The sequence below is a fragment of the Anaerococcus sp. NML200574 genome (genome assembly GCF_026131665.1).
In the GTDB taxonomy this organism is placed as follows: domain Bacteria; phylum Bacillota; class Clostridia; order Tissierellales; family Peptoniphilaceae; genus Anaerococcus; species Anaerococcus kampingae.
On record NZ_JAMXSM010000008.1, the window covers coordinates 1 to 57,671 of the forward strand.

The 57,671-nt window shown below is 34.2% G+C and carries 59 protein-coding genes and 1 riboswitch (1 of these 60 running past the window's edge); of the genes, 40 read left to right on the forward strand and 19 right to left on the reverse strand.

Annotated features, from left to right (window positions below; all coding sequences use genetic code 11):
* Positions 1–209 precede the first annotated feature (209 nt).
* The 3 genes from NH286_RS05085 to NH286_RS05095 are packed head-to-tail and all read right to left on the reverse strand — an operon-like array spanning position 210 to position 3,643.
* Positions 210–1,613: a peptidase S41 gene (locus tag NH286_RS05085; RefSeq protein WP_265237383.1), complete on the reverse strand. Its 1,404-nt coding sequence runs from the start codon at positions 1,611–1,613 to the stop codon at positions 210–212.
* Complete coding sequence (locus NH286_RS05090; protein ID WP_265237385.1) at positions 1,585–2,949, reverse strand: sensor histidine kinase; 1,365 nt, start codon at positions 2,947–2,949, stop codon at positions 1,585–1,587. The genes NH286_RS05085 and NH286_RS05090 overlap by 29 nt, the downstream gene beginning before the upstream one ends.
* The gene (locus tag NH286_RS05095) at positions 2,930–3,643 is read right to left on the reverse strand and encodes a response regulator transcription factor (RefSeq protein ID WP_106460647.1); all 714 of its coding nucleotides are present in this window, start codon (positions 3,641–3,643) and stop codon (positions 2,930–2,932) included. The genes NH286_RS05090 and NH286_RS05095 overlap by 20 nt, the downstream gene beginning before the upstream one ends.
* Positions 3,644–3,797: 154 nt before the next feature.
* Between NH286_RS05095 and NH286_RS05100 the strand changes: the two genes are divergently transcribed.
* Positions 3,798–4,049: a GlsB/YeaQ/YmgE family stress response membrane protein gene (locus NH286_RS05100; protein WP_106460646.1), complete on the forward strand. Its 252-nt coding sequence runs from the start codon at positions 3,798–3,800 to the stop codon at positions 4,047–4,049.
* Between the two features lie 47 nt (positions 4,050–4,096).
* Here NH286_RS05100 and NH286_RS05105 read toward each other — a convergent pair whose 3' ends face one another.
* Entirely contained in the window at positions 4,097–6,991 is a 2,895-nt protein-coding gene (locus NH286_RS05105; RefSeq protein WP_265237387.1) for a transglycosylase domain-containing protein, read from the reverse strand.
* Positions 6,992–7,120: 129 nt separating this feature from the next.
* Here NH286_RS05105 and hflX point away from each other — a divergent pair, with 129 nt between their 5' ends.
* The 19 genes from hflX to NH286_RS05200 all read left to right on the forward strand — a co-directional run bounded on the left by hflX (position 7,121) and on the right by NH286_RS05200 (position 24,890).
* The gene (gene hflX / locus NH286_RS05110; RefSeq protein ID WP_265237389.1) at positions 7,121–8,356 is read left to right on the forward strand and encodes a GTPase HflX; all 1,236 of its coding nucleotides are present in this window, start codon (positions 7,121–7,123) and stop codon (positions 8,354–8,356) included.
* Positions 8,325–8,981, forward strand: coding sequence for a YigZ family protein (locus tag NH286_RS05115; RefSeq protein WP_265237391.1), 657 nt, complete (start codon positions 8,325–8,327; stop codon positions 8,979–8,981). Before hflX ends, NH286_RS05115 begins: the two co-directional genes overlap by 32 nt.
* Entirely contained in the window at positions 8,981–9,709 is a 729-nt protein-coding gene (locus NH286_RS05120) for a YebC/PmpR family DNA-binding transcriptional regulator (protein ID WP_265237393.1), read from the forward strand. Before NH286_RS05115 ends, NH286_RS05120 begins: the two co-directional genes overlap by 1 nt.
* 1 nt (position 9,710) lies before the next feature.
* The gene (lgt, locus tag NH286_RS05125) at positions 9,711–10,511 is read left to right on the forward strand and encodes a prolipoprotein diacylglyceryl transferase (RefSeq protein ID WP_106460641.1); all 801 of its coding nucleotides are present in this window, start codon (positions 9,711–9,713) and stop codon (positions 10,509–10,511) included.
* Positions 10,512–10,619: 108 nt separating this feature from the next.
* Complete coding sequence (mraZ, locus tag NH286_RS05130) at positions 10,620–11,033, forward strand: division/cell wall cluster transcriptional repressor MraZ (RefSeq protein ID WP_106460640.1); 414 nt, start codon at positions 10,620–10,622, stop codon at positions 11,031–11,033.
* A gap of 1 nt (position 11,034) precedes the next feature.
* Complete coding sequence (rsmH, locus tag NH286_RS05135) at positions 11,035–11,958, forward strand: 16S rRNA (cytosine(1402)-N(4))-methyltransferase RsmH (protein WP_265237395.1); 924 nt, start codon at positions 11,035–11,037, stop codon at positions 11,956–11,958.
* A gap of 1 nt (position 11,959) precedes the next feature.
* The gene (locus NH286_RS05140; RefSeq protein WP_265214120.1) at positions 11,960–12,331 is read left to right on the forward strand and encodes a hypothetical protein; all 372 of its coding nucleotides are present in this window, start codon (positions 11,960–11,962) and stop codon (positions 12,329–12,331) included.
* 18 nt (positions 12,332–12,349) lie between these two features.
* Complete coding sequence (gene mraY, locus NH286_RS05145) at positions 12,350–13,297, forward strand: phospho-N-acetylmuramoyl-pentapeptide-transferase (protein ID WP_106460638.1); 948 nt, start codon at positions 12,350–12,352, stop codon at positions 13,295–13,297.
* Positions 13,294–14,610 carry a UDP-N-acetylmuramoyl-L-alanine--D-glutamate ligase gene (gene murD, locus NH286_RS05150; RefSeq protein WP_265237397.1) on the forward strand — a complete coding sequence of 439 codons (1,317 nt, stop codon included), beginning with the start codon at positions 13,294–13,296 and terminating at the stop codon, positions 14,608–14,610. Before mraY ends, murD begins: the two co-directional genes overlap by 4 nt.
* Before the next feature lie 2 nt (positions 14,611–14,612).
* Positions 14,613–15,698 carry an undecaprenyldiphospho-muramoylpentapeptide beta-N-acetylglucosaminyltransferase gene (gene murG / locus NH286_RS05155; protein WP_265237399.1) on the forward strand — a complete coding sequence of 362 codons (1,086 nt, stop codon included), beginning with the start codon at positions 14,613–14,615 and terminating at the stop codon, positions 15,696–15,698.
* Positions 15,698–16,489: a cell division protein FtsQ/DivIB gene (locus NH286_RS05160; protein ID WP_265237401.1), complete on the forward strand. Its 792-nt coding sequence runs from the start codon at positions 15,698–15,700 to the stop codon at positions 16,487–16,489. The genes murG and NH286_RS05160 overlap by 1 nt, the downstream gene beginning before the upstream one ends.
* 42 nt (positions 16,490–16,531) lie before the next feature.
* The gene (gene ftsZ, locus NH286_RS05165; protein ID WP_106460634.1) at positions 16,532–17,635 is read left to right on the forward strand and encodes a cell division protein FtsZ; all 1,104 of its coding nucleotides are present in this window, start codon (positions 16,532–16,534) and stop codon (positions 17,633–17,635) included.
* 1 nt (position 17,636) lies between these two features.
* A complete protein-coding gene (nrdR, locus tag NH286_RS05170; RefSeq protein ID WP_265214114.1) occupies positions 17,637–18,110 on the forward strand; it encodes a transcriptional regulator NrdR in 474 nt (157 codons plus the stop codon).
* A gap of 150 nt (positions 18,111–18,260) precedes the next feature.
* Positions 18,261–19,580, forward strand: coding sequence for a replication-associated recombination protein A (locus tag NH286_RS05175; RefSeq protein WP_265214113.1), 1,320 nt, complete (start codon positions 18,261–18,263; stop codon positions 19,578–19,580).
* The gene (gene asnS / locus NH286_RS05180) at positions 19,570–20,958 is read left to right on the forward strand and encodes an asparagine--tRNA ligase (RefSeq protein WP_265214111.1); all 1,389 of its coding nucleotides are present in this window, start codon (positions 19,570–19,572) and stop codon (positions 20,956–20,958) included. Before NH286_RS05175 ends, asnS begins: the two co-directional genes overlap by 11 nt.
* An 8-nt stretch (positions 20,959–20,966) precedes the next feature.
* A complete protein-coding gene (gene leuS / locus NH286_RS05185; protein ID WP_265214109.1) occupies positions 20,967–23,369 on the forward strand; it encodes a leucine--tRNA ligase in 2,403 nt (800 codons plus the stop codon).
* 191 nt (positions 23,370–23,560) lie between these two features.
* Positions 23,561–24,154 (forward strand): TVP38/TMEM64 family protein, encoded by a 594-nt coding sequence (locus tag NH286_RS05190; RefSeq protein WP_106460629.1) that lies wholly within the window; start codon positions 23,561–23,563, stop codon positions 24,152–24,154.
* An 8-nt stretch (positions 24,155–24,162) separates the two neighbouring features.
* Complete coding sequence (locus tag NH286_RS05195; protein ID WP_265237403.1) at positions 24,163–24,501, forward strand: SdpI family protein; 339 nt, start codon at positions 24,163–24,165, stop codon at positions 24,499–24,501.
* A 77-nt stretch (positions 24,502–24,578) separates the two neighbouring features.
* Entirely contained in the window at positions 24,579–24,890 is a 312-nt protein-coding gene (locus NH286_RS05200; protein ID WP_265237405.1) for a glutaredoxin family protein, read from the forward strand.
* Positions 24,891–24,969: 79 nt separating this feature from the next.
* Here NH286_RS05200 and NH286_RS05205 read toward each other — a convergent pair whose 3' ends face one another.
* The 5 genes from NH286_RS05205 to NH286_RS05225 all read right to left on the reverse strand — a co-directional run bounded on the left by NH286_RS05205 (position 24,970) and on the right by NH286_RS05225 (position 28,810).
* The gene (locus NH286_RS05205) at positions 24,970–26,592 is read right to left on the reverse strand and encodes a DEAD/DEAH box helicase (protein ID WP_265237407.1); all 1,623 of its coding nucleotides are present in this window, start codon (positions 26,590–26,592) and stop codon (positions 24,970–24,972) included.
* A 170-nt stretch (positions 26,593–26,762) separates the two neighbouring features.
* Entirely contained in the window at positions 26,763–27,176 is a 414-nt protein-coding gene (locus tag NH286_RS05210) for a DUF2871 domain-containing protein (protein ID WP_265237409.1), read from the reverse strand.
* Positions 27,169–27,834 (reverse strand): hypothetical protein, encoded by a 666-nt coding sequence (locus tag NH286_RS05215; RefSeq protein WP_265237411.1) that lies wholly within the window; start codon positions 27,832–27,834, stop codon positions 27,169–27,171. The genes NH286_RS05210 and NH286_RS05215 overlap by 8 nt, the downstream gene beginning before the upstream one ends.
* Before the next feature lie 66 nt (positions 27,835–27,900).
* Positions 27,901–28,449 (reverse strand): TetR/AcrR family transcriptional regulator, encoded by a 549-nt coding sequence (locus tag NH286_RS05220; RefSeq protein ID WP_265214096.1) that lies wholly within the window; start codon positions 28,447–28,449, stop codon positions 27,901–27,903.
* A 40-nt stretch (positions 28,450–28,489) separates the two neighbouring features.
* Entirely contained in the window at positions 28,490–28,810 is a 321-nt protein-coding gene (locus NH286_RS05225; protein ID WP_265214094.1) for a DUF4491 family protein, read from the reverse strand.
* A 159-nt stretch (positions 28,811–28,969) separates the two neighbouring features.
* Here NH286_RS05225 and NH286_RS05230 point away from each other — a divergent pair, with 159 nt between their 5' ends.
* Both NH286_RS05230 and NH286_RS05235 read left to right on the forward strand, forming a co-directional pair.
* On the forward strand, positions 28,970–29,374 hold the full coding sequence (locus NH286_RS05230) for a helix-turn-helix domain-containing protein (protein WP_265214093.1): 405 nt from the start codon (positions 28,970–28,972) through the stop codon (positions 29,372–29,374).
* Positions 29,375–29,383: 9 nt separating this feature from the next.
* Positions 29,384–29,731, forward strand: a complete 348-nt coding sequence (locus tag NH286_RS05235) for a hypothetical protein (protein ID WP_265237413.1) — start codon at positions 29,384–29,386, stop codon at positions 29,729–29,731.
* 40 nt (positions 29,732–29,771) lie between these two features.
* Here NH286_RS05235 and NH286_RS05240 read toward each other — a convergent pair whose 3' ends face one another.
* From NH286_RS05240 to NH286_RS05250, 3 genes are all read right to left on the reverse strand, one after another.
* Positions 29,772–31,532 (reverse strand): ABC transporter ATP-binding protein, encoded by a 1,761-nt coding sequence (locus tag NH286_RS05240; RefSeq protein WP_265237415.1) that lies wholly within the window; start codon positions 31,530–31,532, stop codon positions 29,772–29,774.
* The gene (locus NH286_RS05245) at positions 31,529–33,268 is read right to left on the reverse strand and encodes an ABC transporter ATP-binding protein (RefSeq protein ID WP_265237417.1); all 1,740 of its coding nucleotides are present in this window, start codon (positions 33,266–33,268) and stop codon (positions 31,529–31,531) included. Before NH286_RS05245 ends, NH286_RS05240 begins: the two co-directional genes overlap by 4 nt.
* Positions 33,269–33,435: 167 nt before the next feature.
* Positions 33,436–34,047 (reverse strand): hypothetical protein, encoded by a 612-nt coding sequence (locus tag NH286_RS05250; RefSeq protein WP_265237419.1) that lies wholly within the window; start codon positions 34,045–34,047, stop codon positions 33,436–33,438.
* A 52-nt stretch (positions 34,048–34,099) separates the two neighbouring features.
* Between NH286_RS05250 and NH286_RS05255 the strand changes: the two genes are divergently transcribed.
* A complete protein-coding gene (locus NH286_RS05255; RefSeq protein ID WP_265237421.1) occupies positions 34,100–36,292 on the forward strand; it encodes a DNA internalization-related competence protein ComEC/Rec2 in 2,193 nt (730 codons plus the stop codon).
* Entirely contained in the window at positions 36,289–37,302 is a 1,014-nt protein-coding gene (holA, locus tag NH286_RS05260; RefSeq protein WP_265237423.1) for a DNA polymerase III subunit delta, read from the forward strand. The genes NH286_RS05255 and holA overlap by 4 nt, the downstream gene beginning before the upstream one ends.
* A gap of 746 nt (positions 37,303–38,048) precedes the next feature.
* On the opposite strand, the gene rpsT is transcribed toward holA, so the two are convergent.
* Entirely contained in the window at positions 38,049–38,315 is a 267-nt protein-coding gene (gene rpsT, locus NH286_RS05265) for a 30S ribosomal protein S20 (RefSeq protein WP_106460615.1), read from the reverse strand.
* A gap of 145 nt (positions 38,316–38,460) precedes the next feature.
* On the opposite strand from rpsT, the gene lepB reads away from it, so the two are divergent.
* Together lepB and lepA are read left to right on the forward strand one after the other, a co-directional pair.
* A complete protein-coding gene (gene lepB / locus NH286_RS05270) occupies positions 38,461–39,021 on the forward strand; it encodes a signal peptidase I (RefSeq protein WP_106460614.1) in 561 nt (186 codons plus the stop codon).
* Positions 39,022–39,037: 16 nt separating this feature from the next.
* Positions 39,038–40,849, forward strand: coding sequence for a translation elongation factor 4 (gene lepA, locus NH286_RS05275; protein WP_106460613.1), 1,812 nt, complete (start codon positions 39,038–39,040; stop codon positions 40,847–40,849).
* A 21-nt stretch (positions 40,850–40,870) separates the two neighbouring features.
* Here lepA and NH286_RS05280 read toward each other — a convergent pair whose 3' ends face one another.
* Positions 40,871–41,716, reverse strand: a complete 846-nt coding sequence (locus NH286_RS05280; RefSeq protein ID WP_158698380.1) for a zf-HC2 domain-containing protein — start codon at positions 41,714–41,716, stop codon at positions 40,871–40,873.
* Positions 41,709–42,191, reverse strand: coding sequence for an RNA polymerase sigma factor (locus NH286_RS05285; RefSeq protein ID WP_265237430.1), 483 nt, complete (start codon positions 42,189–42,191; stop codon positions 41,709–41,711). The genes NH286_RS05280 and NH286_RS05285 overlap by 8 nt, the downstream gene beginning before the upstream one ends.
* Before the next feature lie 104 nt (positions 42,192–42,295).
* Here NH286_RS05285 and NH286_RS05290 point away from each other — a divergent pair, with 104 nt between their 5' ends.
* The 9 genes from NH286_RS05290 (at position 42,296) to rpsU (ending at position 50,871) form a co-directional block, all read left to right on the forward strand.
* Positions 42,296–43,156, forward strand: a complete 861-nt coding sequence (locus tag NH286_RS05290) for a GNAT family N-acetyltransferase (RefSeq protein WP_106460610.1) — start codon at positions 42,296–42,298, stop codon at positions 43,154–43,156.
* On the forward strand, positions 43,149–44,270 hold the full coding sequence (gene hemW, locus NH286_RS05295; protein ID WP_106460609.1) for a radical SAM family heme chaperone HemW: 1,122 nt from the start codon (positions 43,149–43,151) through the stop codon (positions 44,268–44,270). The genes NH286_RS05290 and hemW overlap by 8 nt, the downstream gene beginning before the upstream one ends.
* A 70-nt stretch (positions 44,271–44,340) precedes the next feature.
* The gene (gene hrcA / locus NH286_RS05300; RefSeq protein WP_321160849.1) at positions 44,341–45,357 is read left to right on the forward strand and encodes a heat-inducible transcriptional repressor HrcA; all 1,017 of its coding nucleotides are present in this window, start codon (positions 44,341–44,343) and stop codon (positions 45,355–45,357) included.
* 18 nt (positions 45,358–45,375) lie between these two features.
* Positions 45,376–45,909, forward strand: a complete 534-nt coding sequence (gene grpE / locus NH286_RS05305) for a nucleotide exchange factor GrpE (RefSeq protein WP_199792159.1) — start codon at positions 45,376–45,378, stop codon at positions 45,907–45,909.
* A 12-nt stretch (positions 45,910–45,921) separates the two neighbouring features.
* Positions 45,922–47,736 carry a molecular chaperone DnaK gene (dnaK, locus tag NH286_RS05310; RefSeq protein WP_265237436.1) on the forward strand — a complete coding sequence of 605 codons (1,815 nt, stop codon included), beginning with the start codon at positions 45,922–45,924 and terminating at the stop codon, positions 47,734–47,736.
* 96 nt (positions 47,737–47,832) lie between these two features.
* Positions 47,833–48,954, forward strand: a complete 1,122-nt coding sequence (gene dnaJ, locus NH286_RS05315; protein ID WP_265237438.1) for a molecular chaperone DnaJ — start codon at positions 47,833–47,835, stop codon at positions 48,952–48,954.
* Positions 48,951–50,252 (forward strand): tRNA (N(6)-L-threonylcarbamoyladenosine(37)-C(2))-methylthiotransferase MtaB, encoded by a 1,302-nt coding sequence (mtaB, locus tag NH286_RS05320; protein WP_265237440.1) that lies wholly within the window; start codon positions 48,951–48,953, stop codon positions 50,250–50,252. The genes dnaJ and mtaB overlap by 4 nt, the downstream gene beginning before the upstream one ends.
* A gap of 55 nt (positions 50,253–50,307) precedes the next feature.
* Positions 50,308–50,649: a histidine triad nucleotide-binding protein gene (locus NH286_RS05325; RefSeq protein WP_106460603.1), complete on the forward strand. Its 342-nt coding sequence runs from the start codon at positions 50,308–50,310 to the stop codon at positions 50,647–50,649.
* A gap of 39 nt (positions 50,650–50,688) precedes the next feature.
* Positions 50,689–50,871, forward strand: coding sequence for a 30S ribosomal protein S21 (rpsU, locus tag NH286_RS05330; protein WP_015778089.1), 183 nt, complete (start codon positions 50,689–50,691; stop codon positions 50,869–50,871).
* An 87-nt stretch (positions 50,872–50,958) separates the two neighbouring features.
* On the opposite strand, the gene NH286_RS05335 is transcribed toward rpsU, so the two are convergent.
* From NH286_RS05335 to NH286_RS05345, 3 genes are read right to left on the reverse strand one after another with little or no spacing between them, the layout of a single operon-like run.
* Positions 50,959–51,147 carry a hypothetical protein gene (locus NH286_RS05335; protein ID WP_106460602.1) on the reverse strand — a complete coding sequence of 63 codons (189 nt, stop codon included), beginning with the start codon at positions 51,145–51,147 and terminating at the stop codon, positions 50,959–50,961.
* Entirely contained in the window at positions 51,144–51,974 is an 831-nt protein-coding gene (rsmI, locus tag NH286_RS05340; protein WP_265237443.1) for a 16S rRNA (cytidine(1402)-2'-O)-methyltransferase, read from the reverse strand. The genes NH286_RS05335 and rsmI overlap by 4 nt, the downstream gene beginning before the upstream one ends.
* A complete protein-coding gene (locus NH286_RS05345) occupies positions 51,974–52,684 on the reverse strand; it encodes a tRNA1(Val) (adenine(37)-N6)-methyltransferase (protein ID WP_265237445.1) in 711 nt (236 codons plus the stop codon). Before NH286_RS05345 ends, rsmI begins: the two co-directional genes overlap by 1 nt.
* Positions 52,685–52,775: 91 nt before the next feature.
* A riboswitch (FMN riboswitch) is annotated at positions 52,776–52,889 on the forward strand.
* 84 nt (positions 52,890–52,973) lie between these two features.
* Here NH286_RS05345 and ribD point away from each other — a divergent pair.
* Genes ribD through NH286_RS05370 form a run of 5 tightly spaced genes read left to right on the forward strand, consistent with a single transcriptional unit; the run spans position 52,974 to position 56,902 of the window.
* The gene (gene ribD, locus NH286_RS05350) at positions 52,974–54,050 is read left to right on the forward strand and encodes a bifunctional diaminohydroxyphosphoribosylaminopyrimidine deaminase/5-amino-6-(5-phosphoribosylamino)uracil reductase RibD (protein ID WP_265237447.1); all 1,077 of its coding nucleotides are present in this window, start codon (positions 52,974–52,976) and stop codon (positions 54,048–54,050) included.
* Positions 54,028–54,642, forward strand: coding sequence for a riboflavin synthase (locus NH286_RS05355; protein WP_265215154.1), 615 nt, complete (start codon positions 54,028–54,030; stop codon positions 54,640–54,642). Before ribD ends, NH286_RS05355 begins: the two co-directional genes overlap by 23 nt.
* Position 54,643: 1 nt before the next feature.
* Positions 54,644–55,855, forward strand: a complete 1,212-nt coding sequence (ribA, locus tag NH286_RS05360) for a GTP cyclohydrolase II (protein ID WP_265237449.1) — start codon at positions 54,644–54,646, stop codon at positions 55,853–55,855.
* Positions 55,848–56,309 (forward strand): 6,7-dimethyl-8-ribityllumazine synthase, encoded by a 462-nt coding sequence (gene ribE / locus NH286_RS05365; protein ID WP_265215151.1) that lies wholly within the window; start codon positions 55,848–55,850, stop codon positions 56,307–56,309. Before ribA ends, ribE begins: the two co-directional genes overlap by 8 nt.
* Positions 56,306–56,902, forward strand: coding sequence for an HAD family hydrolase (locus NH286_RS05370; RefSeq protein ID WP_265215149.1), 597 nt, complete (start codon positions 56,306–56,308; stop codon positions 56,900–56,902). The genes ribE and NH286_RS05370 overlap by 4 nt, the downstream gene beginning before the upstream one ends.
* Before the next feature lie 79 nt (positions 56,903–56,981).
* Here NH286_RS05370 and NH286_RS05375 read toward each other — a convergent pair whose 3' ends face one another.
* On the reverse strand, positions 56,982–57,671 hold the 3' end of the coding sequence (locus NH286_RS05375; protein ID WP_265237452.1) for an aldehyde dehydrogenase family protein. Its footprint extends 735 nt past the window's final position; only the last 690 of its 1,425 coding nucleotides appear in the window; the start codon falls outside the window, past its right edge — the gene reads right to left on this strand; its stop codon occupies positions 56,982–56,984.

Genomic DNA, 57,671 nt, shown 5'->3' on the forward strand with positions numbered 1-57,671 from the left:
ATCCAGTTTTGTAATGTACCTTCGGGTATATCATATTTTTTAGCAACCATCGGACTGCCTCCAGATTCCCCTGATAAATATTCCGTTACTAGTTTGATTTTAAATTCTTTTGTGTATTTTGGCATACAAAAACCCCTCCATCCGTATTCCGGATTTTGGGGTTCAGGTCAAAAGCCTAGTTTTTTTGGTGCTTATTTTAAAATTAAAGGTTACCCCGCGATAGATAGGATGCTTCCTATTGGATTTTTAGAATTGATTCTTTGATTATATTCTATATATTTATTTTCGCCCTTTTCTCTAGCTGTAGTTATGCTCACAATAAGGCCTGAGTGGTCTAGCACTAAGAGGCTTGGCATCATATTGTAAATCCTATCATTCATATTTGGATTTGGATCTAGGGCGTTTTTAACTACATAGGCCCCTGAATCCTTTAGTATTGAAGCAAGTCTAATAGCCTCATTAGTGGTATTTGAGTTTACCAAAATATAGATTCCCCTATTAGCAAAGGTGCTATCCTTTTTTATCTTAAGTGTCACCTTATCATAGTAGGAATAGTCACCAAGATTAAAAGAGCTTGGTTTTTCGTTTGTTTTACTTGCTTGATTTTTAATATAAGGGGTTTGGTAATCAGATTCATTTGAATTTTTGATATCTTCTAGGTTTTTGCCTAAAAGAGACCCTCTATAATAAAAGATATCTTCAAAGTTATAGTCTTGATGAATTAGGTATTTCGCAAATTCATTTACAAAGAGATAATTTATAGATGAGTTTTCCTCTAAATCAAGAATAATTCTAGTGATTGATGGGGTAGAGGTCACAGCCTTGGTCATCTCATCTATTATAGTGTTAAGCTCTGAAAGTTTAAACACTGATAGGCTGATCCTTAGGGTGCTTTCTGATTCAATTGCTATATTTGCCTTGCTTGTGGTCTTATCGTTTATTATTCTCTTATATCTATTTACTACCTGAGGATTTTCAAGGCTAGTTTTTATATGAGATTGACCCTTATTTTTGTAATAATCAAACAAATCGTCGTAAGTATCCTTATCTAGGATTTTGCTTGCTGGGTCATTTAATAGTGAGAGGTAATTACCCAAAATTGTGAAAAACTCTTGGTCAGTCTTTGAATTGGCAATTTTTTTCTTATATGTTTCACCTTGCTTGATAAAATCTTCATAAGACTGTCTATTGTTTTTATCTACAGCATAGTTTTTAACCATGTATTTAAGAAGCTTATCGAAGTCGCTGGATTTTTCAGCACTTGTTAGGCTCCTGCCTTCAGTTGAAGTCACAAAAGCTTCTTTTGATATGTCATCTAGAACTTCATCCCTAAAGCTTGGATAATCTAAAGATTTGTAGGAATTAACTTTTTTGTAGATAAGATAGCTTGGAAGAAAGATAACAATTAATAGGCAAGCAAGAAGAGCTATTCTCCTTTGCCTATATATTCTTTGCCTTTCTCTTCTTTTTCTTAGGCGGGCTTTGGCACTCCTGTCCATGGATCTTCTATCTTTAACAACTCTGATTTGGTTTTTTGGTGAAGAATTCCTATCTTTGTTATTTTTATTTACTTTTCTAGACCTCCTAGAGGTGTTTGTCTTTCTTCTTGTCATTGTTCATCCTATTATTTTTCTCAAAGACTACATTAAACTCGCTTCCAAAGCCAAGATTAGATTTAACTCTTATTTTTCCTTCTAAGGCTAGGACAAAGTTTTTGGTTATGGCAAGTCCCAGGCCAACTCCGTTATCTTTGGTATTTCTAGAATCTTCTACCCTGTAGAACCTATCAAATATTCTTGGTATATCTTCTTCTTTTATACCTATACCGCTATCTTTAACACTTACTTGTATTTCTTTTTCATCCTCAGTCAGATTTATCTCTATAGTACCATTTTTGCCTATAGCTTTTATGGCATTTGAAACTAGGTTTTGAATGATTTGGCTTAGCTTATCTCTGTCGGTATAGAGCCTTACATCTTCATCGATATAAGTGTTAATTCTGATATTATTAAGCTTTGCCTTTGCGTTAAAACTTTTTGCGATGTATGTGACAAGCTCACTTACATCCACCATGGATTTTGATAAAACAGCATGTGCAACATTTTCCTCAAAGGTATTTTTAAGTCCAACAATGAGGCCTTCAAGCCTTACTATTTCTGCTGTAAGTGTGTCAAAAGTGGCAGGATCTGCATCTATTATTCCATCTTTCATGGCCTCGATTGTAAGCTTTAGATTGGTTAGGGGAGTCCTAAGCTCATGAGATATATCTTGGGCATATTGTTTCCTAATTGATTCTTGCTTTTTGAGGTTGTTTGAGAGGAAATTTATATTATCTTTAAGATTTTCAATTTCTCTTATATCTGTTTCCTCTTCAATCTGATCATAGACGCCTTCCTTGATGGCAAGGGTGGATTCTCCAATTGAAGTAATTGGATTAGATATATTGGTAGATAAGATTATAGCTATAACTGTTCCGATTGCAAGAGATATTGTAATTGCATAAATTACAGCCTGGGTAAAGTTGTTTTTAACTTCGTTTACACCAGTTAGGTCCCTGTTGTAGCGGATTATAATTTTACCGGCATTTAGGTTTGTTGTATCATCGATGATATTATATTCCTTAGATAGAATCTTAGAATCATCGCTTTTATCACGGCCTTCTAAATGTTTTATAAGCTTGCCAGCTTCATCGTAATATTCAATATCTACTTTTGAATCATGGGCCATGTTATCAAGATATGACCACATGAATTTGCTTGATATATCCTTATCGTTATTTAGTCTTATAAATTGATCTGAGATTTCATTCGGCCTCTTATCATCTAACTGCCTAAATAAGTCGTTATAGTTGATTGTGACCATCAAGGTGATAAGAATTGAAAAAACTAAGATACAAGAGAGGATCCCTGCTATAAAGTTTTTAATTATCTTATTCTTGAGAGTTGTCATCTATGCCACCGGACTTGTAGCCCATCCCATAAATTGTCTTGATATATTGTGGTTTTTTGGGATTATCTTCTATTTTTTGTCTGATATTTTTGATGTGGGTATCTATGGCCCTATCATAGGCATCGTAGTCATAACCAAAAGTTATTTGGATTATCTCATCTCTGGTATAGATTTTGTTAGGGTTTGAAAATAGGGTCTTAAGTATTGAAAATTCATTTTTGGTTAAGTAGATTTCCTCACCATCTTTGAAAAATCTATTGTACTTAAGGTCCATCTCAAGCCTACCATCTAGGGTTTTTATAATATCAGCTCTTGGTATATTGTATTTTTCAATCCTTCTAAGGATTGCCTTTATTCTTTCTATTAATTCTCTTGCAGAAAAAGGTTTTGTTATATAATCATCTGCTCCAAGTCTTAGGCCCTTGACTTTATCATCTTCTTCGACTTTTGCTGATAGCATGATTACAGGTACTTTTGATCTATTTCTGATTTCTTTTATAACTTCCTCACCAGCAAGTTTTGGCAACATCAAATCTAGGATAACTAGGTCAATATCTTCATTTAAAAATATTTTTAATCCTTCCTCGCCATCATAAGCTTGAAATACTCCATAGCCTTCCTTTGCTAGGTAAGATTTCACTATATTATTTATGCTTTCTTCATCTTCTATAATTAAAATATTAATCTTTTCCATACTTCACCTTCCAGGTTTATTATACCATAAAGATAAGGAAATTTGTTTTTTATCTATAATATAATTGTTTAAAAAGTCTAAAAATGGATATATATAATAATGTAGTAAATATAAAAATAATTTCTTTGAAATTTTAAATATGAAAGGAGTAATTATGGGAAATTACGGATTTATTATGACTCTAATTATAGGAGCCCTAGCAGGATGGATTGCTAGTAGAATTATGAAAAGAGATGCCGAAATGGGAGGTATTGCTAATATATTTGTAGGTATACTTGGTGGTTACTTAGGTAACTTCATCTTTAAAAACTATGCCGCAGGTACTTTTGGTCAAATCATTACAGCCATTGTCGGTGCAGTGATTTTATTATTTGTACTCGGTCTTATCCAAGGACGTAATAAGTAATAAAAAATAAAGCCGCTTGAAATGTTTAAGCATTCAAGCGGCTTTTCCTATGGTTGTGGGTTTTCTGGATTTTCTTCTTTTGGCTCTTGGTCTTTTGGTTTTTCCTTATCCTTGTCAGATTTTTTGTCCTTGTCTTTATCTTTTTTATCATCATCATCTTCTTCATCCTCAGGTTCTGGTTCTCCGAGGTTAGAATAAGCTTTTGGAATTCTTTGCTTCCAATCTTTTGGATAAATGTTATTAAATTTACTTGGATCGTAGTTGCTCTTTGGATTTATAAATGACCTTGAGACTATAAACTCGCTTGGAGTTACATTACTTACTAAGAGATTATTTCTTGAATCTACGTTTACCCACTCGTGTACATCGTCTTCTGCTGTTGGCTGGTTATTTGGTCCGAAGATTTCTGTGATGACAGTTCCTCTTGGGTCTGCATAAGATGCATCGGTTGGAAGCATTCCACTCATAGTATCTACCTTCATTGAAACTATGCCTTTAGGAACTTCAAAGCTAGCAGCTTCATAGCCATCTAGGATTTTGTTATTTATTACATTCCACATGAGGGCTGCTCTTTCTGCAGATGTACCAGTTAGGGAGATGTTTTGATCATCACATCCCATCCAGATTCCTACTGTGTAGTATGGGGTATAGCCTAGGCACCAGAAGTCGTTGTAATCATCTGTTGTACCTGTCTTTGTGGCAAAATCTGTTCCATTTAGGTAGATATTGCCATAGAATTTACCAGCATCTTGTAGGGCTGATGTTATTTGGTAGGCTGTTTCTGGACTTGTTACTTCATGACTAGTTTTTTCTTTTTCTTCAAATAAGACCTTACCTGTAGAATCCACGATTTTTGAGAAGGTGAGTGGTTCGTTATACTTTCCGTAGTTTGCAAGGGCTGCATAGGCTCCTGTCATATCTAGAGCTGTTAGACCACGAGTCATTGCTCCAAGGCCTAGGGCTGCGAGGTTTTCGTCATTTATTTCCTTATCCTCATCTGAGCTTACGAAGTTGTCGGCTCCGCTATCTTTGATTATTCCAAAGTTTTTGAGGTAGGAGATTGATGTATCAATTCCAACCTTATCTAAGGTAGAGACTGCTATTGTATTTATTGACATTTTTATAGCTTCTCTTATTGGTTTTACTCCCATGTAGTATTCGTAGACGTTGTTTGGCCAAGGCTTGCCATCTTCATTTAGCATTTGAGGTACATCATCTACACCTGTTGCAAGGTTAAAGCCATTGTCTAGTGCTGGAGTATAGGTAGCTATTGGTTTAATTGATGAACCTGGTTGTCTAGGAACAGATGAAGCCCTATCAAGGATTCTCATACCTTTTTGGTCACGTCCGCCCATTATAGCCTTGATTTGTCCATTTGCCTGGTCGATTATTACTGTTGATGATTGTGGCTGTATTGTTCCTTCTAGGTCTATATCATAATAGTCCTTATTTATTGAAAAACTTCCATCATCGTAGGCTGTAAATAAGTTTTCATTATCTTTTAGGTAAGATTTTGATATTACAATATTATCTTCATCATCTAAATATATATTTTTATTTGAACCTAGGTCTATATTTCCTGTCCTGTGGGTTCTTAAGTTTTTGTTTTCATCATCTAGGGAATAATAGTTTCTAAAGACTAGTTTTGCCTGATCTAGATAGGCCTTGTTTGTTGTAAGAACTATATTACCGTCATCATCCATATGGCAATCATCAGGTGAGAGTCTTATATCATTATTTTCATTTAAGAAGTTGCTTTTTGCATAATATAAGAGCTTGCCATCGGTATTTATAATATTTCCCCAATTATCATATTTCATCTTAAGTAGGGGAGCGACATCCCAACCTGAAGTATCTCCCATGAGGTAGGATGAGAAGTTGCTATAGATATCTTCGAGAGTTTTTTGCATCTCTGTATCTATAGTTGTTGTAATCTTAAGGCCGCCGTAGTAAAGCCTATCCCAAGCTTGGTTTTCACTCATATTTAATTTTTCCATAAGTTTAGCTACAACTTGTTTTTCAAGTAGGGAATTGAAATATGAGGCGATTTCGGTATTAGCTCTTTCGGCAGGTTCTATAGATTTTGCTACATCAAATTCTATAGCTTCATCGTAAGCTTTTTTATCGATATAGCCTAATTCTAACATCTTATCTAGTATATATACTTCTCGCTTTATTGGCGCTTCGTTATAAACTGCAGAATATTTTGTCCCGTCTATGGTAAATTCACCGAGGACTTTTTCATTTGTCACTTCGCTGGTCTTTAATGACTTATAGAGGGAATTTTCTGATGGAGATTGGACAATTCCTGCAAGGGCTGCGCATTGGGCTAGGTTTAGCTCTGATACATCCTCATTAAAGTATGTTTTGGCTGCTGCCTGAACTCCATAGGTATTTTGGCCCATGAAGACCCTATTTAAGTAGGTTCCTAGGATTTCTTCTTTGCTTAGGTGCTCTTCTATTTCTAGGGCTAGATAAATTTCTTTTATCTTTCTTTGATAGGTTTGATCGTTGCTAAGATAAGTATTTCTAGCAAGTTGTTGGGTGATGGTAGAACCACCCCTTACAATGCTTCCTGCCCTTAGGTTTTCTACCATAGAGCCTAGGATTGATATTGGATCAATTCCCTTGTGTTCATAAAATCTTTCATCCTCTACTGCTACAAAGGCATTTTTAAGGTCATCAGGGATTTTGTTATAATCAACTATCTCCCTATATTGACTTGTAGCAATAGCATCTACTTCATTGCCATCTTCATCTACAATGACTGAGTTTTGACTCATTTCATTTTTTATAGCGTTAGCATCGATTTCTGGTGCATTTTTCATGACTTCAAGTATTGCACCGCCTGTTATTCCTGCAAATATTACCATAATCGACCCTAAAAATAGTATTACTATTAGTAAGATTTTTATGATAATAGCGGCTGCTTTTTTATGCATATGGCCTCCATTTGTATTTTTTTTATATTTCGTAAATTATACCTATATCTATTTTATCATTTTTTGCGGGTAAGTTCCATACTTTATTAAATTTTAGATAAAAGTATAATCTTTAGGGAAAGGAATTTTATGCAAGAAGTAATACAAGTCAATGTCCTTGATAGGGATGATGATGAAGAAATTAAAATATATGAATTAGAATCTTTGATAAATACAGCAGGTGGAAAGCCTGTTGCTTTTGTTAGCCAAGTTGTTAGTAAGGTAAATCCAAGATTTTACATTGGTAAGGGCAAGCTTGAAGAGATAAGGGAGCTTTCGGAGAATTTAGAAGTAAAGACAGTAATTTTTGATGTAGAATTATCTCCAAGCCAATTATATAACCTAGAGGAAGAGTTAAAGCTAAAAGTTGTAGATTGGACAAGCCTTATTCTTGATATCTTTGCCCAAAGAGCCCATACCCGTGAAGCCAGGCTTAAGATAAAGCTTGCCCAGCTTAAGTATCAATTACCAAGGATTAATAAGTGGTTTTCATACCTATCCAGACAGGCCGGTGGAATTGGTACCAGAGGACCGGGTGAAACCATGCTTGAAACCGATAGGAGAGCCATAGTAAGAGATATAAAATCCCTTGAAAAATCCTTAAAAGATATCGAAAAGACAAAAGTCACAAATAGAAAATCTAGGGAGTCTTCATTTAATATTTCTCTAGTAGGCTATACAAATGCTGGTAAATCTACGATATTAAATGGGATGATGAATTTGTTTGGTTCTGAAAAATACGTCTATTCTGACGATTTGTTATTTGCGACCCTAGATACATCTACCAGGAGACTTGATTTTTCAAACACTAAGGTGACTCTAACAGATACAGTTGGTTTTATAGATAACTTATCTAAGGAATTAAATGATTCATTCTTAACAACTCTTGAAGAAATTAAATTTGCTGATATGCTATTAATTGTTATTAATTCATCTTCAAATATTGAAGGACAAATTAAGACCATAGAAAAGTCGCTTGATGAAATAAATCTTGATGGCAAGGAGATTATCTATGTCTTTAATAAGATTGACCTTGTAGATGATTTGACAGCTGTAAGTCTATATAAACGTGAATATGAGAGAATATTCATATCAGCCCATGAAGATAAAGATTTGATAAGGTTAAAAGATGAGATTGTCAAAGTCATAAAAGAAGATTATACAAGGGTAAAGATGCACATATCTTTTAGTGATGGAGCAGTTCTTGATTATATGATGACAAATTACGATATATTAGAAACTGAATATGACAGCGATGGAACTAATATTACTTTTGAAATAAATAAGGAAGATTATGCCAAATTCAACAAATATATCATCAGGTGATTATAAAACAATAGAAGGAGTCAAGACTTCAGAATTTGAAGTTGAAAAGTCAGTATTTATTACAAGGGCCAAGCATGTAGAAAGTGAAGAAGAAGCCTTAGCTTTTATAGAGGAAGTAAGAGGAGACCACAAGGATGCAACCCACAATTGTACAGCTTATATAATAAATACCACTCCAGAAATTAAAAGATATAACGATGATGGCGAGCCCCAAGGCTCAGCCGGCCTTCCCATGCTATCAGTCCTTGAAAAGGAAGAAGCCACAAATGTTTGCGTAGTTGTAACTAGGTATTTTGGGGGCAAGCTTCTAGGTAAGGGAGGACTTGTAAGAGCTTATACAAAAGGGGTAGCTGATACAATTGGTCCAAATCTTATTTACAAAAGAGATTATTTTGTAGTAGAATTAATTTTGTCATATAATCTATTAGGTCAGATAGAAAATTATATAAACGAAGAAAAATATCAAGTAATCGACAAGGCTTACACAGATATAGTAAAGTTTGAAATCTATGTAAGACATGATAAGTACGAAAAGTTTGAAAAAGATCTAATAAATTTGACAAGCGCTAATATAGAAATTAATAAAATAAAAGAGCTAATGCTCTATGAGAAAGGAAGGATTTAATGTCAGGACATAATAAGTGGAGTAAGATAAAAAATAAAAAAGGTAGTGAAGATGCAAAAAGAGGTAAGATTTTTACCAAACACGCTAGAAATATAACAGTAGCAGCTAGAGAAGGCGGACTAGATCCAGAATATAACGCAAGTCTTAAGACAGCTATCGAAATGGCAAAGGCAGATAACATGCCAAATGATAATATAGAAAGGGCCATAAAAAAAGCTAGTGGTGAAGCAGGCGGAGAAAACTATGAAAGATTAGTTTATGAAGGATATGGTCCAGGCGGAGTTGCCTTTATAGTAGATTGCCTAACAGACAATAAAAATAGGACAGCACCAGATGTTCGTCATATCTTTGATAAATTTGGCGGAAATCTTGGAACAGATGGATCTGTAATGTTCTTATTTGAAAGAAAGGGAGAGATAATCGTAGATGGAGAGGGTAAAGACTTTGACCAATTTATGATGGATGCCCTAGAAGCAGGTGCTAGTGATGTTGATGATTTAGATGGTTTTTATGAAGCACTCACAGAAGTAAGCGACTTCAATGATTCAGTAGAAGGCCTAAAGAAAATGGGCTATGAGATAGAAAGAGCAAATATTTCATATATAGCTAACAATATCGAAGTAGATGCTTCTCATCATGAAAAGCTAAACAAATTGATAGATGCCTTAGAAGATCATGACGACATCCAAGAAGTATATCACAATTGGGATATGCCAAGCGAGGAATAAGATGGAATTTAATATAGACAGGGTAGCCTTTTCTATTTTTGGCCTAGACATATATTGGTATGCCATAATAATAATTGGAGGAATATTAATTTCCTCCCAATTTGCCAAGAAAGAATTTGTAAGAAGAGGTTTTGAAGAAGACTTTATTTACGATATACTTTTTGTAATCCTCCCAATAGGAATTATTGGAGCAAGGCTTTGGTATGTAGCTTTTGAATGGGATTTTTATGGAGCAAACCCAAGCCAGATACTAAACTTCAGGGCAGGAGGTCTTGCCATCCACGGCGGAATATTTGCAGGACTTATAGCCTTATGGATATATGCTAAGCATAAAAATATTCCAATATTAGATCTTACAGATGTTATGGTTCCATCCCTTATTCTTGCCCAAGCTATAGGCAGGTGGGGAAATTTTGCAAATTCCGAAGCTCATGGCGGGCCAACAAACTTGCCTTGGGGAATTATAATAGATGGGGTCAAGGTTCATCCGACCTTCCTCTATGAATCAATTGGAGATTTTCTAATATTTCTATTTTTAATTTTTTATAGAAAGAAAAATCCAAGCAAGGGCAAGCAAACAGCCATATATTTTATAGGTTATGGAGTTTTGAGATTTTTTGTAGAAGGTCTTAGAACAGATTCCTTATATGTACTTGGTCTTAGGACTGCTCAGCTAGTCTCAATTGGTTTTGTAATAATAGGAGTTATTTTATTTATATATGCACATAAAAATAATCTCCCACCTTATTTTCAAAAAGCTAAATCTAAAGAGAAAGCTGATAGAATAATCAAATTTAAATAAGTTGGTAAATATTGACCGGTTTTCAAACCGGTCTTTTTTCTTGCTTTTTTCCCTGATATAGGATAAAATGATAGTGAAGTGGAAGATAGTGGTAAAAGGTGGTAAGAAATGTTCCTAGGTGAATATATCCATAAGATGGATTCAAAAAACAGAATAATGATGCCTAGTGAATTTAGACCTTCTCTCGGGGAAGAATTCTATCTTACCAAGGGACCTGAGAACTCCTTAGTAATTTATACAGAAGAAGAATTTCAAAAAAGGTCTCAAAACCTTGACCAGTTAATCTATGAAAATAAGAAAAATCGTGCTATAAAAAGACTATTTTTCTCTTCCACTGTCAAGATGAACCTTGATAAACAAGGAAGGATCTTGATAAATAAGAATCTTAAGGACTATGCTAAGATCTCAGATGAGGCCATAATAATTGGCAATAACAATACCATAGAAATATGGGATAGAAAAGTTTGGGATGAATATATAAACGAAGTCGAGGTGAATTTATCCGACATTATGGATGAATGATATGAAATTTGAACATATACCAGTTCTTGCAAAAGAAACTATAGAAAATTTAAATATTAAACCAGACGGAATTTATGCTGACCTAACCCTAGGAAAGGGAGGTCATTCTAAGATGATCCTTGAAAGACTATCTGAAAAGGGACTTCTTATAGGCATAGACCAAGATGAAACTGCCATTAAAGCTGCCAAAGAAAATTTAAAAGACTACAAAAATACTGTATTTTTTAATACTAACTTTGAAAATATTAAAGAAGTCTTGACTGAGGCGGGTTTTAATAAAATCGATGGTGCTCTGATGGACATTGGCGTCAGCTCGTATCAAATCGACAATCCAGAGCGTGGTTTTTCTTATATGAAAGATGGACCACTTGATATGAGAATGGATAGACAAAATGAGTTAACAGCAGAAAAGATTGTCAATGAATACTCTCAGGATGAACTTACAAAGGTATTTTTTGATTATGGTGAGGAAAGATTCTCTAAATCCATAGCCAGAAATATAGTAAAGTATCGCGCAAATGAAAGAATTAATACCACTTTCAAACTCCGAAATATTGTTATGAAATCTGCGAACTTCAAGAATGAAGTTCATCCTGAAAAGAGGATATTTCAAGCCTTAAGGATTGCAGTCAATAGAGAGTTAGACGTATTAGAAAATACCATTGATGATATTATAGATTTTATAAATAAAGATGGCAGACTAGCTATAATTACTTTCCATTCTTTAGAAGACAGGATAGTTAAAAATAAATTTAAAGACTTGGCGACAGATTGTATCTGTCCGCCAGAGATTCCAGTTTGCGTATGTGATCATAGGGCTAAGGTAAAATTGATAACCAAAAAGCCAATCACAGCAAGCAAGGAAGAGTTAGAAGCTAATTCTAGGAGTAAACCTGCTAAACTTAGAGTATGTCAAAGGATATGATATGGCTGAGCGTATAGAATATAAGATAATAAAAAATAATAATAAAGGAAGAGTTAGACTGAAGGTAAAAGAAAAACCAAAAAGATCTAAGTCTTACAATATCGATTTGCTAAGAAAGAGAGATAGAATGATGAAATTCTGGATAAGTCTCTTTGTTTTTTCTATGCTAATGGCTATGACTACTTTTTTGATAAATAAAAGAATAAATTTGTCAAATGAGAGATTTGAGTATAATAGACTACAGGCAGATATAGTAAGTTATGAGCTTCAAAGAGATAGGCTTAAGACTAGCCTTGATGAAGCCGTTGACTTAAATAGAATTCAAAGATATGCGATAGAAGATTTAGATATGGTATATCAGGATAATAATTAGCTGCTGATAGGAAGTAATATGAATAAGTATTTATTAATTTTATTGGGAATATTTTTAAGTTTGGGCTTGTCATTTTTTATAATTCCAATTCTTAAAAGCAAAAAAATCGGTCAAAATATTAGGGCAGTTGGTCCAAAAAGCCATCTAGCTAAGGCAGGCACACCAACCATGGGTGGAATAATCTTTATAATTTCTGCCTTCATCTTAAGTCTATTTTTCTTAGATAAAAGTATGGAAACTTTAATACTTTTAGTATCCATGGTGGGTTTTGGAGCAGTAGGCTTTATCGATGATTTCAAAAAACTAGTATTAAAACAATCTGAAGGTCTTAAACCAAAAGAAAAATTAGTCCTCCAATTTGGTCTAGCAATTTTGGTAAGTATTTTAGCCTTCATAAATGACAAGGAATCTATAACAAGATTACTCATACCATTTACTAATTTTTACCTACCAGTATCAATAATAGGAATTCCTATTATGGTATTTATAATAGTAGGTACTACAAATGCTACAAACCTAACAGATGGTCTTGATGGCCTCTTGGTAAGTGTATCAATCCCAGTATTTATTGCTCTAAGCATAATTGGAAAGACAACCAATAATGAAACTTTTGCACTAATTATGCTTGGAAGTCTCCTAGGATTTTTGGTATTCAACTTTAATCCTGCAAGTGTATTTATGGGAGATACTGGATCTATGGCAATAGGCGGTGCAATAGTAGCCCTTGCAATAAATCTTAAAATTCCAATTTATTTAGTAATATTTGGTGGAGTTTATATGATGGAAACCCTATCAGTAATAATTCAGGTTTTATCATATAGACACAGGAATAAAAAAAGAGTCTTTCTTATGACTCCTATTCATCATCATTTTGAATTAAAAGGTTACAAAGAATCAAAGATAGTAGCAGCCTTCGCTGTTGTATCTATCGTATTATCATTAATAAGTTTGGTGGCATTAGTATGAGTAAGGTATTAGTATATGGACTTGGTGTAACAGGCATATCATCTGTTAAATGTTTGGATAAAAAAGGATATGAGGTTTACACCTTCGATAAAAATAAAGAAAAAATAGAAGAACTCAAGGGCTATAACTATAGCCCTATTTCTTGCGCTAATTTAGAAGATTATAAGTTTGAATTTGTACTTAAATCACCTGGAATAAAGCCAAATGATGAATATGTAGAGCTTTTAGAAAAGAGAAACGAAATCATCTCAGATATAGAAGCGTCACAAAGGTTATTTCCTGAAAAAGAAAAGATTGCCATCACAGGTACAAATGGCAAAACTTCCACAACATCGATGGTAAACCATATTTTAAATCAGTCAGGTCATAAGGCCTATGCGGTTGGAAATATAGGCGAGGGAATCTTGTGGCAAATGTATAATAATGAGGGAGTCTTTGTTGAAGAATTATCATCATTTCAACTACATGATAGCAAGTTATATCATCCAAAATTTGCAGCAATCCTAAATATTAACGAAGACCATATAGATTGGCATGGTAGTTTTGATGATTATATAAATTCAAAGTTAAAAATATCATCAAATCAAGATCAGTCAGATTTTTTAGTGATAAACAAAGACGATAAGATTTTAAAAGCACATAAGTTAAGCTTTAAGGCAAAAGTTTATGAATTTTCAAGCAGACAAAAGGTGGAAAGAGGTCTTTACCTAAAAGAAAATACAATCTACCTCATAGATGAAAATCATGATGATGAAAGCATTTTAGATGTTAGAGATCTATCTGTAATAGGTAGGCATAACTATGAAAATGCCATGGCAGCTATCCTTTTAACTTATCTATATGGGATAAATCTTGATGATATTATAAAGTCAATTAAGACCTTCAAATCAATTGCTCACAGACTTGAGTTTGTAAAAACAATTGACGGAGTAGATTATTATAATGACTCCAAGGGGACAAATGTCGATAGCTCTGTAAAGGCTATTGAGTCTTTCGATAGACCTATTATTATAATTGCAGGCGGCTATGATAAGCACATCGACTACACTGATTATGTCAAAGCTTTCAAGAAAAATGGCAAACTTATGATAATAATGGGCCAGACAAAGCAAAAGCTAGAAAATATCTGCAAGGACCTAGGAGTTTCTTATATAATGGTAGAAAATATGAAAGAAGCCTTAGATGAAGCTTATAAAGAAGCCCAAAGCGGTGATGTAGTTTTACTATCTCCAGCCTCTGCGTCATGGGATATGTACAAGTCCTATGAACAAAGGGGAGATGACTTTAAAGACCTTGTAAAAAAGTTAGGATAAATATGAAAAGAGCAATAATAACTGGTGGTGGGACAGGTGGTCACATCTATCCTGCCATAGCAATAGGTGATAAGATAAAAGAAGAAAATCCAGGAGTAGAAATACTTTATGTTGGAATAAAAGGCGGCCCAGAAGAAAGGATAGCCAAGAAAAACGGATATAAATTTCATTCTATAGAAGCAATGGGCATACCTAGAAAGATTAATAAAAGATTATTTAAATCACTTTTAGCAAATATTAAAGGATTTGGCCAAGCTAAAAAAATTATAAAGGATTTCAAACCAGAATTAGTTGTAGGAACTGGTGGCTATGTATGTGCACCTATTCTTTACCAGGCTGCAAGAGCTCATATTCCATCAATTGTTCATGAATCAAATTCTTATCCAGGTATGGCAAGTAAATTCCTATCTCAAAGGGTTGATAAGGTATTAATTTCCTACGAGGAAGCAAAAAAGCATTTTAAATATCAAAAAAATATTGTAGTAACAGGCAATCCTGTTAGAAATAATTTCAATCTTACTTATACTGAAGAGGATTTAAAAAGTCTTGGAATAGATGAAGATAAGCCTATTGTATTTTCTTTTGGGGGATCAAATGGATCTTATGCATTAAATCAAGCAGTTTTAGAACTAAGCAAAAAGCTTGATGGAAAATATTACCTCCTCCATCAAACTGGAAATAGGTATTATGATGATTTTGTAAAGAAAGCATCACCAAGCAAATACCTAAAAGTTTTTGAATATATAGATAATATTGATCTTTTTTATGGCCTAGCAGATTTAATAATAGCTTCATCAGGAGCGATGAGTCTTGCAGAAATTTCATCAGTTGGCAAGGCTTCGATATTAATACCTAAGGCATACACTACAGAAAATCATCAAGAGTATAATGCAAGAACTTATATGGACCATGGAGCAAGCCTTATGATTTTAGAAAAAGATTTGAAAGCTGACCTATTAAATGATTCTATATTGAGTATAATAAAAGATAAAGATACTATGCAAAAAATGGGGGAAGAAGCTTATAAACTTGCTGATATGTCCGCAACTGACAAAATTTATAGCGAGATTACTAAGTTAATTGATTAATGACTAATAAAAACGATGATAGAATTATAAAAAAGGGATCAAAAATTTTTAGTAAAAAATATATAGCTAGAAGACCAGGTAAGGAAGAAATTGAAAAGCCTAAAAGTAAGATTTTCTTCTTCCTTATTTTATTGGCATTTTTGCTTGGCATATTTGTAAATCTTTACACGCATCCCTTTATGAAAATACAGGATATATACATAAAAGGTAATGTTATAACTGATGATACAGAGGTAATAAAGAAGCTTAGGTCACCAGTTGGTAAAAATATACTATTATATGATTATAAAAGAAGCGAAAAGGAACTTAAAAAATTAAACTTTGTAAAGACAGCAAGAGTTAGGAAGGTTTTTCCTAAGATTTTATCAGTAGAAATTGGGGAAGACTTCCCACTTTATAAGATAAAAAATAAGGATCTTTATGTATCAAATAATGGACTTATAACAGCTGATGTGGATAAGATAAATACCGAAAGGCTTATCGAAATAGATATAAACTCTTATAATAAAGAATTGGGTGAAAATTTTACCTCTTCTGAAACTACAATGAATTTTATTAAGGCTATAAGCACATCTCCTATTATAGGTAGGGTAAGTAAGTTAAATTTGGAAAATAAGCTTGATATTGGTATAATGGTAGAAGATATTGAAGTTAAGTTTGGTGATTTAAATAATGTTGATTACAAGATTAAATTACTAAATAAAGTTTTAGCCGATATAAAAAACAAGGGCAAAAAAGTAGAAAGTATTAACTTAAACAACGGCGATAAGCCAGAAGTTGTGGTAGATTAATCTTTTAGCTAAATCTAAAAATAGAAAACGACGGGGGAATTTATGGCAAACATTAATTATGATATGGAAAACAATTCTTTAGCTAAGATAAAAGTTATTGGTGTTGGTGGTGGTGGAAATAACGCCATCAGCAGGATGAGAGATAACGGCCTATCTGGTGTAGAGTTTATGGCACTTAATACTGACCTTCAAGCTCTACAAGGTTCAAACGCTGATATTAGACTTCAAATAGGTGAAAAGCTTACAAGAGGTCTTGGAGCAGGAGCTAACCCACAAGTAGGTGAAAAGGCAGCAGAAGAATCTAAAAGTGAAATAGAAGAAGCTATAAAAGGCGCAGATATGGTATTTATCACAGCTGGAATGGGCGGTGGTACAGGTACAGGTGCAGCTCCAGTTGTAGCACAAGTAGCAAAAGAAATGGGAATCCTAACAGTAGGTGTAGTTACAAAACCATTCTCATTTGAAGGTAGAAAAAGAGCTAATCAAGCAGAATCAGGTATTGAAAAATTAAAAGAAAATGTAGATACCCTAATAACAATACCAAACGATAAACTACTCCAAATTGTTGAAAAAAGAACATCAATGGTAGAAGCCTTCCAAATGGCAGACCAAGTACTTATGGACGCTGTAAGTGGTATATCTGAACTGATAGCAGTACCAAACGTAATTAACCTAGATTTTGCTGATGTTAAATCAATCATGGCAGATCAAGGAATGGCACACATGGGTATTGGTAGAGCAAGCGGAGAAAATAGAGCAGTTGATGCTGCGAAAGCTGCTGTTAACTCACCACTTCTTGAAACAAGCATAGAAGGAGCTAATGCAGTACTATTAAACGTTACAGCTGCAGAAGTAGGCTTAATGGAAGCAAATGAAGCAGCTGAGCTAATCAGAGACCACATAGATTCTGATGCAAACATAATATTTGGTGTTGGTTCTGACGAAACAATGGGTGAAGAAATCAAGATTACAGTAATAGCTACAGGATTTGATAATGCGGGCAGACCTAGAAGAGCAGATAGATCAAATTCGTCTGACGAATTAAGAGCTCCTCAAAGAAACAACGCAAACAACGTCAATAAAAATAGCCAAAGGAGATCATCAAACTTATTTGATGATTTAGAGCTTCCTGACTTCTTAAAATAATATGAGATGTCCCTATTGTGATTCTAAAAATACAAGGGTATTAGATTCTAGATCAACTGATGATGACAGGGCTATTAGACGAAGAAGATTGTGCGAAGATTGTGACAAGAGATTTTCGACCTACGAAAGGTATGAAGATTCCACAATCATGATTATCAAAAAAGACAACACAAGAGAGGCTTTTGACCCAAGAAAGCTAATCTCAGGCATTGTCAAGTCTTGCCAAAAAAGACCTGTCAGCATGGATCAAATAGAAGAAGTAGCTAAAAATATTGAAACCAAAGTTAATCATACTGGCAAAAAAGAAGTAACTTCAACATATATAGGACAGCTTGTCATGGATGAATTAAAAGACTTAGATCCAGTAGCATATGTGAGATTTGCATCTGTTTATAGAGAATTTAAGGATGTCGATTCATTTTATGAGGAGATTATAAATTTAAAAGATGATAAAGGGCTGTTGCAGAATGAATAAATCATCCCGAATCATTAGAGGAACCTCCACGAAAATTTTGCCTCCACGAGCCGGCAGGCTAGGCCAAAAATTTTCTAAGAGAACCCTCTAATGATGGGATGATAGTTATTCATAATTTTGCAACAGCTCTTTTTCTATTAAGGAGGGCAAATGGATTTATTTGAATTAAATAGACAAAGAGAACTTTCAAAAAATGCACCTCTTGCAGATAGGTTAAGGCCAAATTCTCTTGATAAATACATAGGTCAAGAACATTTGGTAGGACATGGTAAGATTATCAGAAGGATGATCAAGGCTGATAGGATTTATTCTTGTATATTTTATGGACCACCTGGAATAGGCAAGACTACTCTTGCAAAAATCATATCAAACACCACAAACATGGCCTTTGAAGAAGTATCTGCTGTAGCTAGTGGCATAGGTGATTTAAAGGAGAAGGTTCAAATTGCAAAGGATAATTTGTCTTATGAAAATAAAAGGACCATACTATTTGTCGATGAGATCCATAGATTTAACAAAAGCCAGCAAGATTACCTTTTGCCTTTTGTAGAAGATTCGACTATAACCCTGATTGGGGCAACTACAGAAAATCCATATTTTGAAGTAAATAAGGCTCTTATTTCAAGGATGTATGTATTTGAGCTTAAAGAATTAAGCGATGATGACCTTAAAAAACTTATAGATCTTGCCCTAAAGGAAGATGAGATATTAAAAAATAAGGACATTAGGTTAAGCGATAATGCTATTTCCACCCTTGTAAGATATTCTAATGGCGATAGCAGGGCCCTATTAAATGCTTTAGAAATCGCCATATTTTCAGAAGATGAAAAAGATGGTAGAATAGATATAGACTCTGCTACTATCGAAAATTCCATAAACAAGAAAATTGCCGTATATGATAAAAATGGCGACAGGCATTATGATACGATTTCTGCCTTTATTAAGTCTATGAGAGGCTCTGATATTGATGCAGCTCTTTACTATCTGGCAAAGATGCTAGAATCTGGCGAAGATATCAAATTCATCGCAAGGAGGATGATAATTTTTGCAGCAGAAGATATTTCAAATGCAAATCCTAATGCCCTAGTCCTAGCTAACGCTTGTTTTGAAGCGATTGATAAGATTGGCATGCCAGAAGCAAGGATTATCCTGGCCCAGACTGTGGTTTATCTAGCAGCAAGCCTAAAGAGTAATTCGACCTACCTTGCAATTGACAAGGCAATAGATTTTGTAAGAAACAATAAAGATAGTACAGTACCAAATAAGTTAAAAGATAGTCACTATGCTGGAAGTAAGAATCTCATAAAGGATGAGTATTTATACCCACATGCTTTTGGTGGCTATGTAAAACAAGATTATCTGCCGGATGATTTTGTTGAAGAAAAATTTTATGAGCCTATTTTAAAAGGCTATGAGAAAGAAATGATCGAAAGATTAAATAAAGTTAAGGAAGGCAATAATGAAGATTAGAGAATTATTAGAGAAAGCGGAAAGTTTAGTTGATAGTGAAGTAGTTATAGAAGGTTGGATTAGAAACTCTAGATTTAGTAAAAACGTGGGTTTTATCGATTTAAATGATGGATCAACCTTTAAAAACCTCCAAGTAGTAGTGGGCAAAGAAATTGAAAATTACGATGAACTTGATAAACAACACCTATCTGCAAGTCTTAAGATAGAAGGTAAGCTTGTTTCAACTGGAAAAGATAACAATCCATATGAAATTCAAGCAGCTAAGGTAACTGTTCTTGGTGAATCTTCAGAGAAATTCCCAATTCAAAAGCAAAGACAAACCTTTGAATTTATGAGAACAATCCCTCACTTAAGACCTAGAACAAATACATATAGAGCTGTATTTAGAACAAGATCAATTTTAGCCTTTGGACTTCATAAATTTTTCCAAGAAAGAAACTTTGTATATGTAAACCCACCAATTATCACATCAAGTGATGCTGAAGGTGCGGGTGAGATGTTTAATGTAACAACGATTGACCCTAATGATCCACCAAGAAGAGAAGATGGAAAAGTCGATTACAACAAAGACTTCTTCAGCAAAAAATCTTACATGACAGTATCAGGCCAGCTTGAGGCTGAAGACTATGCCCTAGCTTTCGGAAATGTTTATACCTTTGGACCTACCTTTAGGGCTGAGGTATCAAATACACCTAGACATGCTGCAGAATTCTGGATGCTTGAGCCTGAAATGGCCTTTGCTGATTATAATGTATGCATGGATACTGCTGAAGATATGATAAAATACGCAATTGACTATTTACTTGAAAATGCAAAAGATGAGATGGAATTTTTCAACAAATGGATTGATAAGGGCCTAATCGAAAGACTAGAAAAACTAAGAAATTCAGAATTTGCAAGAATCACTTATACAAAGGCTATAGAATTATTAAAAGAATCTGGAGAAAAATTCGAATTCCCAGTTGAATGGGGCATGGATCTTCAAACAGAACACGAAAGATACCTATCAGAAAAAATTGTAAATGGTCCAGTATTTGTAACTGATTATCCAAAAGACATTAAGGCCTTCTATATGAAGAGAAATGATGATGGTAAGACAGTAGCAGCCTTTGATATGCTTGTTCCTGGAGTAGGGGAGCTAATCGGTGGTTCTCAAAGAGAAGAAAGATACGATGAGCTTGTAAAATCTATGGAAGATAATGGCTTAAATCCAGAAGAATATCAAAACTACCTAGATCTAAGAAGATTTGGTACAGTAGTTCACTCAGGTTTTGGACTAGGTTTTGAAAGAGCAATGATGTATGTAACAGGCATGAAAAATATCAGAGACGTGATAGCTTATCCAAGATATGTAAACGCGTTTGCTAACAACAACTAGGGGGAACAATGGTAGAATATAATCCAAATGCCATAGAAAAAAAGTGGCAAAAAAAATGGGAAGAAGAAAAAACATTTAAATCAGAAATAGATTCATCAAAGAAGAAATTTTATCCTTTAGTAGAATTTCCATATCCATCTGGACAAGGCCTACACGTAGGCCATCCACGTCCTTATACTGCCCTTGATGTAGTGGCTCGTAAGAGAAGACTAGATGGAGAAAATGTAATGTATCCAATGGGTTGGGATGCTTTTGGCCTACCAGCTGAAAATTACGCTATAGAAAATAAAATCCACCCAGCAATTATTACAGAAAAGAACATAAACCACTTTAGGGACCAAATGAGATCAATTGGCTTCTCATTTGATTGGGACAGGGAAATAAATACAACAGATCCTGATTATTATAAATGGAGCCAGTGGATTTTTATCCAAATGTTTAAAAAAGGCCTAGCTTACAAGTCAGAAACATCTGTAAACTGGTGCCCATCATGCCTAGTTGGCCTTGCCAATGAAGAGGTAGTGGATGGAAAGTGTGAAAGATGTGGAGCTGAGGTAGAGCATAAGCTAAAAAATCAATGGATGCTAAAGATAACTGCCTACGCAGACAGACTCATAGATGACCTAGCTGAAGTTGACTATGAATCAAGAATAAAAGCTAGCCAAATAAATTGGATAGGAAGAAGCCACGGGGCAGATGTTAATTTTAGCCTAAAAGATAGGGATGAAAAGCTTACAGTTTATACTACAAGACCAGACACAATCTTTGGTGTAACCTATATGGTAGTTTCACCAGAACATCCAATCTTAGAAAAATTTAAGGATGATATCAAAAACTACGATGATATCCTTGCTTACAAACATAAGGCAAGCTTAAAATCTGACTTTGAAAGAAGTGAGCTAAATAAGGATAAAACTGGGGTAATGATTGATGGCCTATCAGCAATTAATCCACTAAATAACAAGGAAATTCCAATTTGGGTATCAGATTATGTCCTAATGTCCTACGGTACAGGAGCAATAATGGCAGTACCTGCTCACGATGAGCGTGACTTTGAATTTGCAAAGAAATTTGATATGCCAATAATTCCTGTTTATGATTCAAAAGATGAGCTTCCTGTAACAGATATTGAAAAGGGAACAGCTATAAATTCTGATTTCTTAAATGGCCTATCTGCAACAGAAGCCAAGAAAAAAGCCATTGAATATGTAGAAGAAAATAAACTGGGAGAAGCTAAGACAAACTTTAAGCTTCGTGACTGGGTATTTTCTAGACAAAGATATTGGGGTGAACCAATTCCAATGGTATATTGTGATGAGTGCGGTTGGGTGCCAGTAGATGAAAAAGACCTACCAGTAAGACTCCCTGAGATAGAGTCTTATACACCAACAGCCACAGGTGAATCACCACTAGCTAAGATAGATGATTTTGTAAATACTACCTGTCCGCATTGTGGAAAACCAGCAAGACGTGAAACAGATACCATGCCTCAATGGGCAGGATCAAGCTGGTATTATCTTAGATATGCAGATCCACACAACCACGAAGAAATAGCAAGCAAAGAAGCTCTTGATTATTACACACCAGTTGATTGGTACAACGGAGGAATGGAACATACCACCCTTCACCTTCTTTACTCAAGATTCTGGCACAAATTCCTTTATGATATAGGTGTAGTGCCAACAAAAGAACCATACAAAAAGAGAACAAGCCATGGAATGATCTTAGGATATGATGGCCAAAAAATGAGTAAATCAAGAGGAAATGTTGTAAATCCTGATGATATAATAAGAGATTTTGGTGCAGATACCCTAAGAACCTACGAAATGTTCATGGGAGATTTCTCATCAGTAGCCAAGTGGTCAGATGAGGGAGTTAAGGGATGTAGAAAATACTTAGAAAGAGTCTTTAACTTAATCGACCTTGTAGAAGATGGGGATGACTATAGCAAAGAGCTTGAAGTATCAATTAACCAAACTATCAAAAAAGTAAGTGATGATTTTGAAAATCTTAAGTTCAATACAGCCATAGCCGCCCTAATGAGTCTATTAAATGAAATGAGAGCTCTTGGTAAAATCACCAAGGCTGACTTTAAAACCTATATAACCCTACTAAATCCAGTAGCTCCTCACCTTACAGAGGAATTATGGCAAATGGCAGGCTTTGATGGAGAACTTAACCAAACAAGCTGGCCAAAATATGACGAATCTAAGCTAAGCTTTGATACAATCGACCTACCAGTCCAAGTAAATGGCAAGGTAAGAGGAAAGATAACAATAAGTAAAACAGCAAGTAAGGAAGAAGCTCTAGACTTAGCATCTAAAGAAAATAATGTAAATTCTTATATAGAAGGCAAGGAATTTAGAAAAGTAATCTATGTTCCAGGCAAAATTCTAAATCTAGTAGTTTAAAAAATATTTAAAAAGAGAAAATCTTCGGGTTTTCTCTTTTTTGATGATACGCTGAAATTTTATTATTAAGGAATTCTTAAAAATTATAACTTTTTTTAAAGTCATAATTGTGTTATTATATAAGAAGAACTTGACAGTTAAAAAGCATTAATGTATGATATCACTACATACATCATACAGTAGAGGCGAAAATGAAATCTTTTATCAAAAAAAATTTATTCAATATAATATCAATAATCCTATTAATAATAGCCTTAATACTTGCTTTTATAGTTTATAAGAAGGGCTACTTTAACTCTCTAGAAAGCTTCAGAGAACTGATTTTATCTAAGGGAGCCTGGGGTCCAGCTGTATTTATGATTATTCAGATAATACAGATAGTAATCCCGATAATACCAGGAGGCCTTACCTGTGTAGCAGGAGTAGTTATATTTGGGGCCTTTTGGGGCTTTGTTTATAATTATATCTCAATTTGTGCTGGTTCAATACTTGTGTTTTTTATTTCCAGAACCTTTGGTAGATCCATAGTAATAAGGATTTTTGGAGAAGATACATATAATAAACACAAGGATAAGCTAAAAGAGAAGACCTATGACAGATTTTTCGCCCTTGCTATATTTTTACCTGTAGCTCCTGATGATTTTTTGTGTTACCTAACTGGCCTAACTGATATAAGTGTAAAAAAATATATAGCCATAATCTTATTGTGTAAGCCAGCTAGCATCTTGGCCTATTCCATGGGATGGGCTCTTGGTTTAGACTTTGTGATGAAAAGTATAAGATAGGAGATAATATGAATTTTGAATCCTTGCCTATATTTTTAGTACCAGCTTATTTGGTATTTGTAGGTTATATTTCAAATATGATAAAGAACAAAGAAATAGATAAAAAATATGGTTATAGGAGCGATTTATCAATGAAAAATAAGCAGAATTGGTATTTTGCCAATGATTTTATGGCCAAAGGTGCCTTTAGCCTAGCTATAGTTTTTATCATCCTTGGCCTAATCTTAAATAAATTTGTTAAAATGTATACCTATAGAAAGATCATCCTAGTAATTATAGAATTTATGGCCTATGTAATTCTTGGAATTATTTTAGAGTCCAGGCTTAAAAGGGTTCACAAGAAGTAGTTTTATTAAGTTTTTTCTTATAAGCTTTGGGTAAATATATATTAAGTAAGACGTTAATGTATATAGAAAGGATTTTTATGAGAAAAGAAATAGTAAGAGAATGGGATTTTGAACTTTATTTTAAACCTGATTGCCCTTATTGCTTAAAAGTTTTAAATTATTTTAGAGACAATGATATAATCAAGTTTCCATCATATAATACAGAAGATGTAAACTGCGGTTATGAAAACCAAGATAAGTTAATCGAAGTAGGTGGAAAAGTCCAGGTTCCTTGCATGGTCATAGATGGCAAAGCTATGTATGAATCTGATGATATCATAGCCTATGCCAAGGAAAATTTCCTAGAAAAAGCCAAAGAAAATAAGGCTAAAAGAGAAAAAAATAAATAAGAATTTTAAAAGCCCAAATTTTGACTTAAGTCAATCTATATATTAGATTAGCTTCAAAAAAACTTGGGCTTTTCTTATTTTATTTTTTAGCTTCTTCAACTTTTACTTTTTTACCTGATATTTTTTTGTTATTTAATCCTTTAATAGCCTTATCTATTAAGTCTTTATCTATATCTACAAAGCTGTAAGATTTTTGAATTCTAATTTGGCCAATTTGATCATTTGGAATATGTCCAAGTCGGTTTAGGGCCTTAACAATTTTATTTGCATTGAAATTATCAAGTTTTCCCCTGTTTATAAATAAGGTTGCCATATTTTCATCATTATATTTTGGATGGGCCTTCTTACTCTTAGCTTGCTTATTAGATTTTTTTGCCTTGTTATTATCGATACCATCAATTTTTTCGTGATGATTTCTGGTTGATTTTCCAAGCTTTTCGCTTAGAAGGACCTGGGCAATGATGAAGGGATCGTAACCTTTTTCCATAAGAGCTATTAAGATAGCTTGTTCCTTGTCTGACTTAGAATAATTTTCTAGCTTAGAGCTAATTTCCTCAATAATATTTTCTTCTTGACTTTTACCCATCTCAGCTAGGCTTGGGATTTCCATTTCCTCTATATGGGCCTTGGTATATTTTTCTATAGCCTTTAGTCTTTGCCTGTCCTTACCTGCTATAAAGGAGTAGCTAACACCACTTTTACCAGCCCTGGCAGTCCTTCCTATCCTGTGAACGTAGTATTCATCTAGTTGGGGTAGGTCATAGTTAAATACTATATCTACATTATCTACATCTAGGCCACGGGCAGCTACATCAGTTGCAACCAGGATATGGATAGTATTGTTCCTAAACTTTTTCATCACCTGGTCTCTTTGGCCTTGTTTTAGATCCCCATGGAGGCCATCTACAAGATAAGATTTTTTGCTTAGATTTTCTACAAGTCTATCGACTTTTCTTTTTGTATTACAAAATACTATGGCAAGTTGGGGCTTATTTATCTCAAGTAGCCTGGTTAGGGTCTCTTCCTTATCAGCTTCCTTCATAGGGATAGAAAATTGGTCAATTCTATCAACAGTTAGTTCTTCAGCTTTTATCTTGATAGAAACAGGATTATTTTGATAGATTTTAGAAAATTCTGTTATTTCCTTACCCATGGTGGCAGAAAAAAAGCAAGTTTGTCTTTCTTCACTTGTCGCATCAAGTATAAATTTCATATCATCCCTAAAGCCCATATCAAACATCTCGTCTGCTTCATCTAGGACTACTATATCTAGCTTATCTAGTTTAAGAACCTTTCTTTTCATCAGGTCTATTAGCCTACCAGGTGTACCGACCACGATTTCTACACCCTTCTTAAGAGCTTTTATTTGTCTTACGATTTGGGTGCCGCCATAGACAGATAAGATTTTGATATCCTTCTTATATTTAGCTAATTTTTCAATTTCTTTTGTTACTTGCATACATAATTCCCTAGTTGGGCATAGGATAAGGGCTTGTGTTATTCCGTTTGTCTCTACTTTTTCAACAATAGGGATAGCAAATGCTGCAGTTTTGCCTGTACCTGTTTGAGCTTGGCCAATCAAATCTCTACCTTCAAGGAGGACAGGGATGGTTTGTTCTTGTATTGGTGATGGACTTTCAAATCCCATGTCTGCTAATGCTTTTAGTGTTTCTTCTGATATTTTTAATTCTTTAAATTCCATTAATTGTTTATTTTTCCTTTTCTCTTTGCTAATTAAAAAAGGCAGTCGCCATAAGACAACTGCCAAATACTATATTTATTATACCCTGACTTAATTATTAATCACTCATTTTAAGAAACATTTAGTTTGCCATACAAAATATCAATTAACTCTATTATAAGAAAATGAACTTATTCTTTTACTAAACTTTTAAGAAAAGAATAAAGAAAATAAAAAGCAAGGGCAAGTATTATATGGCCAAGGCCAGCAAAACCTGAAATACTTGCATCAAGAGCAATTTGATTTAGGTCATAAATTTGATAAAAGCCCCTGACAACTAGACTTAAAAGACTTAAGCTAAGGCCTATATTATAGGTGATATAAAATCTTTTTTCTTTCTTAATATCTGAAGAATTAAAGTTTTTAGCAAATAGGGCTAAGATAAGAAAAATTATAAAGCCAAGTACAAGGCTGTGGCCATGGGCAAGGGCAAGGCTTGTCCTGCCTGTAAAGCCTATAAATTTTGTAAACTCCCTATAAAAGGCTCCTATAAATAAGCCAAAAACTCCATAAGTAAAGGCTGTTTTGATATATTTTCTAGTCATTATTTTCTCCTTTCATTGCCAAATAACCAATAAGAATTGTCCATATATAGGTGCAGGTTTTTGGTATCATTAATATGCCGATAAGAGGCATAGTTTTTTCAAATAAGACCACCGGCAAATAGAATCCAAAGCTTAGAACTATGGTTAACCAGAGATTTTTAAAGGCTAGGTCTCCTTCTTCTCTAGATTTCTTATAGAAAATGATTATTATAAGGAGTCCTAAGATAGCAAAGGGGATATTTCTATATATAGCCCAAGCAAATGGTGAATTTGTACTCAAAAACATATTTTCTGGGCATAGGACCAGGCTAATCCTTAATAAGGCTAAGATCCATATTAGTATAGTTAAGCTTTTCCTATCCTTAATCTTGTAGCGCAAACGCCAAATATAGTATAAAATTAGGTAAAATATGGTCATCGTGATAGAAGTAATTAACTTACCAAGACCAAGAGCAAAGGTCCAGTTTTCTAGGACTGTAGTATTTAGGGCTAGGGCTCTGGGAACTAGGTGGAAAGCATCTCCTAGGCCTAAAACAAGGGCCATTAGGCCAAATAAGAAATATTGCCTATCTTTTCCCTCTCTAACCATCCTCATACCAAGGAATGTCACAGTTGTTAGGTAAAAAATATCAAAGAGACTTTCAAATATAGCTTGCATATTATCCTTCTTTCTGAACACTGTTCATTTTTGAGTTTTAGAAAACCCGCACCTTTTGCGGGTCTTTTAATAAATAATTTTTTCAATGACCTTTAAAAATAGGTCCTTATCGTAATTTTTGTCGACAATAAAGCATATGCTTGTGGTAAGGATATATTTTATAAGGTCATCCTTTGAAAAAGTATCGTTAAAAGTAGCTTGCTTAATTTTTTTATCCTCATTAAGAGCACAAATCATTTCTTTTTTGAGCTTTTCAAGATAGACATCCATAGAGCTTTTAGCCCTATCCTTGTTTTTTGACTTGAAAGATAGGGAGTGGATATTAAAAAAATTGGGATACTTTTTAATACCTGAGATAAGATGGTCTAAAACATGGTCTAGATATTTTATAAAATCATCAAAAGCCAGGCTCTTATCATCGATTCTAAATATATCTTCCCAAACACTTTCTATGGTCTCTATCAACAAATCATCCTTCGATGGGAAATAGTTGTAGATTGATCCTACAGCAAGATCGCATCTGCTTGCAAGTTTTCTTATACTAAGGGCATTTAGCCCTTCTTCTGCTACAATTTCTCTTGAAAATATAAGGATTTTTTCTTTAGAAATACTCATTAAAACTCCTCATGAACATTGTTCATTTTCATTATAAGGTCTATTTATCTTTTGTCAAATTATTTCTCAAATCATCATAATATTTTTTTCTATTAGGATTTTCTGGAAACCAGCCCTTAAGTACTCTTTCCTCTTGTTCTGCCACTTCCTTTATTGACCAAAAACAGCAGCAAGCAATGACTCCAGCAAAGATGCTAGGTATTAGGCTCTTAATTAAAATTGAAACAAGAGTAAAGATAAGTCCTGCTAGAAAAAAATATTTATTAACCTTTTTACCAAAATAATATTCTCCCTTTATCACTAGGGGATGAAAAATCCCTATAAGAAAAAATGTCACTAGACCAACTAAAATTCCTTCCATAAATCCTCCTTCTATAATTATCTAATATATAGGCTTATCAGTCAAATAATATTGAAATTGACCTATGTAAAAGAGTTTTTACATAAAAATAAGCCAATGTAAAGTATAATTGATAGACGAAAACAAAAAAATAAACTAAGATATCTTTAGGAGGTAGGGATGAAGATTGGAGAAAAATTAAAACAAGCAAGATTAAATAAAAAAATGACCCAAGAGGAAGTAGCAGACAAACTTTACGTTTCTAGACAATCCATATCAAATTGGGAGAATAACAAAACTTATCCTGATATAGGAAATGTTCTTGCCTTATCCGATTTATATGAGATTAGCTTGGATGAACTTTTGAAAGGAAGCGATAATTTTATGAAACATTTGGAAGAATCAACAGATATAGTAAGATCAAACAAAAAACTCATATTTTATATAATTATGGGCCTGGTCGCAATGGTTGTTATGGCAATCTTTACAGAATTTTTACCGGAAAAAGTAGTTTTAATTGCTATATTTACTCTGGCAGTAATAGTAACAGGCTTAGTTTATAGTGAGATTATTAAAAGATTTTAGGAGATGGAAATGGATATAAAATTAATAATAATGGTTATAAGTGGGGCAGTCTTTGTGGTTGGTGGTTTTATCCTCCAATACAATATCTACAAAATGACTCAAATTGATGCAAAAGCGAGAGGACTTAAACATCCTAGATTATTGGGTGTCTTAAATATTTCAGGAAACAACGGCAATGCCTTTTTGCTAGCATATTTAATAGGCAGGAAAAAATACCCAATACAAAATATTTCTAGCAAAGATTTGGCAGTTCTTCAATCCTATAAGAAAAAATCTCTCCTTGCCTTATCAATGAATCTTATAGCATCCTTGGTTTTTGTAATAGCCTTTATATACTATAAGGGTATGACATTTTAAAGACCTAAAAAGCTTAGGCTATTTTACGCCTAAGCTTTTTTTATATATATAACTCTGCTTGAGTTGTAAACATTTCCTTATAAAGCCCATCTTCTTTCATGAGTTGATCATGAGTGCCATTTTCTGTGATCTTTCCTTTATCACACACTATAATCCTGTCTGCATATTTGGTAGATGATAGCCTGTGGGAGATGAAAAGCGATGTTTGGCCCTTGGAAATTTTTAGCATATTTTCAAAAATTTCCTGTTCGCTCCTTGGATCTAGAGCACTGGTTGGCTCATCCATTATGAAAAATTTCCCTTGGTGGAAGATTGAACGGGCGAGGGCAAGCTTTTGACCGATTCCTCCAGATGGCTCTACTGACTTGTCTGAGAATAAATAGGTGAGGAAGGTATCTTCTTTTTCTACTTGTTTAGATATCCAATCAGATAAATTTAGAAGGTCAAAGGCCTTATCCATATTTTCATACTCAAGATCTGTAATATCTTCCTTCAATTTACTTGTGATATTTTCGCTAATCCTAAATGGAAATAGCCTAAAGTCTTGGAAGGTAGGGGATAGGATCTCATAGTATTTTTTGGTCGATATCTTACTTATATCAATATCATTTAGGTAGATAGTGCCTCCCGTTGGTTCGTAAAACTTACACAATAGTTTTACTATAGTAGATTTACCAGCTCCATTTTTGCCCACAAGGGCAAGAGTTTCGCCATTTTTTATTTCAAAAGAACAGTCTTTTAGGACATAATCTTCACTTGCTGGATACTTAAAGGATACATTGTCAAATCTAATCCTAATCTCATTTGTATCAAAATCGGTGATTTCTCCCTTATCAAGAAGCCCTTCTTCCATTTCAAGGAAGTTAAAAAATACTTCTAATTGAGCATTTACAGAAATAACCTTGGCGTAGTTTTGCTGGATAAGGTTGGTTGCGTTTATCACCTGTATTAGGGAGTTGAAATACATGGTGAAGTTTGCAAGGCTAATTGTCTTATCGATTAATTTATAGGTAAGATAAATTAAAGTTAAGATAATTGACCCATTGGCACTTACATTCATGATACCAGTGTAGATGCCATTTTTGTTGAAGTATTCTGTTGAAGAATCAATCATCTCTTGCTGGTAGAAGTCTGCTTTTTCTAGGACTAAATCTTGGCTTTCATAGATTTCTATATCCTTAAAATACCTAAGATCTGCCGCAAAATTTGCAAAAAATCTATATGTCCTTAAATCTGAAATATTATTTTCCTGGTATTTTAGTTCATTTTCCTTAATTAGACTTACTATTTTTTTGTTTATCAAAACTAATAAAATTAGCAAGATGATTATTGCAGGATTTAGCTTTACAAGTATTCCTAAAGCTAAGATTCCAGTTATAGCAGCTGATATTACCAAGATTATTATGTCATAGAGGGTGTACATTTCCCAAACCGCATAGTGGGCTTGTTCCATCATATCCTGGATTTCCTTACTGTCAGACTTTTCTATGGGTAGCCTTAGGGACTTTTGTGCAATCTTAAAGGTAAGTTTATCTGACATATCTTCAAAGGTGAGAGTTAGATAATTGTTTAGCCATCTATGGGTTACTTCTTTGATAAAACCTAGGCCTATAACCAAGAGTCCAAGACCTAGGCAGTAGGAAATTCTTTTTTGTCCCATAAGCTCATCAATAATTAGTTTTGGAGCAAAAATATTTATAAGCGGCAAAAATCCCAGAACAAGGTTTGTAATAATTACCCTAAGAGTAAATCCTGGCTGGTAGGTATCTATTAATCTAAAGAGTTTTCTAATATTTTTCATAGGACCTCCTTGTAATTTTTTGCTTGGAGACTATAGAGGTCTTTATAATCTTCACATGTCTTCATCAGCTCATCATGAGTCCCGTTTGCAAGTATTTCGCCATCTTTAAGATAAATTATCCTGTCACAAAACTTAGTTGATGCCAGCCTGTGGGAGATGAAAATCGAAGACTTATCTTTTGTCAGATCATCATAGAGCATATAAAGCTCTCTTTCGTTTAGGGCATCAAGCTGGGCTGTTGGCTCATCTAGGATTAAAAGCTTGGCCCTAGACTTAGCTATGGCTCTGGATAAAAATAGCCTTTGCTTTTGTCCACCAGATAAATCAACCCCATCATTGTCTAAAATTCTAAGTAGGGTCTGGTCGTCTTTTTTCTCATACTTATTAATGATTTCATCTAGGTGGGTCATTTTGTAAATATCATCTATATTTTTATCCTTAGTTGACATAAGGATATTTTCCTTAAAGGAAAATGGCAAAAGATTTGAATCTTGGAAAACAGCTGAAATTAGCTTTTTATAGTCTATATGAGAATTTTTTACATCTTCTCCATTTATTAAAATAGTGCCTTCTGTTGGTTCGTACAGACCTGCAAGAAGTAAGGCAAGGGTTGACTTACCAGCACCATTTTCTCCTACAAGAGCGATAGTTTCAGAGTCTTTTATCCTTAGATTAATATTTTCTAATACATAAGAATCAGTACCTGGATATTTAAAAGAAACATTGTCAAGGACTATTTCCATTTGGTCTGGATAAAGTTCTTGTTTTTCATCCTTATAGACATCTGTAATCTTAAAAAATGGCTTAAACATGGTAAAGTTTCTTCGAATATCAGAAAAAACCCACATAGTTTGATGGTTAAAAGCAATAAAGGCAAATATCGCTGTAAAATATACATAGAAATTCGCTATAGAAATCTTTCCTCCAATAAGACCTGTCATTAGCCAATAGATTATAAGTCCGTCCCTGATTAGGTTAAATACATTTGCCAGGGTGAAAATTCTTAGAGTCTTTGTGTTGACATCTCCTAGGCGGATTATCCTGTCCCTATTGGTTTTGCCATAATAGGATTTAAAAATCCTGACTGTGTCAAAGATTAAAATATCCTGCTTGGATAGGGGAGATTTCATTTCGTTATTAAGCTTAGAAAACTTATCCCAGTTTGGACTCATTTCTTCCCAGTACTTGTCATATGACTTAGGGACTTGGTTTAAAAGCAACCATGAAATTATGGTTAGGATTATTGTTGTGGCTAGAACCCAAAGGTCCATAGAAGCAAAAATCCACAAAAATCCTCCAATCGAAATAAGAAGGGCAAAGATTTCTGGCAAATCCATCATAATGCCACCAACACCGCCCCAAGGTGATTCTACTGCCTTCATGGCATCACTTATTTTCTCTGATTCTGATTTTTCTTTTTTAAGAGCGTAGGGTAGGTAGAGCGAATACTCTGTAATCATATTCATTAGCTTATAGCGGACGTGGTTCATCCTCATCCTGTAATTGCCCATAACAAAGGCATCAAAAAAGCTAATTAATGAAGAAATAAAAAATAAGCCTATAAAAAATACTGGAAAAACTTTAGGATTTTCCTGGTAGTTTTTTAGGATATAGGCAGGGGAAATAATCCATAAGAAGGGTTTAATCCCTACAAATAGACCATAAAGTGTGATTAGTAAAAACATGATTGGCTCCAAATGAGCCATCTTTTTAATCAAAAATTTAAATTCTTTCATAGTGCCGAAATTTCGGCATCCTCCTTGTTTTTTCTTATGTAAGTCAAGGAGCTATCCTTACTTACTAGTTACTTGCTTCTTTTCCTTTTCTTAATTTTGTCATTTTTCTATTCTCCTTTCTATAAATTTATAATAATTTACCTTACTACAGTACTTTTGTCAATATCTTATCTACCAGCCATAAAGCTTATGATAGTATTTTTCCCATCCTTGTGTACATCTAAGACCTTAAATTTTATAATCTTATAGGTGTTGTTAAAGCAAATATTAGAATTAATTACAGTTCCAAGTCCTGTAACTTCAGTTATTCCAGCCTGAGAATTGATAGGTAGGCTTGAGTCAATAGCATAGTTTATCATCTCATCAAAAAGCTCTGGGTCAATATCATCTCTATAATTAATAAGGCTTATGTAGGCCTCATCTTCATTTAGAAATAAATTTGTCTTAATCTTGCCATAAAATCCTTCAAGGAAAATTTGAAAGAGGATATAGGCTGTGTTGTAGGATAGGTTTCTGTATCTTAGATTCTTATCTACTTCAAGGACCACTTCTTCTTCACTTATCTTTCCATCTACAGAAATTAAGAGCTTGCCTCTATTTTCCTTTACCTCTATAATTTCCTTATCATCTAGGCTCTTATAATCATTTATTAATTCGTTATCATCAGCCATAAAGATATTTTTATCGACTATAACTTGGCTTATGTTATTTTTAAATCTCTTATCGAGGACTTTTGCCTTGATATTTAATATTTCAGGATAATTTTCATATATTTTCATAGGTCACCTCTAAATCTATTATAACATATGATATAATTAAATAGAGGTTTTTATGAAAAAAAATTTATCTTTAATCCTCCTAGGCCTAATTATGGGCATAGTGGGTTTTATAAATTTTGAAAATCTAAATATATTTAACCTAGGACTTGTAAGCCTAAGCCTTGCCTTTGTCCTTTATAGGAAAAATAGGGATTTTTCTCTAGTAGTTCTTGCAATTTTCTTGGGCTTTACTTTAAGCTTTATTAGGCTTTCTTCCTTTAATTTGCATGAAAGTGATATGGAAAATGTCCAGGTTAAGATTTTGGAAAAAAGAAAGTCAAATGACTCCTACAGGTATACAGTCCACATAAAAAATAAGGACTATGACCAAAAGGCCTTTATCTTTGATGAGGGAGATTTTGATATAGGAGATGTAATGGATCTTGAGGGCGAACTTAGGCTTATCAATAGGAATACCAACCCGAATTTATTTAATTTTAGGTCTTATGCTATTTCAAAAAATGTAAGCCTTGAATTTAAGCCTAAAAATCTCCATCAAGAGATTCTTAGAAGTCAGTCTAAAAATATATTTCTAAAGATAAGAAAGGGATTTTTTTCTTACATAAACAGGATTTTTTCTAATAACTTATCCAAGAAATCATCAGATTTTGTAATTTCACTTTTGTTAACAGATAATCTGATTGACAGGGAAAGCCTTGGCAAGATGGGCCTTGCCCATATTTTGGCAGTTTCAGGTCTTCACATGGATATGCTAATGACATTTTTATCCTTTGTTGGCCTTAAGCTAAAAATTCCTTATAAGTACACCAGGATAGCAGGTCTTATCCTAGTTGGACTTTATGCCTATATAATCGGTTTTCCCTATTCTGTCCAAAGGGTCCTTATAATAAATTTGATAGGCTTTGTGGGATTTTTGTCTAGAAAACCAATAGATAGGGTCAAATCATTAATAATTGCAGCCTTAATTATTTTGCTGATAAATCCTTTTGCTATTTTATCATCGGGCTTTATCCTATCCTTTGTAGCATGTCTTGCAATTTATAGGATTTACCCACGCTTTAAAAAGCTCTTTAAAGAAGGATTTATAAGAGATTCCTTTGCCTTTACAAGTGCTATCCAGCTTTCCACCTTGCCCTTTGTTGCCTATTATTTTAGGTATTATAATCTCTTATCCATACCAGCAAACTTTTTAATTGTACCAATATTTGAAATAGCCATATATTTGATGTTTTTTATTATCTTTACCTATCCGATTTTAGGAAGACTTCTTAAATTAGCCTTCCTTGGCCTGGATTTACTGGTAAATTCCATGCTTGATATGACAAGCTTTTTAGGTTCTATTTCATTTTTAAGCCTAGATTTTGTGGCAGAAAATATTTTGGTATCCATATTTTTATTTATACTAATTTATATATTTGCCAATGTAAAGGTAAAGAAGAACTTTGGTAAATTCCTAGGACTTTCCCTTGCTATAACTTCCATGTCGCTAGTCATGGATTTTATAAATAAAGACATAACTTATCAGATGATCGACATAGGCCAGGGCGATGCCTTTTTGATAGATGATAGGGGCAAATATTATATGATTGATGTAGGAGGACCTAAGTATAAGGACTATGATTCTGGAGAGAGAATCCTTGTGCCATATCTCAAAAGCATTGGGGTTAAGGAAATTGAGGGAGTCTTTATAAGCCATGAAGATAAGGACCATGCTGGTAACCTCAATTACTTGCTAGAAAATCTTAGGGTTAAAAATATAATAGTTGATAAGTCTCTATCAAAAGAATTTAAGGATAAATACCAGGCGAAGATAATAAATATAGGCGATGAAGTTAAGCTTTCTGATGGTTTTATCAGATGTATTTATGATGGGGAAAATAATGAAAATGAAAATGATAAGTCAATGGGACTATTGATAAATATAAAGGGTAAGACAATCCTAAGCCTAGGAGACCTATCAGCTGAATTTGAAAATAAATTAGACCAGAGGGCTGATATATTAAAGCTATCCCACCACGGGTCAAGGTCATCTTCAAGTAAGGAATTTATCGATAGGGTAGATCCAGATATTGCCCTAATATCAGCAGGAAGAAATAACACCTACGGCCACCCAAATAGGGAAGTTTTACATAATATTAGGGGAATAAAAACTTACAACACCCAAAGCGATGGCCTAGTTAAAATTAGGGTTAAAAATAAGGAAATTAAAGTAGAAAAATATTTGAAAGGAGGGTTTTTTAGATGAAATATGTAGATTTTTTTAAAAGTCTAAGTGGTAATCAAACTAGCGGAGTTTATTTATTTGATTCTGAGGAAGAATACCTCAATACCACCCTGATAGAAGAGGCAGAGAGAAAAATAAATATAAAAGACTTTAACCTAATCAGGATAAAGGGCGAAACAGACTACGAAAGTCTCAAAAATTCCTACGAAACCTATCCTGTCATGGAAGATAAGAAGATAATAATCTGGCAGAATATAGACCTAAGTAAAGATAAGGTCGCTTCTTACAAAGAAGTCTTAGATGAGCTAAGCAAAGATTTGGCAGATTTCCCAGCCTATGCTACTCTTATGATATTTTCAGATAATAAGCCGTTTAAGGGCAAGTTTTACAAGGAAGTTAAAAAGCAGGGAAATATCGTAGAAATCGAAAGGCTAAATAATAGGGAGCTGAGGTCCTTTATTGGCAAGAGATTCTTAAGCAAAAATAAGAAAATTTCAAACCAATTTATTGGAGAAATAGTAGACAGGTTTTCCTATCTTTCCTACAATAGCGAAGTAGACTTATATGAAATAGTAAACTCAGTAGATAAAATTATATCAAATTCAAATAATGAAGTCATCACAAGAGAGGATATAGAAGACCAACTAGATCAAGTCCTTAACCTATCCATATTTAACCTAACAGATGCCCTTTCCAAAAAAGACACAAAAACAGCCATGAAGACCTTCTTATCCATGGCAAAATCAGGAGAAGACCTTTTTATGGTCTACCATATGATAATAAGGCAAATAAGGATTTTAACAACCATAAAAAGCCTAAGTCAAGCATCCTACAACGACTCCTTTATGATGAAAACAGCAAAGATAGGAAGCTTTGAACTAAAAAAAGCCAAGGATTTTATAAGAAATTTCAGCCTTGATGAATTAATCGATATAAATGAAAGGTTATTTGATATGGAAAAAAGAAGCAAGTCAGAAAATTTTGATATGAGAGATGAGCTCTTGAAGTTGATTGCCTTTGTGGGGATTTAGGTATTTAATTGAATATGATTGGATTAAAAAAGAACGTTGCTATTAAGACGTTCTTTTTAGTTTATTATAAGATTTTTATCGATTTCTATTTCTGATTCTCATTCGATAAATTGTGAAATTGCAAAAAAATTGCTTGCAAAGGTGTGTCTTTATCCTATGCGACTCGAGAAATTAAACGCTCCTGTTCGTCGCGTTGAATTTCTCTCCCTGCATAAAGTTTTTCTAGCAATGGGGTATCTTTATCCTATGCGACTACAAAAAAAGAACGCTCCTATTCGTCGCGTCCTTTTTTCTTCGCTGCATAAGGTTTTTCATCAATTTTCCTGCGCACTTCGTGCTTGTAAAATCGTGAAAACCGTAAAAATTTTGCTCGCAGGTCATGTCTTTATCCTATGCGACTACAAAAAAAGAACGCTCCTATTCGTCGCGTCCTTTTTTCTTCGCTGCATAAGGTTTTTCATCAATTTTCCTGCGCACTTTGTGCTTGCAAAATTGTGAAAACCGCAAAATATTGCTAGCAATATTTGTGCTCTACTATTTGCGAATCGGAAAGCTCAACGCTCCTATTCGTCTCGTCGTTCTTTCCTCCCTGCATAATGTTTTTCATCAATTTATCTTCACAACTTTGTTGTTCGATAAATTGTGAAAACCGTAAAAATTTTGCTCGCAAAATTTTTACTACATTTAAAATGAGTGATTATCAGTAGTCATATGTCGGGATCCATTACTGATTATCACTCATTTTCTTATGCGTTTGCTGCGTTTAATTTTTTAGCTAATCTTGATGTTACAGATGCAACTCTGTTTTTATGGATTACATTTTTGCTTTCTGCTTGTTTTAGCTTTTTGTCAACTAATTTTAGTAATTCTCTAGCTTGGTCTAGTTCATTTGCTTCTATAGCTGCTTCAAACTTTTTGATGTAAGTTTTGATTGCTGATTTTCTTGACTTATTTCTAAGAGTATTTCTTTTAGCGACTTCAATTCTTTTTTGACTTGATTTAATATTTGCCATCTATTTTCACCTCTTCTCTTTTTTTACTTGACTTATGTATTCTACCATAAACTTTCAAAAAGCTCAAGTTTTTATTATATTTTTAAGAATTTTTTGAGAATTGACCCCATATAGTATATAATAATTCAAGGAATGAGAGGTTGTTATGGAAGATAAAAATAAAAAGAAGGATTCCATCTTAAGTGTGATTTGGGATTGGGTTAAAACTATTGCCGTTGCCTTGATCATAACTTTTTTTGTTAAGTTTTTTATTGTTGATGCCACTAGAGTGTCTGGGGATTCGATGTTAAATACACTACATAGTGATGATATGCTTATGGTTAATAAGATTGGAAAATATTTTGGCGACTATAAAAGGGGACAGATTGTTATTATTAATGCCCCAGATTATCCAAATAGATTGTATGTTAAAAGAGTTATAGGCACTCCTGGAGATACTGTCAAACTACAAGATGGCAAGGTCCTCATTAATGGAGATGTACTTGAGGAGAAATATATAGCTAGCGACCATACTCTAGAAGGTCTTGCTGGTAATGAATTTATCTTAGGTAGCAATGAATACTTAGTTTTTGGAGACAATAGGGATAATTCTAATGACTCCAGAAATTTTGGTAAGATATATAAAGAAGATATTGTAGGTCATGCATTTTTGAGGTTCTATCCTTTTGCTGATGCAGGACTTATTGATAATAATCCATATAAATAAGATTAGTAGGAGATATATGACAAAGAGAAAAGAAAATATTAGAAATTTTTCAATAATTGCCCATATTGACCACGGAAAGTCTACCCTTGCAGATAGGCTCATTGAAAAAAGTGAAAATATAAGCCAAAGGGATATCAAAGAGCAGATGCTTGATGATATGGAGCTTGAAAAGGAACGTGGTATTACAATTAAGCTTAAGTCTATTAAGATTCATTACAAGGCTAATGATGGCAATACTTATGACCTTAACCTTATTGATACTCCAGGCCATGTGGACTTTAATTATGAGGTGTCTAGGTCTCTTAAGGCTTGTGAAGGAGCTATTCTTGTTGTTGATGCTAGTCAGGGGGTTGAGGCTCAGACTTTGGCCAATACTTACCTAGCTTTAGAGCAAGATTTGGAAATTCTTCCGGTTTTAAATAAGATTGACCTTCCAAGTGCTAGACCTGATGAGATTAAACTTGAGATAGAAAATCAGATTGGCCTTGATACTGATGGAATTCCAATGATTTCTGCCAAGACTGGCTTAAATATTGAAGATGTTTTAGAAGATATTGTTAAAAACGTACCTGCTCCTGAAGATCATGATGATAAGCCTCTTAAGGCCCTTATTTTTGATTCTTATTATGACTCTTATGTGGGAGTTGTTTGTTATGTAAGAATCTTTGAAGGGGTCGTAAGACCAGGGGATGAGATTGTCATGATGAATACTGGCAAGAAATATGAGGTCAACCAAGTTGGTTATACAACAAGGGGTAGGATTGCTACAAAGGAACTAAGAAGTGGTGATGTTGGCTTTATAGAGGCATCTATTAAGGAAGTTAAGGATGCTAGGGTCGGTGATACTATAACAAGTGTAGCAAATCCAACAGATAAGCCACTTTCTGGCTATAAGGAAGTCCTACCAATGGTTTATTCTGGTATCTATCCAGCTGAAGGCGAATCTTTTGATAAGCTAAGAGATTCTTTAGAAAAGCTTCAGGTTAATGATGCTGCCCTTGTATTTGAGCAGGAAAATTCTCAAGCTCTTGGTGTAGGTCTTAGGGCAGGTTTCCTTGGACTTTTACACATGGATATCATAACCCAAAGGCTTGAAAGAGAATATGACCTAGATATAATCGCTACAGCTCCATCAGTTATTTATAAGATTAAATTAAAATCTGCGGATGAAGAGAAAGAATTACAAAATCCTAATGATTTCCCAGATCCTACAGAAATCCAATATATAAAGGAACCAGAAACAATTTCTGAAATAATTACTCCAAAGGAATATATTGGTCAAGTGATGGATTTGGCCCAATCTAGGCGTGGGGAGCTTATAAATATGACCTATATAGATGAAAATAGGGTTTCTATTAAATATAAGATTCCATTAAATGAGGTGATTTACAATTTCTTTGACAATCTTAAGTCAAGGACAAAGGGCTATGCTTCCCTTGATTATGAGGTGACAGGCTATAAGATTTCAGACCTAGTTAAGCTTAATATCCTAATTAACGAGAAAAATGTCGATGCCTTATCCTTAATTGTCCATAGGGATAGTGCATATGCAAGGGGCAGAGGAATTGTTGAAAAGCTAAAGGATGAGATTCCAAGACAACAATTTGCCGTGCCAATCCAAGCGGCAATTGGTGCAAAAATTATCGCTAGGGAGACTGTAAGGGCTCTAAGAAAAGATGTTATCGCCAAATGCTATGGTGGTGATATTTCTAGAAAGAAAAAGCTTCTTGAAAAACAAAAAGAAGGTAAGAAAAAGATGCGCCAACTTGGTAATGTTGAAGTCCCACAAGAGGCCTTCCTATCAGTACTTAAGCTTGATGATGAATAAAATAAAAAAGGGTGTGATTTCTCACATCCTTTTTTGGTCTATAAATATACTGATAAATATAAAAAACAGGTAAATTCCAAGGGTTAAGAAGGCGATGTATTTGAAATCTGTTGTTGGATAATAGGTTGCTGTATTTAATCCTTTAACTGCAATAATTGCTGAGAAAAGTGATAGGGGACCTCCCAGTAAAAATGTCTTTGTAGGTAAACTTAGAGATTTTTTTCTAAATTTTTCTAGCGCAAATATTATTAGCCCAAGGCCTATAAATCCAATAATAGAAGCTCTTGCATAAAATCCAAAGACAAGTCTTGGGAGAAGAGTTTGGCGAACTTCTCCAGATCCGATTACCATTTCTGGCATAGAATCGTGGTTTTGATAGAGGACAGTTTTTATCTTATCCTTATGAAAAGTAAGGGATTTTCTTGGCCTATCTTTATTAAAAATCTGGTCATATTTTGTGGTATAGGCATCAAGGTAGATGGCATCTTCTGTGTCAGTGTAATCAATCCCGCTAACCTTGTCAGAAAATTCTACTGTGTAGATGTCATCGCTCTTGTAAACTTTGTACAAGTCCTTTTCATACTCAATATGCCTTGGAATGCTTAGATAGGATATGATAAAAATGAGTATTGATCCGATAAACGAGACCACTGCTAGGGTAAAAAACCTAGTCTCTTTTTTTATCCTTTTTTCTACAAAAACTAAGGGCTTTGTATTTTTATTTTCAAATTCGATTTCATCTGTCAATTGCTTCTTGCACTTAGGGCAAGACTTTAAATGGTCTTCTACAAATTTAACTGATTCTTCGCTTAAAAGATTTTCCTTATATAAGGGAAGTAAATCTTTTACAATATCACAATTATTCATCATTTTCCTCCATTAATATTTTTAATTTTTCCTTGGCCCTGTGGTATACAACACAGGCCCAGTTTTGATTTTTCTTATAAATCTCTCCAATTTCCTTAAAAGATAGGTCGTTAAGTCTTAGTTTCACAACATCTTTGTAAGGGTTTTCAAGACTTTCTATTGCCATATCCAAATTAGATAGATTTTCTTTGTACAATAAATCTTTCTCAAAAGATTCCAATTCCTGGTCAAAGTCTTCGATTTTATCAGTGACCAAAAGCCTTTTGTTCTTTTTATAATAGTTGTAATAGGTGTTTTTACCAATTTGAAAAAGATAAGCTTTTACCTTAGAATCTTCGATAGTTTCAATATTTTTCATGGCTCTTATAAAGCTTTCTGAGCAAATATCCTGGGCCACTTCTTTATTCTTGCATAGATATAGCAAAAATCTATACAAGTCATCAAAATATATTCTATAAATTTTTTCTATATCCATAGCCCCTCCTTCATATAGTAGACAAGTTACTTAGTCATATCTTACAAAATTTTAAAATAAATTCCATTATTGTATAGTATATTTATCATGGATAAGGAGTATTTATGGATATTAAAGTTGATTTTACTGATTTAGTTATAAAAACTGATAGGCTTGTACTTAGAGCCTTTAGAGATTCTGATTTAGAAGATTTTTTTGAATACGCAAAAATACCTGGACTTGGTGAAATGGCTGGTTGGCCTCATCATGAAAATCTAGATTACACTAGGGAAGTTTTAGAAAGATTTAAAAAAAATAAAAACGTCCTTGCTATAGAAATGGATGGCAAGGTAATCGGATCTATAGTACTTCGCCCAGTGGATGAGGATTTTTATAAAGAATTTGAAGGTAAAAAGGCCAAGGAGATAGGTTTTGTATTAAGTCCTGCTTACCATAGGCAAAAAATTATGACAGAAGCTGTTAGGGCTATGATGAAATATGCCTTTGAAGATTTGGGTCTTGATTATATTTCTGCTGGATATTTTAGAAATAATTTTAAGTCTAGGGATTTTCAAAAGAAGCTTGGATTTACTTATTATGGTAGCCATATTGTGAAAGTTCCTATGGGAATTTTAGCCCCGGTTCACCAAACAATTTTCACTAAAGATGATTATAAAAATCATAAGATTGGCCAGGTAGAAGAAAAAAAGCCAGCTAAGGCAAGCGAGGAGCTAGTATTAAAATCTGATGAAGAAATAATTAGAAGATTACATTTTGAAAAGGAAAATGAATTTATACCACAAAATCCAGACCATGCCTATTATATAGTTGTAATAGATGGCAGGGTGAGGGTTATAGCAGATGGCAAGGAATACACATATTTTCCAGCAGATGCCCTTAGGATAAAAAAGGGATCTGATTTTAAGATAATAAGCAGATCTGTCGCTAAGTTAGTGCTTATAGAATTGATAGGTAAAAATGAATAAGATAGGAGCCTATATCCACATTCCATTTTGTGAGAAAAAGTGTTATTATTGCGACTTTGCAGCCTTTCCAAATTTAGAAAATTGGATTAGGCCCTATGTTTCTAATTTGATTAAGGAAATGAATTTTTATAGGCAAAGGATGGATGTAATCATTGATACGATCTACATTGGAGGAGGGACACCTTCTTATATAGACGCTCGACTCATTGAAGAAATAGTTGAGGAAATCTATAAATTTAAGACAGACATAAAAGAATTTACCATCGAGGCAAATCCAAATTCGCTTAATAAGGAAAAGCTTAAGACTTATAAAAAGCTTGGCATAAACAGGATCTCTCTAGGAGTCCAATCCTTTGATGATAGGGTCCTTAAAAATATTGGTAGAAATCATACAAGAGAGAGAGCCCTTAGGGATATAGATTTGATTAGGGAAGCGGGATTTAAAAATTTATCCTTTGATTTGATGTTAAACCTCCCAGGTCAAGATATGGATTCTGTAAAAAAGGACTTGGATTTTGTAAAGAAAATTAATCCAGACCATATTTCTTGGTATTCTTTGATATTAGATAAGGGTTCAAGGTTTTATGCTCTTGACAAAGAAGGCAAGCTTGATTTGATGGATAGTGACTTAGAGGTAGATATTTTTGATATGATAATAGATGAGCTTTCAAGACTTAATCTAAAAAGGTATGAAGTATCAAATTTTGCCAAGCAAGGTTTTGAATCACTTCATAACAAAAAATATTGGAATGGCGAGGGTTACTTTGGCTTTGGCCTTGGTGCTAGCGGCTATCTTTTAAATACCAGATATACCAATACAAGAAATCTAGCAATTTATGATAAGTTTATAAGAGAAAATAAGCTTCCTATTATAAATAAAGAATTCATTGATAGGGATGAGAAGGAAAAAGAATATATAATTTTTAAGTTAAGAGAGGCTCAAGGAATAAATCTTAAGACCTTTAAGGAAAAATTTAAGGCTGACTTCTTAGAAAAATATAAAGAGTCAGTTGATAAATTTTATAGGGATGGATTTTTTGAAATCTCTGATAGGATAAGCTTTACTAAGAAGGGATTTTCCCTTTCTAATGAGTTTTTTCTTGAAATAATATAATATTTCTTGACAAAGGAATCCTAGCTAGTATACTATAATTAGCAGTCGATACTAAAGAGTGCTAAAAGGAGTGAAAGACTTGAAAGATAGAAGAATGCAGATACTTTTCTCTATCATAAACTCCTATATCCTAGAGGGAGAACCAGTAGGCTCTAAGAGTTTGGCTGATGATTATTCCTTTGATGTATCACCGGCTACTATTAGAAATGATATGTCATCTCTAGAAAAGAAAGGCCTTCTAAAAAAGGCCCACTCCTCAAGTGGTAGGCTACCTTCAGATAAGGGCTACAGGTTTTTTGTAGACCATTTACTTGAAAATGGCCTGCTTGATCAGAAAAACGATCCTAAAAACTTGAGGCAAATCTTGGATAAGAGATACCATAATGCTACAGATATTGTAGATTCAGCTACAAAGATTTTAGCGACAATCACAAATCTAACAGCAGTGTCTATCACTTACAAAAATCAAATAAAATCAATAGCCAACATAGAGCTATTAAGGGTAAATGATTATGCACTCATACTTATAGTAGTCTATGACAATGGCCTAGTTGTTAATGATTTGATTTATCTAAAATATGAGATAGATGATCAAAGCTTATCGCAAGTTAATCATATATTAAGGAGCGAGCTAGTTGGTTCAAGTATTTATGATATAGGCAAGAAAATCATAAGTATAGAAGAGAAGTTAAATCTAAATTATAAGTATTTGCTCGATATAATCCAAACAAAGATGGAAAATGAATCTAGCAAGGATTCTGATAAGGAAATCAAGATAGAGGGTTTGGGTAATATATTCAATTTTAAAGAATTTGATGATATAGTTAAAGCTAAGGAATTTATCAATCTCTTTGAAAATCCAGATATTATTACAGATTTTCTAACTGATAAAAATGACCAAAGCCTAGTCATCACTATCGGAGAAGAAAATAAAATCGACCAGTTAAAGGAAAATACAATCATAACATCCTATTTTAAGGTAGACGAAAATACCATCGGTAAGATTGGTATAGTAGGTCTAACTAGAATTAGATATAAAGAAGTTATTGAAAGTATTAAGCTAGTTTCAGATTTACTAAATGAATAAAAAGGTAAGGTGAATGATTTGGCAGATGATAAAATAAAAGATGAAGAAAAATTAGAAGAAGAAAATATAAAAGAAAATCCAGAAGATGAAGAAGTAATCGATGCTGAAATAGTTGAAGATACGGAGGAAACTTCATCAGATGATAATGAATATTTAGAAAAATATCAGAGACTTATGGCAGATTTTGCAAATTATAAGCAAAGAGAAGAAAAGTCTAAAGCAGACTTTAAGAAATTTGCCTCAAGCTCTCTTATAGAAAAGCTTCTACCTGTCTTAGATAACTTTGATAGGGCTCTTAAAGATAAGGATATGGAAGATCCTTTTGTAAAGGGAGTCATAATGATAAGAGATGAATTTCTAAAGACCCTCAAAAGCGAAGGTTTAGAAGAAATTGAATCAGACGGATGCGTTTTTGATCATAATATGCATCACGCAGTAATGACGGAAGCAAGCGATACAGTTAAAGAAGATTATATAATAGAAACATTCCAAAAAGGATATACATTACACGGCAAAGTCCTTAGACCAGCAATGGTTAAGGTAAGCAAATAGGAGGAAAAACATATGGCAAAAATTATAGGAATTGACTTAGGTACAACCAATTCTGCAGTAGCAGTAATGGAAGGTGGACAAGCAACAATTATACCAAACAGTGAAGGTAATAGAACAACTCCATCAGTAGTAGCTTTCTCAAAAGATGGCGAAAGATTAGTTGGTGAAACAGCAAAAAGACAAGCAATTACTAACCCAGATAGAACAATAGCATCAGTAAAAAGAGAAATGGGACATGATTGGAAGTCTCCAGAAATAGATGGCAAGAGATACACACCAGAAGAAATTTCAGCAATGATTCTTCAAAAATTAAAAGCAGACGCAGAGGCTTATCTAAATGATACAGTAACAAATGCAGTAATCACAGTACCTGCCTACTTTACAGATGCTCAAAGACAAGCTACAAAAGACGCTGGACAAATTGCAGGTCTAAAAGTAGACAGAATCATCAACGAGCCAACAGCTGCTGCTCTTGCATACGGTATGGATAAGGAAACAGACCAATCTAAGATTATGGTTTACGACCTTGGTGGTGGTACATTCGATGTTTCAATACTTGAAGTAGGTGATGGAGTATTTGAAGTACTTTCAACAAGAGGAAACAACAAACTTGGTGGAGATGACTTTGACCATGCAGTAGTAGAATATCTTGCAGCTGAATTCAAGAAAGAATCAGGTGTTGATTTAACAAAAGACCTAACAGCAATGCAAAGACTAAAAGATGCAGCTGAAAAGGCTAAAAAAGAGCTATCATCAACACTTACTACAAATGTTAACCTACCATTTATAACAGCAGTAGATGGCCAACCTGTCCACTTAGACATCAACCTAACAAGGGCTAAATTCAACGAATTAACTCATGATCTTGTAGAAAAAACAAGAAAACCAGTAGAAGATGCTTTAAAGGATGCAGGCCTATCAGCTTCTGATATAGACAAGGTCCTACTAGTAGGTGGTTCTACAAGGGTGCCAGCAGTTCAAGAGCTAGTTAAAAATATAATCGGTAAAGAACCACAAAAAGATATCAACCCAGATGAATCAGTTGCATTAGGTGCAGCTATCCAAGGTGGTGTTCTAACAGGTGAAGTAAAAGACCTATTACTACTAGATGTAACACCATTATCATTAGGTATTGAAACACTTGGTGGTGTAGCTACAAAATTAATCGAAAGAAATACAACAATACCTACAAAGAAGAGCCAAATATTCACAACTGCAGCAGATGGACAAACAGAAGTAGACATCCACGTAGTACAAGGTGAACGTGAAATGGCAGCAGACAACATAACTCTTGGTAGGTTCCAACTTACAGGAATTCCTGCAGCTAGACGTGGTGTTCCACAAATCGAAGTATCCTTTGATATAGATGCCAACGGTATAGTAAATGTAACAGCTAAAGATCAAGGCTCAGGTAAGGAACAAAAGATAACAATCACATCATCTTCAAACCTAACAGAAGAAGAAATCGATAAAAAGGTAAAAGAAGCAGAACAATTTGCTGAAGAAGATAAGAAGAAAAAAGAAACAATAGATGCTAAAAATAACGCTGAAAACCTAGTTTACCAAGCTAGAAAGACAGTAGAAGATGCAAAACTAGAAGGCAGCGAAAAAGAAGCTATAGAAGCTAAGGCTAAAGAACTAGAAGATGCAATAGCAGCTGATGACTTAGATAAAATTAAAGCACTTACAGAAGAGTTAACAAATGAAATCTACAAGGTAAGTGAAAAGATGTATAAACAAAGCCAAGCTGGAGCAGAAGGTGCTAGCCAAAGCGATGAAGATGTAGTAGATGCTGACTACGAAGTAATCGATGAAGATGAAGAATAATCTTTTGAAAGATTTATTATAGCTAGTATAATAAAAACAATTGATAAAAGGGGCTATTTCCTAGAGAAATAGCTTTTTTTATGATTTGGAGGTAAAATGAGAGATCCGTATGAAGTGCTTGGAGTAAGCAAAGACGCCAGCACTGCTGATATAAAAAGAGAATATAGAAAACTAGCCAAAAAATATCATCCAGACCTAAATCCTGGAGATGAAGATGCTGAAAGCAAATTTAAGGAAGCAACCCTTTCTTATGAAATCCTATCAGATCCTGAAAAGAAACAACAATACGATATGTATGGGGCAGCTGCCTTTGAAAATGGTGGGGCTGGAGCTGGTGGATTTTCATCAGGTTTTGGTGGCTTCGGTGATATATTTGGCGATTTATTTGGAGATATATTTAGCCAAGGTTATGGGGCAAGTAGGGCCAAAAGACCTGTAAAGGGAGCTGATATACAGCAAGTAATAAACCTATCCTTCCAAGAAGCTGCCTTTGGTGTTAGCAAGGAAATTCAAGTAAGAAGAGAAGTAGAATGCCATGTATGCCACGGTTCTAAGGCGGAAGAGGGCTCTGAAAAGCACACTTGTCCAGATTGCCATGGCCAAGGAGTGGTAAATCAAGTTTCAAGAACAGCCTTTGGAACCATGTCAAGAACAGTAACTTGTGATAAGTGCCATGGGACTGGTGAAATAATTGATAAACCATGCAAAAATTGCAAGGGCTCTGGTAAGGAATTTAAATCAGAAAAAATTAAAATCGACATACCATCAGGCATAGAAGATCAAAATGTCATAAGACTAAGCGGCAAGGGTCATATGGGCGAAAATGGAGGCCCTTACGGTGACTTATATGTAATAGTAAGGGTAAGTGACCATGAAATATTTAAAAGAGATGGCTTAGATATCTATTACGAAATGCCAATAAGCTTTCCAACGGCAGCCCTAGGTGGCAAGATAGATGTGGCAACCTTAAAGAAGAGTGTCGAGTTTGAAATACCAGAAGGAACTCAAACAGGTCAAAGATTTACCCTAAGAAATGAAGGAATCAAAGATTCAAGAACAGGTAGACAAGGCAATCTCTACTTCTATGTCAAGATTGTAACACCTAAGAAGCTAAATAAAGCCCAAAAAGAAGCCTTAAAAGCCTTTGCTGATGCAAGTGGAAATAAGGTAAAAGAAGAAAAATCATTTTTTGATAAAGTTAAGGATTTTTTTGAATGACAAAAACATTTAATATAATAACCTTAGGATGTAAGGTAAACCAGTATGAATCTGAAGCTATCGAAGAAATCTTTGAAGCAAGAGGATTTGAAAGAAAAGAAGAAAATGCAGATATCTATGTCATAAATACCTGTACAGTTACAAATATGTCTGACAGGAAAAGTCGTCAAATGATATCAAGAGCAAGGAGCGACAATCCTGATGCAATAATTGCTGTAATGGGTTGTTATTCCCAAGTAAAACCTGAAGAAGTAGCCAAAATAGAAGGTGTGGATATAATTCTAGGCTCTAGAAATAAGGAAGAAGTAGTGGATCTTTGTGAAGATTTCTTACAAAATAAAGAGGCGACAGATAAGTTGATATCAGTCTCTGAAGAAAAATCTTATGAAGATTTGGCAATTTCTAACCAAATAGGTATGACCAGGGCCTATATGAAAATTCAAGATGGTTGTAATATGTATTGCTCTTACTGCTTGATTCCTTATGCAAGGGGTAATGTGGTAAGCCGTCCTATGGATTCAATAATAAAAGAAGCCGAACGCCTTGGATCAAATGGCTTTAAGGAAATAGTCCTAACAGGCATTCATGTGGCAAGCTACGGAAAAGATTTTAAAGACGGAACATCCCTAATAGATGTAATAGAAAATGTAGCCAAGGTTGATGGGATTAAAAGAATCAGACTTTCATCCATGGAGCCAAGACACATAACAAAAGATTTCCTAGAAAGGATGAAGGCTACGGGAAAGGCTTGCGATCACTTCCACCTATCCCTACAATCTGGATCAGATGATATCCTAAAGGCTATGAATAGAAAATATGACACAAAAACTTTTAAAGATAAGGTAGAACTAATCAGAGAAGTTTTCCCAAATGCAGGTCTTACAACAGATATCATAGTAGGATTTCCAACAGAAACAGATCAAAATCACAAGGATACCATGGCATTTGTAGATAGGATTAAATTTGCCAAAACCCACCTATTTAAATATTCTCAAAGAGATGGGACAAAGGCAGCCACAATGAGCGGCCAGGTGAATGGAAATATCAAAAAAGATAGGCTAAAAGATTTAGAAAAAATTGAAGAGACAAATAGAAAAGAATTTTTAGAAAAGCAAATTGGACAAAGTCTTTCAGTCCTATTTGAGTCCAAGTCAGATATAAAAGGCTTCAAATCAGGATATTCAACCAATTACTTAAGGGTAAATGTCAAAGACCCATCTATAAAAGATAATGAAATTTTTGATGTAAAGATCACCGGCATAGAAAATAATGAACTTATTGGTCAAATTATTAAATAAAAAACTTTACTCTTAAATTCAATTATGGTATTATATATACTAATGGGGGTGAAGTATGGATTGTGTATTTTGTAAGATTATAGATGGAGAGATTCCATCAAAGATAATCTATGAAGATGAAGATGTAATTGCATTTGATGACGTAGATCCACAAGCACCTATCCATTTTCTTGTTATACCAAAAAAGCACATTAAATCTTTAGATGAGCTTAGCGAGTCAGACTCTTCCTTGATAGGAAAAATATTTTTAACTATCAAAATGATAGCTCGTGAAAAAGGCATAGCTGAAAATGGCTACAGAGTAGTCCATAACATCGGTGAAGATGGAGGACAAAGTGTAGCTCACATGCATTTTCATGTCCTAGGCGGAAGAAGCCTACAATGGCCACCAGGCTGATTTGAAATCTTAAGTGCGGATACGAGAGGGGGGATAGAGATGACAGAAATCAGAGTTGGAGAAAACGAATCAATCGATAGTGCGATTAAAAGATTCAAAAGACAATGCGCAAGATCCGGTGTACTTTCTGAATATAGAAGAAGAGAACACTACGAAAAACCAAGCGTTATAAGAAAAAAGAAAAATGACGCTGCTAAAAGAAAAAATAGAAAAAACAGATAATAATTTAACCACCCCTTATTCGGGTGGTTTTTATCTTAAAAATACCAGGTTTACTTGACCTGGTATTTTAGTATGTTTTAATATTATTTAGTTTTTTCTAAAGCCTTTAATTATAAAATATATGGCAAGGGCAAGATAAGCTGTACAAAGGAAATAAGTAAGTCCTAAGGGCCATGGAAAGGACCCTTCTGGATGTCTTAGGGCATAGGATATAAAGACAGCTGCAATAACAAGCATGAAGATGCCTATAAATAAATATTTTCTAGGGTTTTTCATATATTATCCTTGCTAAAATTTATTATATATTCATAGATTTCATTTTTTGAAAAAGAAGATTCTTTCTTTATTATTTTTACGATTTCTTTGGTAGACCTACCTTCATCAATCATTTGTTTAATTTTTTCGTCAAAACTAGAAATATCTACAGACTCATCTTCCTTTTTGCCTTCAAGTATAAGGACAAATTCTCCTTTAAAGGTTATCTCTTCTGGGTCTATATCTTTAATAGTATAGGTCTTATATTCTTCAAATTTTTTGGTAAGTTCTCTTGCTATTGTAAGCTTTCTTTCAGGGAAGATTTCCTTGAAGTCTTCGATGGTTTTTGGAAGGTTGTGGACAGAATCAAATATTATTGATGTCTTTTCTTCGTTCTTTAATTTTTCGTAAAATTCTTTTTTCTCCTTAGTTTTCTTGCCAATAAAGCCATAAAAGGAAAAGGCTGACATATCTTGACCAGACCCTATGAGGGCTGTTAGGATTGAGCTTGGTCCAGGTAGAATTGTGTAAGAAATATTATTTTCTATGCACTTTTTAATTAAGATTTCACCTGGATCTGACATACCAGGCATGCCCTGGTCGCTTATTACTCCTATTGTCATACCCTCACTTGCTTTTTTTATTAATTCTTCGCCCTTGGCTTGTTCGTTAAATTTGTGGTAAGAAGTTAGGGGCTTATCTATTTCGTAGAAATTTAAGAGTTTTTTAGACTCCCTGGTATCTTCGCAGGCTATTAGGTCCACTTCTTTTAGAGTTTTTATTGCCCTTAGGGTCATATCTTCGAGGTTGCCGATTGGTGTTGGCACAAAGTATATTTGATAATCCATTAGTTCTCCTTGTAGGTTCCGTTTATTTTTTTAACTTGGTCGGTATATGATCCGTCCTTATAAATTATAATTGGGTCTTCGATTTTAAGGCCATCTTTAGCATTTTTTACAAATTCTATGAGGATAAATTGGGGTTTGGAATCAAAGGTAGATGATACAAAACGGATTCTTTTTGCCTTAAGATTGCCTGATTTTTGAAAGATTTCAACCATTCTTTCCGGCTTGTGGACCATAAAAAGTTTGCCCTTATCCTTTAAGGTCTTGTTAGAAAATGTAAATATATCATCCAGATTAAGATAGATTTCTTGTCTTGAGATAAGAAATTCCCCCTCCTTATTGCCTATATTGTGGCCTTTCTTATAATAGGGTGGGTTTGTAATGATATAATCTAGAGAGTTTTCCTTAAAATCTATTTTATTTAGGTCATTAGCGATAATTTCGATATTTTCTATGCCATTAAGGGCTAAGTTTTCCCTTAAAATTTCTACCTTTTGCTTTTGGATTTCTACAGCGTAGACCTTATTAAGTTTGTAAAGGTCATTTGCCATCATGGCGAGGATGCCATTTCCTGATCCTATATCTAAAAGGCTCGTTCCTTTTTTCATCTTTGCAAAATCCCCTAAGAGGATTGAATCAATCCCAAAGGAATAGGACCCATCTACATGAATCATTTTTATTTTTGTTCGTGGTATATAATCTAGTTTTCTCATAAGTCTATTATATCAGATTATGATAAAATATAAATTTAAAATAATATTTGACATTAGGAAAACCTTATATTATAATATAGATGTAATTAGAAATAATCTTCAGGGCGGGGCGTAATTCCCCACCGGCAGTTATAGTCTGCGAGCGAAAGCCGAATCGGTGAAATTCCGATACCGACAGTTAGAGTCTGGATGAGAGAAGTTTATATTTTTTTCCTATATTTGTGAAAAATTTTTCTTTTAATTTTAGTCCCTGAAAGGGGACTTTTTTCATTCCCCAAAAGGAGGAAATTTGAATTACGAAGATTTGATGAAAGAGTGCTTCAAACTAGCTAAAAAGGGAGCGGGAAGGGTTCTTACCAATCCCATGGTGGGGGCACTTGTATATAAGGATGGAGAAGTTATAGGCAGGGGCTATCACAAGTCTTTTTATGATGACCATGCTGAAATTGATTGCTTTAAGAATCTAAAGGAGGATCCGAAGGGTGCTACACTTTTTGTAAACTTAGAGCCATGCTCACATTTTGGCAAACATCCACCTTGTGTTGATGAAGTCATAAGAAGGGGCATAGCTAAGGTTGTTATAGCAAACCTTGATACTAATCCAAAAGTCGATGGGATTAAAAAGCTCAAAGAAGCAGGTATTGAGGTTGTTACAGGAGTTTTAGAAGATGAAGGTAAGAAGCTAAATGAGAAGTTCTTCTTTAATATGAAATATAAAAGACCTCTTGTAAGTCTAAAATATGCCATGAGCCTTGACGGGAAAATAGCTACAGAAACTTATGATTCTAAACGGATAAGCGGCGAGAAATCAAGGACCTATGTCCATAAACTTAGGAATGACTATGATGCTATTATTATAGGTAAAAATACCCTCCTAAAGGATAAGGCAAGGCTTAATTGTAGGCTTAAAGATGGGGTGGATCCTATTAGGGTAATAGTTGCTTCTGACTTAGCTTTCGATCCTGACCTTGATATTTTTAACCTAGAATCAGATAAGAAAACTTATATAGGAACCATAGGAGATAAGGAAACTAACCTAAATGCTGATCTTATTTACTGCAAGGAAAAGGACGGTCAGGTTGATTTAAAGGACTTGGTTGGAAAATTATATGAAATGAATGTTTCATCAATCTTAGTTGAAGGAGGATCTATACTTAATTCTTCCTTTTTGGAAGAAGACTTAGTTGATAAAGTATATGAATTTATAGCCCCAATCGTGGTTGCTGGTGAAAATTCTAGATCAGCCTTTATGGGCGAAGGAGCCAAGACTATAAAAGATGCTAAGAAATTTAGAATTGACCATATAGAAAGATTTGATGAAGACATTATGCTAGAGGTGAGAAATGTTTACAGGGATTTCAGTTGAATTAGGAAAGGTAAGCCAGTTTTCCAATAGGTCTGACCATGTAGAGATTAAGATCACTTGCAAGGAAGTCTTAGAAGATTTAAAACTTGGAGACTCTATTATGACTGATGGAGTTTGCTTAACTGTTAAGGAATTTGGTCCTGATTATTACAAGGCAGATCTAATGCAGGAAAGCCTAGATAAGACAAAATTTACTCCTTCAATGCTTGGAAAATATGTCAACCTAGAAAGGGCCCTTCGCTTTGCTGATAGGCTTGATGGTCACATTGTCCAAGGTCACATAGATGGAGTTGGAAAACTTATTTCAATTAATAAAAATGTCTATAGGTTTAAAACAAAAAGAGAAATTTGTAAGTATATAGTTAACAAGGGGTCGGTAGCCATAGATGGCATATCCTTAACTGTATCAAAAGAATCAGCAGATACTTTTGAAGTTTCACTCATTCCTGAAACTATTGCAAATACGAATTTTAAATATAAAAAAATAGGCGATTTGGTAAATATAGAAACAGATATAATCGGAAGATTTGTAGAAAAATTATACAAAAATGAAAATAAGGAGGACTTAAGCTCACTTTTGGGGCTAAATTGATATGGACAGTGTAAAAGAAGTAATAGAAGCATTAAAGAGAAATGAAATCGTAATAGTAACTGATGATGAATCAAGAGAAAATGAGGGAGACTTCATCTGCCCTGGCGAAAATGTGACAGGACAGATGGTAAATATCATGGCAAGCTACGGAAAGGGCCTGATTTGCACACCAATATCAAAGGCAGTGGCAGAAAGCTTAAACCTCCATCCAATGGTTGAAAATAATACAGATAATCATGAGACAGCCTTTACAGTTTCTATCGACCATGTCGATACAACTACTGGAATATCAGCCTTTGAGAGGGCTAAAACAATCAGAGAGCTTGTAAATCCAAAGTCAAAAGCAGAGGACTTTAGAAGACCAGGCCACGTCTTTCCTTTAATAGCCAAGGAAGGAGGAGTCTTGGTAAGGGATGGCCACACAGAGGCAACAGTTGACCTTATGAGGCTAGCAGGCCTTAAAGAAGTAGGCCTTTGCTGTGAAATTATGGCAGAAGATGGCCATATGATGAGGGGGGATGACCTTAAGAAATTAGCTAAAGAACTTGGTATGAAGATGACAACTGTAGAAAAAATCCAAGAATATAGGAGATCTCTTGAGGAGCTAGGACTTAAAAAAACAAATCCAGTGAAACTACCAAGTGATTATGGAAACCTTGTTGCCTATGGTTTCCTCGATGAAAAAACAGGCAAAGAGCACATAGCCATAACTAAGGGTGATATCAAGGCTAAAAATGTCTTAACCAGGATTCACTCAGAATGTTTGACAGGTGATGTGCTAGGGTCAAAAAGGTGTGATTGCGGTAGCCAACTCCACAAGGCTCTCAAGAAAATCGAAGAGAAAGGCCAGGGCGTCCTTCTCTACCTCCGTCAAGAAGGTAGGGGTATAGGCTTATTTAACAAGCTTAAGGCCTACGAACTCCAGGAACAAGGCTATGACACTGTCGATGCCAACATAAAGCTCGGATTTCCAGAGGATATGAGGGACTACAAAATAGCAGCAGAAATGCTTAGAAAGCTAGGAGTAGAGTCAATTAGCCTTATGACAAATAATCCTGATAAGATAAATCAAATAGAAAAATATGGGATTAGGGTAGAAAAACGAGAACCTTTAGAAATAAGGTCAAACAATATTGATAGAAATTACCTAAAAATAAAAGCTATAAGAATGGGACATGAATTAAAAGAATTTAAGGAGATGAAAAATGCGTGAATATAGTGCTAATTTAGTTTCAAATAATAAAAAATATGCCATAGTAGTTGCAAGATTTAATAATTTTATAACAGATAGGTTGCTTGAAGGTTGCCTTGATGCCTTGAAAAGACATGAGGTGAAAGATGATGAAATATTTATAGTAAGGGTGCCTGGTGCCTTTGAAATACCTCTTGCTGCTAAGAAACTTGCAAAAAAAGATAATATAGATGCTGTAATTTGCTTGGGAGCTGTAATTAGAGGAGATACACCACACTTTGATTATGTTTGTGCAGAAGTATCTAAGGGAGTGGCAGCTGTTGGCCTTGATAGTGAAAAACCAGTGATATTTGGAGTTGTAACAACAGATAATGTAGACCAAGCAGTCCAAAGGGCAGGAGTTAAGTCAGGCAATAAAGGGGCTGAAGCTGCTATTTCTGCTATTGAAATGGCAAATCTTGTTGACCTTATATGATCTTAGTATTTGACTTTGACGGGACAATTCATAAGACAGAAATAGCCTACAAAAAAGCTATCGAAGAAAGCCTCAGCGATTTAAAATTATCAATAGATGATTTTGACTTCAAATCCTTTATTGGGATGGGGCCAAAGGAAGTTTGGGATATAATTTTAAACGATGATTCTGACAAAACGCCCTATATAAAGAAAAATGGAGATAGGATTATTAAATATATGACAGAAGAAGGCCAGCTTTATGAAGGGGCTCATGAGACTCTTTCCTATTTAAAAGAAAAATATGACCTATATATTTTATCAAAATGTAGGAGGGTCTATATGGATGCTGCCAGGGAAAAATTTGGTTTAGATAAGTATTTTTCAAAATATTTTATAGGGGAAGACTACGATTATTTGGATAAATATAAGATTCTTAGAAAAGAACTGAACGATTCTTATATAATGATAGGAGACCGCAGGGAAGATATGGAAGCAGGCCTTAATAACAAGCAAAAAACAATTTTTGCGACTTACGGCTATGGAAAGACTGTCGAGGCTTGTGGAGCGGATATAAAAATCTCTTCAATATTAGAGTTAAGGGATATTTTATAAAGTATTAAATTAAAAAGCTAGACTTAAGGAATGGCAAGTACATTCAACAAGGCTAGCTTTTTTATAATTTAATTTGGTATTAGGCAGTATGGATTGACTTAGGTTCTAGGTATTCCATGAGTCCGAATTTTCCGCCTTCTCTGCCTATTCCTGATTGCTTGCGACCACCAAAAGGTAATTCTGGACTTCCACCGTTAGAATTTAGGTAGACATCACCTGCTTTTAATTCATAGGCAATTTCAAGAGCTTCTTCTTCATTGCCAAAGACAGCGGAAGATAGTCCGAAGTCTACAGCATTTGCTACTTCTATAGCTTCTTTTTTATCTTTTACCTTGATTACTGAAACAACTGGTCCGAAAATTTCCTTATCATGGATGGCCATACCTGGCTTAACATCGGTAAAGATAACAGGTTTTACATAATAACCAACTTGGCTTTCTTTTGGGACTTCTCCTTTAAGAAGGGTAGCGCCTTCCTTGATTCCTTCTTCTATAAAGCCTTTTACTCTGTTAAATTGTTTTTTACCAGCTAGACTTCCTACGACAGTTTTTTCATCATCAGGATCTCCTACTGGATAATTATCATATTGGGCTATGAATTCTTTTATTACATCATCATATATATCTTCAGTTATAATTGCTCTTGATAGGCAGGAGCAAGTTTGACCTACATTTAGGTAGACTCTGTTTAAGACTTGCTTTACACCCATCTTAATGTCTGCTCCCTTGATAAAGATAGCTGGAGATTTGCCACCAAGCTCTAGGACTAC

Bases quoted from the DNA above. Each gene is read 5' to 3' on its own strand.
- NH286_RS05085 (WP_265237383.1), bottom strand. From the start codon at position 1,613: ATGACAAGAAGAAAGACAAACACCTCTAGGAGGTCTAGAAAAGTAAAT.
- NH286_RS05090 (WP_265237385.1), bottom strand. From the start codon at position 2,949: ATGACAACTCTCAAGAATAAGATAATTAAAAACTTTATAGCAGGGATC.
- NH286_RS05095 (WP_106460647.1), bottom strand. From the start codon at position 3,643: ATGGAAAAGATTAATATTTTAATTATAGAAGATGAAGAAAGCATAAAT.
- NH286_RS05100 (WP_106460646.1), top strand. From the start codon at position 3,798: ATGGGAAATTACGGATTTATTATGACTCTAATTATAGGAGCCCTAGCA.
- NH286_RS05105 (WP_265237387.1), bottom strand. From the start codon at position 6,991: ATGCATAAAAAAGCAGCCGCTATTATCATAAAAATCTTACTAATAGTA.
- hflX (WP_265237389.1), top strand. From the start codon at position 7,121: ATGCAAGAAGTAATACAAGTCAATGTCCTTGATAGGGATGATGATGAA.
- NH286_RS05115 (WP_265237391.1), top strand. From the start codon at position 8,325: ATGCCAAATTCAACAAATATATCATCAGGTGATTATAAAACAATAGAA.
- NH286_RS05120 (WP_265237393.1), top strand. From the start codon at position 8,981: ATGTCAGGACATAATAAGTGGAGTAAGATAAAAAATAAAAAAGGTAGT.
- lgt (WP_106460641.1), top strand. From the start codon at position 9,711: ATGGAATTTAATATAGACAGGGTAGCCTTTTCTATTTTTGGCCTAGAC.
- mraZ (WP_106460640.1), top strand. From the start codon at position 10,620: ATGTTCCTAGGTGAATATATCCATAAGATGGATTCAAAAAACAGAATA.
- rsmH (WP_265237395.1), top strand. From the start codon at position 11,035: ATGAAATTTGAACATATACCAGTTCTTGCAAAAGAAACTATAGAAAAT.
- NH286_RS05140 (WP_265214120.1), top strand. From the start codon at position 11,960: ATGGCTGAGCGTATAGAATATAAGATAATAAAAAATAATAATAAAGGA.
- mraY (WP_106460638.1), top strand. From the start codon at position 12,350: ATGAATAAGTATTTATTAATTTTATTGGGAATATTTTTAAGTTTGGGC.
- murD (WP_265237397.1), top strand. From the start codon at position 13,294: ATGAGTAAGGTATTAGTATATGGACTTGGTGTAACAGGCATATCATCT.
- murG (WP_265237399.1), top strand. From the start codon at position 14,613: ATGAAAAGAGCAATAATAACTGGTGGTGGGACAGGTGGTCACATCTAT.
- NH286_RS05160 (WP_265237401.1), top strand. From the start codon at position 15,698: ATGACTAATAAAAACGATGATAGAATTATAAAAAAGGGATCAAAAATT.
- ftsZ (WP_106460634.1), top strand. From the start codon at position 16,532: ATGGCAAACATTAATTATGATATGGAAAACAATTCTTTAGCTAAGATA.
- nrdR (WP_265214114.1), top strand. From the start codon at position 17,637: ATGAGATGTCCCTATTGTGATTCTAAAAATACAAGGGTATTAGATTCT.
- NH286_RS05175 (WP_265214113.1), top strand. From the start codon at position 18,261: ATGGATTTATTTGAATTAAATAGACAAAGAGAACTTTCAAAAAATGCA.
- asnS (WP_265214111.1), top strand. From the start codon at position 19,570: ATGAAGATTAGAGAATTATTAGAGAAAGCGGAAAGTTTAGTTGATAGT.
- leuS (WP_265214109.1), top strand. From the start codon at position 20,967: ATGGTAGAATATAATCCAAATGCCATAGAAAAAAAGTGGCAAAAAAAA.
- NH286_RS05190 (WP_106460629.1), top strand. From the start codon at position 23,561: ATGAAATCTTTTATCAAAAAAAATTTATTCAATATAATATCAATAATC.
- NH286_RS05195 (WP_265237403.1), top strand. From the start codon at position 24,163: ATGAATTTTGAATCCTTGCCTATATTTTTAGTACCAGCTTATTTGGTA.
- NH286_RS05200 (WP_265237405.1), top strand. From the start codon at position 24,579: ATGAGAAAAGAAATAGTAAGAGAATGGGATTTTGAACTTTATTTTAAA.
- NH286_RS05205 (WP_265237407.1), bottom strand. From the start codon at position 26,592: ATGGAATTTAAAGAATTAAAAATATCAGAAGAAACACTAAAAGCATTA.
- NH286_RS05210 (WP_265237409.1), bottom strand. From the start codon at position 27,176: ATGACTAGAAAATATATCAAAACAGCCTTTACTTATGGAGTTTTTGGC.
- NH286_RS05215 (WP_265237411.1), bottom strand. From the start codon at position 27,834: ATGCAAGCTATATTTGAAAGTCTCTTTGATATTTTTTACCTAACAACT.
- NH286_RS05220 (WP_265214096.1), bottom strand. From the start codon at position 28,449: ATGAGTATTTCTAAAGAAAAAATCCTTATATTTTCAAGAGAAATTGTA.
- NH286_RS05225 (WP_265214094.1), bottom strand. From the start codon at position 28,810: ATGGAAGGAATTTTAGTTGGTCTAGTGACATTTTTTCTTATAGGGATT.
- NH286_RS05230 (WP_265214093.1), top strand. From the start codon at position 28,970: ATGAAGATTGGAGAAAAATTAAAACAAGCAAGATTAAATAAAAAAATG.
- NH286_RS05235 (WP_265237413.1), top strand. From the start codon at position 29,384: ATGGATATAAAATTAATAATAATGGTTATAAGTGGGGCAGTCTTTGTG.
- NH286_RS05240 (WP_265237415.1), bottom strand. From the start codon at position 31,532: ATGAAAAATATTAGAAAACTCTTTAGATTAATAGATACCTACCAGCCA.
- NH286_RS05245 (WP_265237417.1), bottom strand. From the start codon at position 33,268: ATGAAAGAATTTAAATTTTTGATTAAAAAGATGGCTCATTTGGAGCCA.
- NH286_RS05250 (WP_265237419.1), bottom strand. From the start codon at position 34,047: ATGAAAATATATGAAAATTATCCTGAAATATTAAATATCAAGGCAAAA.
- NH286_RS05255 (WP_265237421.1), top strand. From the start codon at position 34,100: ATGAAAAAAAATTTATCTTTAATCCTCCTAGGCCTAATTATGGGCATA.
- holA (WP_265237423.1), top strand. From the start codon at position 36,289: ATGAAATATGTAGATTTTTTTAAAAGTCTAAGTGGTAATCAAACTAGC.
- rpsT (WP_106460615.1), bottom strand. From the start codon at position 38,315: ATGGCAAATATTAAATCAAGTCAAAAAAGAATTGAAGTCGCTAAAAGA.
- lepB (WP_106460614.1), top strand. From the start codon at position 38,461: ATGGAAGATAAAAATAAAAAGAAGGATTCCATCTTAAGTGTGATTTGG.
- lepA (WP_106460613.1), top strand. From the start codon at position 39,038: ATGACAAAGAGAAAAGAAAATATTAGAAATTTTTCAATAATTGCCCAT.
- NH286_RS05280 (WP_158698380.1), bottom strand. From the start codon at position 41,716: ATGAATAATTGTGATATTGTAAAAGATTTACTTCCCTTATATAAGGAA.
- NH286_RS05285 (WP_265237430.1), bottom strand. From the start codon at position 42,191: ATGGATATAGAAAAAATTTATAGAATATATTTTGATGACTTGTATAGA.
- NH286_RS05290 (WP_106460610.1), top strand. From the start codon at position 42,296: ATGGATATTAAAGTTGATTTTACTGATTTAGTTATAAAAACTGATAGG.
- hemW (WP_106460609.1), top strand. From the start codon at position 43,149: ATGAATAAGATAGGAGCCTATATCCACATTCCATTTTGTGAGAAAAAG.
- dnaK (WP_265237436.1), top strand. From the start codon at position 45,922: ATGGCAAAAATTATAGGAATTGACTTAGGTACAACCAATTCTGCAGTA.
- dnaJ (WP_265237438.1), top strand. From the start codon at position 47,833: ATGAGAGATCCGTATGAAGTGCTTGGAGTAAGCAAAGACGCCAGCACT.
- mtaB (WP_265237440.1), top strand. From the start codon at position 48,951: ATGACAAAAACATTTAATATAATAACCTTAGGATGTAAGGTAAACCAG.
- NH286_RS05325 (WP_106460603.1), top strand. From the start codon at position 50,308: ATGGATTGTGTATTTTGTAAGATTATAGATGGAGAGATTCCATCAAAG.
- rpsU (WP_015778089.1), top strand. From the start codon at position 50,689: ATGACAGAAATCAGAGTTGGAGAAAACGAATCAATCGATAGTGCGATT.
- NH286_RS05335 (WP_106460602.1), bottom strand. From the start codon at position 51,147: ATGAAAAACCCTAGAAAATATTTATTTATAGGCATCTTCATGCTTGTT.
- rsmI (WP_265237443.1), bottom strand. From the start codon at position 51,974: ATGGATTATCAAATATACTTTGTGCCAACACCAATCGGCAACCTCGAA.
- NH286_RS05345 (WP_265237445.1), bottom strand. From the start codon at position 52,684: ATGAGAAAACTAGATTATATACCACGAACAAAAATAAAAATGATTCAT.
- NH286_RS05355 (WP_265215154.1), top strand. From the start codon at position 54,028: ATGTTTACAGGGATTTCAGTTGAATTAGGAAAGGTAAGCCAGTTTTCC.
- ribA (WP_265237449.1), top strand. From the start codon at position 54,644: ATGGACAGTGTAAAAGAAGTAATAGAAGCATTAAAGAGAAATGAAATC.
- ribE (WP_265215151.1), top strand. From the start codon at position 55,848: ATGCGTGAATATAGTGCTAATTTAGTTTCAAATAATAAAAAATATGCC.
- NH286_RS05370 (WP_265215149.1), top strand. From the start codon at position 56,306: ATGATCTTAGTATTTGACTTTGACGGGACAATTCATAAGACAGAAATA.